Origin of the sequence: Solihabitans fulvus (genome assembly GCF_008386585.1) — a bacterium.
GTDB classification, from domain to species: domain Bacteria; phylum Actinomycetota; class Actinomycetes; order Mycobacteriales; family Pseudonocardiaceae; genus Solihabitans; species Solihabitans fulvus.
In genome coordinates this window covers 1-57,538 of sequence record NZ_VUOB01000093.1, presented here as the reverse complement: position 1 = coordinate 57,538, position 57,538 = coordinate 1, and the positions used below count along the sequence as shown (strand labels likewise).

The 57,538-nt window shown below is 70.4% G+C and carries 53 protein-coding genes; 12 read left to right on the top strand and 41 right to left on the bottom strand.

The genetic code is table 11. The annotated features are described in order from the left end of the window. Positions 1-149: 149 nt before the first annotated feature. On the top strand, positions 150-800 hold the full coding sequence (locus tag F0L68_RS39165) for a hypothetical protein (RefSeq protein ID WP_149854983.1): 651 nt from the start codon (positions 150-152) through the stop codon (positions 798-800). Positions 801-865: 65 nt separating this feature from the next. Here F0L68_RS39165 and lipB read toward each other — a convergent pair whose 3' ends face one another. From lipB to F0L68_RS39135, 6 genes are all read right to left on the bottom strand, one after another. Beyond that, on the bottom strand, positions 866-1,522 hold the full coding sequence (gene lipB / locus F0L68_RS39160; protein ID WP_149854982.1) for a lipoyl(octanoyl) transferase LipB: 657 nt from the start codon (positions 1,520-1,522) through the stop codon (positions 866-868). Between the two features lie 30 nt (positions 1,523-1,552). Continuing rightward, on the bottom strand, positions 1,553-4,810 hold the full coding sequence (locus F0L68_RS39155) for an AfsR/SARP family transcriptional regulator (protein ID WP_188317078.1): 3,258 nt from the start codon (positions 4,808-4,810) through the stop codon (positions 1,553-1,555). A 102-nt stretch (positions 4,811-4,912) separates the two neighbouring features. Further along, the gene (locus F0L68_RS39150) at positions 4,913-5,794 is read right to left on the bottom strand and encodes a VC0807 family protein (RefSeq protein WP_149854980.1); all 882 of its coding nucleotides are present in this window, start codon (positions 5,792-5,794) and stop codon (positions 4,913-4,915) included. Continuing rightward, complete coding sequence (locus tag F0L68_RS39145; RefSeq protein WP_149854979.1) at positions 5,791-6,018, bottom strand: hypothetical protein; 228 nt, start codon at positions 6,016-6,018, stop codon at positions 5,791-5,793. The genes F0L68_RS39150 and F0L68_RS39145 overlap by 4 nt, the downstream gene beginning before the upstream one ends. Before the next feature lie 144 nt (positions 6,019-6,162). Then, the gene (locus tag F0L68_RS39140) at positions 6,163-6,618 is read right to left on the bottom strand and encodes a hypothetical protein (protein ID WP_149854978.1); all 456 of its coding nucleotides are present in this window, start codon (positions 6,616-6,618) and stop codon (positions 6,163-6,165) included. Between the two features lie 28 nt (positions 6,619-6,646). Beyond that, complete coding sequence (locus F0L68_RS39135; RefSeq protein ID WP_149854977.1) at positions 6,647-7,573, bottom strand: SCO4651 family lipoprotein; 927 nt, start codon at positions 7,571-7,573, stop codon at positions 6,647-6,649. Between the two features lie 161 nt (positions 7,574-7,734). Between F0L68_RS39135 and F0L68_RS39130 the strand changes: the two genes are divergently transcribed. After that, a complete protein-coding gene (locus F0L68_RS39130; protein WP_149854976.1) occupies positions 7,735-10,539 on the top strand; it encodes an ATP-binding protein in 2,805 nt (934 codons plus the stop codon). A 51-nt stretch (positions 10,540-10,590) separates the two neighbouring features. Here the strand turns inward: F0L68_RS39130 and F0L68_RS39125 are convergent, their stop codons facing one another. From F0L68_RS39125 to F0L68_RS39050, 17 genes are all read right to left on the bottom strand, one after another. Then, positions 10,591-10,902, bottom strand: a complete 312-nt coding sequence (locus F0L68_RS39125; protein WP_149854975.1) for a transcriptional regulator — start codon at positions 10,900-10,902, stop codon at positions 10,591-10,593. Continuing rightward, positions 10,895-11,842 carry a hypothetical protein gene (locus tag F0L68_RS39120; RefSeq protein WP_149854974.1) on the bottom strand — a complete coding sequence of 316 codons (948 nt, stop codon included), beginning with the start codon at positions 11,840-11,842 and terminating at the stop codon, positions 10,895-10,897. The genes F0L68_RS39125 and F0L68_RS39120 overlap by 8 nt, the downstream gene beginning before the upstream one ends. Positions 11,843-11,973: 131 nt before the next feature. Further along, the gene (locus F0L68_RS39115) at positions 11,974-12,969 is read right to left on the bottom strand and encodes a beta-ketoacyl-ACP synthase III (RefSeq protein WP_149854973.1); all 996 of its coding nucleotides are present in this window, start codon (positions 12,967-12,969) and stop codon (positions 11,974-11,976) included. Continuing rightward, positions 12,966-14,216: an aspartate aminotransferase family protein gene (locus tag F0L68_RS39110; RefSeq protein WP_149854972.1), complete on the bottom strand. Its 1,251-nt coding sequence runs from the start codon at positions 14,214-14,216 to the stop codon at positions 12,966-12,968. The genes F0L68_RS39115 and F0L68_RS39110 overlap by 4 nt, the downstream gene beginning before the upstream one ends. A 19-nt stretch (positions 14,217-14,235) precedes the next feature. Next, entirely contained in the window at positions 14,236-15,816 is a 1,581-nt protein-coding gene (locus tag F0L68_RS39105) for a GMC family oxidoreductase (protein WP_149854971.1), read from the bottom strand. Positions 15,817-15,866: 50 nt separating this feature from the next. Further along, complete coding sequence (locus F0L68_RS39100) at positions 15,867-16,574, bottom strand: class I SAM-dependent methyltransferase (RefSeq protein WP_149854970.1); 708 nt, start codon at positions 16,572-16,574, stop codon at positions 15,867-15,869. 13 nt (positions 16,575-16,587) lie between these two features. Next, entirely contained in the window at positions 16,588-17,271 is a 684-nt protein-coding gene (locus F0L68_RS39095; RefSeq protein ID WP_149854969.1) for an SGNH/GDSL hydrolase family protein, read from the bottom strand. 33 nt (positions 17,272-17,304) lie between these two features. Beyond that, the gene (locus F0L68_RS39090) at positions 17,305-18,693 is read right to left on the bottom strand and encodes an NAD(P)/FAD-dependent oxidoreductase (protein ID WP_149854968.1); all 1,389 of its coding nucleotides are present in this window, start codon (positions 18,691-18,693) and stop codon (positions 17,305-17,307) included. 20 nt (positions 18,694-18,713) lie between these two features. After that, positions 18,714-19,364 (bottom strand): 4'-phosphopantetheinyl transferase family protein, encoded by a 651-nt coding sequence (locus F0L68_RS39085; RefSeq protein WP_188317077.1) that lies wholly within the window; start codon positions 19,362-19,364, stop codon positions 18,714-18,716. Beyond that, on the bottom strand, positions 19,361-20,242 hold the full coding sequence (locus tag F0L68_RS39080) for a class-II aminoacyl-tRNA synthetase family protein (RefSeq protein WP_149854966.1): 882 nt from the start codon (positions 20,240-20,242) through the stop codon (positions 19,361-19,363). The genes F0L68_RS39085 and F0L68_RS39080 overlap by 4 nt, the downstream gene beginning before the upstream one ends. Further along, a complete protein-coding gene (locus F0L68_RS39075; RefSeq protein ID WP_223199545.1) occupies positions 20,220-20,477 on the bottom strand; it encodes a hypothetical protein in 258 nt (85 codons plus the stop codon). Before F0L68_RS39075 ends, F0L68_RS39080 begins: the two co-directional genes overlap by 23 nt. Next, positions 20,474-21,364, bottom strand: coding sequence for a diiron oxygenase (locus F0L68_RS39070; RefSeq protein WP_223199544.1), 891 nt, complete (start codon positions 21,362-21,364; stop codon positions 20,474-20,476). The genes F0L68_RS39075 and F0L68_RS39070 overlap by 4 nt, the downstream gene beginning before the upstream one ends. Then, positions 21,361-22,434, bottom strand: coding sequence for a hypothetical protein (locus F0L68_RS43980; protein WP_223199543.1), 1,074 nt, complete (start codon positions 22,432-22,434; stop codon positions 21,361-21,363). The genes F0L68_RS39070 and F0L68_RS43980 overlap by 4 nt, the downstream gene beginning before the upstream one ends. Before the next feature lie 36 nt (positions 22,435-22,470). Continuing rightward, positions 22,471-22,725 (bottom strand): phosphopantetheine-binding protein, encoded by a 255-nt coding sequence (locus F0L68_RS39065; protein ID WP_149854964.1) that lies wholly within the window; start codon positions 22,723-22,725, stop codon positions 22,471-22,473. A gap of 2 nt (positions 22,726-22,727) precedes the next feature. Further along, the gene (locus F0L68_RS39060; RefSeq protein ID WP_149854963.1) at positions 22,728-23,768 is read right to left on the bottom strand and encodes a ribonucleotide-diphosphate reductase subunit beta; all 1,041 of its coding nucleotides are present in this window, start codon (positions 23,766-23,768) and stop codon (positions 22,728-22,730) included. After that, a complete protein-coding gene (locus tag F0L68_RS39055; RefSeq protein ID WP_188317076.1) occupies positions 23,765-24,607 on the bottom strand; it encodes a PaaI family thioesterase in 843 nt (280 codons plus the stop codon). Before F0L68_RS39055 ends, F0L68_RS39060 begins: the two co-directional genes overlap by 4 nt. Beyond that, positions 24,604-26,283 carry an AMP-binding protein gene (locus F0L68_RS39050; protein ID WP_188317075.1) on the bottom strand — a complete coding sequence of 560 codons (1,680 nt, stop codon included), beginning with the start codon at positions 26,281-26,283 and terminating at the stop codon, positions 24,604-24,606. Before F0L68_RS39050 ends, F0L68_RS39055 begins: the two co-directional genes overlap by 4 nt. Before the next feature lie 516 nt (positions 26,284-26,799). On the opposite strand from F0L68_RS39050, the gene F0L68_RS39045 reads away from it, so the two are divergent. Then, positions 26,800-28,932 (top strand): alkaline phosphatase family protein, encoded by a 2,133-nt coding sequence (locus F0L68_RS39045; RefSeq protein ID WP_149854960.1) that lies wholly within the window; start codon positions 26,800-26,802, stop codon positions 28,930-28,932. Between the two features lie 75 nt (positions 28,933-29,007). On the opposite strand, the gene F0L68_RS39040 is transcribed toward F0L68_RS39045, so the two are convergent. From F0L68_RS39040 to F0L68_RS39030, 3 genes are read right to left on the bottom strand one after another with little or no spacing between them, the layout of a single operon-like run. Further along, complete coding sequence (locus F0L68_RS39040; RefSeq protein WP_149854959.1) at positions 29,008-30,126, bottom strand: threonine aldolase family protein; 1,119 nt, start codon at positions 30,124-30,126, stop codon at positions 29,008-29,010. Between the two features lie 40 nt (positions 30,127-30,166). Next, positions 30,167-30,367 carry a DUF397 domain-containing protein gene (locus F0L68_RS39035; protein WP_149854958.1) on the bottom strand — a complete coding sequence of 67 codons (201 nt, stop codon included), beginning with the start codon at positions 30,365-30,367 and terminating at the stop codon, positions 30,167-30,169. Next, entirely contained in the window at positions 30,354-31,235 is an 882-nt protein-coding gene (locus F0L68_RS39030; protein ID WP_149854957.1) for a helix-turn-helix domain-containing protein, read from the bottom strand. Before F0L68_RS39030 ends, F0L68_RS39035 begins: the two co-directional genes overlap by 14 nt. Before the next feature lie 192 nt (positions 31,236-31,427). Between F0L68_RS39030 and F0L68_RS39025 the strand changes: the two genes are divergently transcribed. Further along, entirely contained in the window at positions 31,428-31,667 is a 240-nt protein-coding gene (locus tag F0L68_RS39025) for a hypothetical protein (RefSeq protein ID WP_149854956.1), read from the top strand. Between the two features lie 100 nt (positions 31,668-31,767). Further along, entirely contained in the window at positions 31,768-32,571 is an 804-nt protein-coding gene (locus F0L68_RS39020) for a hypothetical protein (RefSeq protein ID WP_149854955.1), read from the top strand. A 51-nt stretch (positions 32,572-32,622) separates the two neighbouring features. Here F0L68_RS39020 and F0L68_RS39015 read toward each other — a convergent pair whose 3' ends face one another. From F0L68_RS39015 to F0L68_RS38985, 7 genes are all read right to left on the bottom strand, one after another. Beyond that, complete coding sequence (locus F0L68_RS39015; RefSeq protein WP_149854954.1) at positions 32,623-33,534, bottom strand: glycosyl hydrolase family 18 protein; 912 nt, start codon at positions 33,532-33,534, stop codon at positions 32,623-32,625. A 159-nt stretch (positions 33,535-33,693) separates the two neighbouring features. Next, positions 33,694-34,599 (bottom strand): glycosyl hydrolase family 18 protein, encoded by a 906-nt coding sequence (locus F0L68_RS39010; RefSeq protein ID WP_149854953.1) that lies wholly within the window; start codon positions 34,597-34,599, stop codon positions 33,694-33,696. A gap of 144 nt (positions 34,600-34,743) precedes the next feature. Beyond that, positions 34,744-37,773 (bottom strand): alpha-mannosidase, encoded by a 3,030-nt coding sequence (locus F0L68_RS39005; RefSeq protein ID WP_149854952.1) that lies wholly within the window; start codon positions 37,771-37,773, stop codon positions 34,744-34,746. Between the two features lie 62 nt (positions 37,774-37,835). Further along, the gene (locus tag F0L68_RS39000; RefSeq protein ID WP_149854951.1) at positions 37,836-39,074 is read right to left on the bottom strand and encodes a glycoside hydrolase 5 family protein; all 1,239 of its coding nucleotides are present in this window, start codon (positions 39,072-39,074) and stop codon (positions 37,836-37,838) included. Positions 39,075-39,082: 8 nt separating this feature from the next. Then, positions 39,083-39,919: a carbohydrate ABC transporter permease gene (locus F0L68_RS38995; RefSeq protein WP_149854950.1), complete on the bottom strand. Its 837-nt coding sequence runs from the start codon at positions 39,917-39,919 to the stop codon at positions 39,083-39,085. Next, positions 39,916-40,860, bottom strand: a complete 945-nt coding sequence (locus tag F0L68_RS38990; protein WP_223199542.1) for a carbohydrate ABC transporter permease — start codon at positions 40,858-40,860, stop codon at positions 39,916-39,918. The genes F0L68_RS38995 and F0L68_RS38990 overlap by 4 nt, the downstream gene beginning before the upstream one ends. Positions 40,861-41,072: 212 nt before the next feature. After that, complete coding sequence (locus tag F0L68_RS38985) at positions 41,073-42,377, bottom strand: ABC transporter substrate-binding protein (protein WP_149854948.1); 1,305 nt, start codon at positions 42,375-42,377, stop codon at positions 41,073-41,075. A gap of 351 nt (positions 42,378-42,728) precedes the next feature. Here F0L68_RS38985 and F0L68_RS38980 point away from each other — a divergent pair, with 351 nt between their 5' ends. Continuing rightward, positions 42,729-43,820: a LacI family DNA-binding transcriptional regulator gene (locus F0L68_RS38980; protein WP_223199541.1), complete on the top strand. Its 1,092-nt coding sequence runs from the start codon at positions 42,729-42,731 to the stop codon at positions 43,818-43,820. A 130-nt stretch (positions 43,821-43,950) separates the two neighbouring features. Here F0L68_RS38980 and F0L68_RS38975 read toward each other — a convergent pair whose 3' ends face one another. Then, a complete protein-coding gene (locus tag F0L68_RS38975; RefSeq protein WP_149854947.1) occupies positions 43,951-44,904 on the bottom strand; it encodes a cation diffusion facilitator family transporter in 954 nt (317 codons plus the stop codon). A 178-nt stretch (positions 44,905-45,082) separates the two neighbouring features. Here F0L68_RS38975 and F0L68_RS38970 point away from each other — a divergent pair, with 178 nt between their 5' ends. Further along, entirely contained in the window at positions 45,083-46,126 is a 1,044-nt protein-coding gene (locus F0L68_RS38970) for a sphingomyelin phosphodiesterase (protein WP_223199540.1), read from the top strand. Positions 46,127-46,217: 91 nt separating this feature from the next. Here F0L68_RS38970 and F0L68_RS38965 read toward each other — a convergent pair whose 3' ends face one another. The 6 genes from F0L68_RS38965 to F0L68_RS38940 all read right to left on the bottom strand — a co-directional run bounded on the left by F0L68_RS38965 (position 46,218) and on the right by F0L68_RS38940 (position 51,097). Then, entirely contained in the window at positions 46,218-46,613 is a 396-nt protein-coding gene (locus F0L68_RS38965; protein ID WP_149854945.1) for a hypothetical protein, read from the bottom strand. Further along, complete coding sequence (locus F0L68_RS38960; protein ID WP_188317074.1) at positions 46,610-47,548, bottom strand: metallophosphoesterase family protein; 939 nt, start codon at positions 47,546-47,548, stop codon at positions 46,610-46,612. Before F0L68_RS38960 ends, F0L68_RS38965 begins: the two co-directional genes overlap by 4 nt. Further along, a complete protein-coding gene (locus F0L68_RS38955) occupies positions 47,545-47,871 on the bottom strand; it encodes a plastocyanin/azurin family copper-binding protein (RefSeq protein WP_223199539.1) in 327 nt (108 codons plus the stop codon). The genes F0L68_RS38960 and F0L68_RS38955 overlap by 4 nt, the downstream gene beginning before the upstream one ends. A gap of 152 nt (positions 47,872-48,023) precedes the next feature. Next, the gene (locus tag F0L68_RS38950) at positions 48,024-48,854 is read right to left on the bottom strand and encodes a Rieske (2Fe-2S) protein (protein ID WP_149854943.1); all 831 of its coding nucleotides are present in this window, start codon (positions 48,852-48,854) and stop codon (positions 48,024-48,026) included. Then, entirely contained in the window at positions 48,851-49,351 is a 501-nt protein-coding gene (locus tag F0L68_RS38945; RefSeq protein WP_223199538.1) for an RNA polymerase sigma factor, read from the bottom strand. Before F0L68_RS38945 ends, F0L68_RS38950 begins: the two co-directional genes overlap by 4 nt. A gap of 141 nt (positions 49,352-49,492) precedes the next feature. Next, positions 49,493-51,097 (bottom strand): MFS transporter, encoded by a 1,605-nt coding sequence (locus F0L68_RS38940; protein WP_149854942.1) that lies wholly within the window; start codon positions 51,095-51,097, stop codon positions 49,493-49,495. 107 nt (positions 51,098-51,204) lie between these two features. On the opposite strand from F0L68_RS38940, the gene F0L68_RS38935 reads away from it, so the two are divergent. From F0L68_RS38935 to F0L68_RS38920, 4 genes are all read left to right on the top strand, one after another. Further along, positions 51,205-51,828 carry a TetR family transcriptional regulator gene (locus F0L68_RS38935; protein ID WP_149854941.1) on the top strand — a complete coding sequence of 208 codons (624 nt, stop codon included), beginning with the start codon at positions 51,205-51,207 and terminating at the stop codon, positions 51,826-51,828. A gap of 94 nt (positions 51,829-51,922) precedes the next feature. After that, a complete protein-coding gene (locus tag F0L68_RS38930; RefSeq protein ID WP_149854940.1) occupies positions 51,923-52,219 on the top strand; it encodes a hypothetical protein in 297 nt (98 codons plus the stop codon). Beyond that, a complete protein-coding gene (locus F0L68_RS38925) occupies positions 52,216-53,802 on the top strand; it encodes an alpha/beta hydrolase (protein WP_149854939.1) in 1,587 nt (528 codons plus the stop codon). The genes F0L68_RS38930 and F0L68_RS38925 overlap by 4 nt, the downstream gene beginning before the upstream one ends. Before the next feature lie 9 nt (positions 53,803-53,811). Then, the gene (locus F0L68_RS38920) at positions 53,812-54,228 is read left to right on the top strand and encodes a hypothetical protein (RefSeq protein WP_149854938.1); all 417 of its coding nucleotides are present in this window, start codon (positions 53,812-53,814) and stop codon (positions 54,226-54,228) included. Positions 54,229-54,331: 103 nt separating this feature from the next. Here the strand turns inward: F0L68_RS38920 and F0L68_RS38915 are convergent, their stop codons facing one another. Beyond that, complete coding sequence (locus F0L68_RS38915; RefSeq protein WP_149854937.1) at positions 54,332-56,977, bottom strand: hypothetical protein; 2,646 nt, start codon at positions 56,975-56,977, stop codon at positions 54,332-54,334. 129 nt (positions 56,978-57,106) lie between these two features. Here F0L68_RS38915 and F0L68_RS38910 point away from each other — a divergent pair, with 129 nt between their 5' ends. Continuing rightward, entirely contained in the window at positions 57,107-57,520 is a 414-nt protein-coding gene (locus F0L68_RS38910; protein ID WP_149854936.1) for an acyl-CoA thioesterase, read from the top strand. Positions 57,521-57,538: the final 18 nt, after the last annotated feature.

The window sequence follows — 57,538 nt, the reverse complement described above, 5'->3', positions numbered from 1 at the left end:
GTTACGCCGCCGCGCTGCGTCCCTACGCGCCGTACCGACCGCCGACCGACCGGGAGCGCGGCGAGGCACTGGCCGGGTTCCGCGCGCTGGCCGGCGGATCGGCCGGGCTGGCAGGCGCGTCCCGCGCGCTCGGCCCGCTCGGTTTCACGGTGGGCACTGGGACGGATTCGGTCACCGGACGGCCCTACGCCATGGCGGCCAGCGAGCCGGGGGCCGAGCGCGGGTGGGGGCTGCTGCTGGTGGACCTCGCCGCGGCGGCGCGCAGGCTGATCGAGGTGCCGCACCCCAACTCCGACCTCGACACCGAGCAGCTCGGCGTGCAACTGTACCGCAGGAGCGCCGGGTCGCTGCTGCTGCTGTCGGGCACGCACCGCAGGGTGGACGACGGCGCCGGGGACGTCGCCCACCAGGAGGACTCGCTGTTCCACTCGGCGGCGGTGGAGTTCGCCGGGCGGGGTCTGCCGCAGCTCCAGCTGCACGGCTTCGACGACCAGAGCATGCCCGACACCGATGTCGTGCTCTCGCCAGGCGCTGGCGAGGTCGGACCGGCCGCGCGGCGGGTCGGCGACACGCTGGAGGTGGCCGGCCTGGTCACCTGCCGGACGTGGACCGGCCGGTGCGGCCAGCTGGAGGGCACCCGCAACGTGCAGGGACAGGTCGCCGCCGAGCACGGCTGGGTGTTCCTGCACCTGGAGGTCAGCCGGACCGTGCGCAAGGACCCGACGCGACGGCAGATCTTCGCCGACGCCGTGGCCGGCGCGGACGTCTCGGCGCACGGCGACCAACCGGCGGCTGTCTAAGTGGCTGCGGTCTAAGCGGCGGCGGTCTAGGCGGCGGCGGTCTAGGCGGCGGTCTAGGCGGCGGTCTAGGCGGCTGCGGCGCGAACCGCGCCGAGGGCCTCGGCCACGGCGGCGCGGACCGTCGCGTCGGTCGGCGCCTCGGCTCCCCGCTCCTCCGCCAGGTGCGCCAGGGACGTCATGGTCACGTCGTCAAGGCCGCACGGGACGAAGCCGGCGAACGCCGCGAGGTCAGGAGACACGTTGAGGGCGAAGCCGTGGCTGGTCACGCCGCCCCTGATCCGCATGCCGATCGACGCGATCTTGCAGTGGTCCTCGGTCCACACCCCGACCAGGCTCGGCGAGCCGCGCGGGGTGTCGCGTCGCTTCGCGGAGAACCCGAGCGCGCCGAGCGCCTCGATCAGGCCGTTCTCCAGCCAGCGCACCACATCCGCCGGGCCGCCGCCGCGCACGTTCATGATCAGGTAGCCGATCAGCTGCCCCGGCCCGTGGTAGGTCGCCTGCCCGCCGCGATCCACCTCGACGACCGACAGCGCCGAGGACTCCGCCGGCAGGTCGCCCCGTGGCGTCCTGGGCCCGTAGGTGATCACCGGCGGGTGGCTCAGCAGGAACAGCCGGTCCCCGACCAGCCCGTCCTGCCGTTCCCGCACCCACCGCCGCATCAGCTCCAGCGACCCCCGGTACGGCGTCTCGCCGAGGTCGACCCACGCGAGCGGATCACTCATGTGCCCACCCTATGCCGCGCCGGCCGGCGCTCAGGTGTGCTGGTGGTGTTGACGCAGCAGGGTTTCCAGCCGTCTCGCCTCCGGAGCCCCGATGTCGACGAACAGCGCGTGCGCGTCCCGCAGGTAGGACAGGGCCGCCGTCGTGCCCTCGGCGGCCAGGCCCAGCACGTACAGGGCGTGCGCCTGCAACAGCAGCTGACCGGTCTGCGCGTGGATGAGCAGCGCGTCCCTGGCGTGGCGCGCGGCGAGATCGCGGTTGCCCTGCGCCAGGAACGCCCTGGCAAGGGCCGTCCTCGCCTCGCCATCGAAGGCGCGAAACCCGGTTCCGTCGAGCTGGGTCAGCACGTCCCTGATGTGGTCGACGGCGTCCTCGGCCCGCCCGGCGACCAGCGCGCACTCGGCGAGCCCCAGCAGCGCGCGCACCTTGCCGCGCAACCAGTTCACCTCCACGGACACCCGCAACGCGTTGCGGTGTCGGTCGACGGCCCGTTGGTACTCGCCGAGGCGGAAGTGGATGGTGCCGAGCACGCTGAGGGTCTCGGCCTCCGCGGGCCGGTCGCCCGTCTCGCAGGCGAGCGCCGCCTCGGCGCACTCCATCGCCTCCCGCTGCCGGCCGAGGTCCCGATAGGTCGTGGCGAGGGCGCACAGGGTGATGGCCTCCCCGTGCCGGTCGCCGATCTGCCTGATCAGCCCGAGCGCCGAGGTCAGGTGGTCGACGGACAGCCGCAACTCGCCAAGCTCCCTGCGGTACTCGCCGAGGTTCAGCAACGACATGCCCACCCCGACCGGCGACCCGACCTGGCGGTATAGCTCCATCGCCCGGTCCGCGCACTCGACGGCCGCCGCGAACTGGCCGAGCTGCCAGCGCAGCACGCCGAGGTTGTTCAGGTTGTTGGCCTGGCCAGCCGTCCGGTCGATGCGCCGGTTGATCTCCAGCGCCTGCTCGTAACACGCGATGCCGACGTCGCGCTGCCCGTCCTCCCAGCGCGTGTGCGCGACGCGGGCCAGCGCGTCCGCCTCACCGTCGGGCCACTCGGCCCGCCGGCTGAGCGCGAGCGCCGCCGTGTAGTGCTCCGCGGCCTCGTCGAGGAACCCGGCGAACGCGTGCGCGCGGCCGAGGTCCAGGCGCAGGGCCGTGCGGGCGCGCAGGTCGCCCTCGGTGTCCGCGGCGGCGAGCGCGACCCGCGCCACGGCCAGCCCGTCGACGTTGTACCTGCGCAGCTCCAGGTATCCGCGCAGCGCGTTGCCGAGCAGCCACGCGGACTCGCGGCGGCCGTCGCCGGCCGCGTCGGTGACGGCGGCGATCAGGTTGCCGCGTTCGGCGTCCAGCCACGCGACGGCCTCGCGGTGGTCGCGGAACGCGGTCCCGGCGGCGCCGGGGATCGGCAACCGCACCTTCTCGGGGTACAGCAGCCGGGCCGCGGCGTCGGTGTGGCGCAGGTAGAAGTCGGCGAGCCTGCCGACCGCCTCGGCACGATCGTCGGCGCTGTCGGTGTCGTCGGCGCGGTCCCGCGCGTAGCGGCGAAGCAGGTCGTGGAACGCGTACCGGCCGGGGCCGTGCGCGTCGATGAGGTGCGCGCCGGCCAGCTGGTCGAGCAGCGTGCGGGCCTGCCCCTGCGTGCCGTCGGCGAGCGCGGCGGCGGCCTGCGGAGTGAAGTCCGCGCCCGGCACGAGGCCGAGCAGCCGGAACAGCCGCTGCGCCTCGGGCCGCAACGCCGTGTAGGACAGGTCGAAGGTGGCGCGGACGGCCGCGTCCTCGTCGCCGTCGATCTCCATGGCGGACAACAGATTGCTCGCGTCCAGCTCGGCGAGGTAGTCGGCGATCCTGCGGTGCGGGTCGTTGGTCAGGTTGGCGGCGGTGATGCGCAACGCGATCGGCAGGTGCGCGCACCGCCCGGCGAGCTCCGCGACGGCCGACGGTTCGTCCGCGACCCGCCGCGCGCCAAGGATCCCGGTGAGCAGCGCCCGCGACTCCTCGGGCGCGAGGACGTCGACGGTGATGCGGCGGGCGCCCTCCCTGGCGACCAGCCCGGCGAGCCGGTCACGGCTGGTGATCACCACCAGGCAGCCGGGGCTGGCCGGCAGCAGTGGACGCACCTGGTTGGGGTTGGCGACGTTGTCCAGTACCACGAGAACCCGCTTGTCCGCCAACAGGGTCCGGTACAGGCCGGCGGCCTCGTCGACGTCGATGGGCACCTGGTCGGCGGCCACGCCGAGCGCCCGCAGCAGCTGCGCGAGGGCGGGCAGCGGGGCCAGCGGCGGAGCCTTTGTGTAGCCGCGCAGGTTTAGGTAGAGCTGCCCGTCGGGAAACCGGTCCCGCACGTGGTGCGCCCAGCGCACGGCGAGGGCCGTCTTCCCGACACCGGCGGTGCCGGCGATCGCGGTGATCACCACGGCCGAGGTGTCCTCGGGCCGGGCGACCAGCTCGTCCAGCTGCCACAACAGTTCGGTGCGGCCGACGAAGTCGGGCACGGCCGGCGGCAGCTGCGCCGGCGGCGGGCTCCGGTGCCCGTTGTCGGCCTGCTCCTGCGGCGCGGCGGCCGGCCAGTCGAGGACGGGGTCGTTGCGCAGGATCGCCAGTTCCAGGTCGCGCAGCTCGGCGCCGGGGTCGATGCCCAGCTCCTCGCCGAGGTGTTGCCTGGTCTGTCGGGACAGGTCGAGCGCGGCGCTGGCCTGCCCGCTGCGGTAGCGGGCCAGCATCAACTGGCCAACCAGCCGTTCCCTGGTGGGATGGGTGTCCACGAGGGCGGTCAGCTCGTCGAGGGTGTCACGGTGCTGGCCGAGACGAAGCCGCGCGTCGAGTCGGTCCTCGACGGCCACGAGCCGGGCCTCGTCCAGCCCGTGGCAGAGCTGCTCGCGGATCTGGGCACTCGCCGCGCCGGCCAGCGCGGGCCCCGACCAGAGTCCGACGGCCCGGTCGAGCAGGGCCAGCCGGTCCTCGTCGGTGGCCGCCTCCCTGGCCTGGTCGACCAGCGCCCGGAAGCGGTGCACGTCGATCGAGGCGGGGTCGGCGCGCAACAGGTAGCCCGACCCCTGGGTGACCAACTCGACCCGCCCGTCGGCCCCGGCCAGGATCGCGCGGAGCCGCGAGATGCACACCCGGATGGCGTGTTCGGCGGTGCGCGGCGGCGAGACCGGCCACACCAGGGCGACCAGCCGGTCGACCGGCACGAGCCGGTTGACCTCCAGCGCCAGCACGGCCAACACGAGCCGCTGCTGACGTGGCCCGAGATTGACGACACCGGCCCCTGTGTGCGCCTCGACCGCCCCCAGCAACCGAAACTCCACGCGCCCCCCTAGAGCGTCCCAAACACCCCGGGCCGGTGTCGTCACCCCTACAAGACACCGCGACACCCACACAGATACACCGCACCGACAATCAACCGGCAATCAACCCGCGTCCGTCGGCCGACCACCCAACGGTAAGGCACCCCGGTGCGGCGCGATCGGCTGCGTCGAGTCCCGCTGCGTCGAGTCCCGCTGCATGGAGCCCCGCTGCGTCGAGTCCCGCTGCATGGAGCCCCGCTGCATGGAGCCCCGCTGCGTCGAGTCCCGCTGCATGGAGCCCCGCTGCATGGAGCCCCGCTGCATGGAGTCCGGCTGCATGGAGTCCGGCTGCATGGAACCCGGTTGCGGCGAGCCCTCCGTGGTCGGGTTCGCCCGCAGCAACGCGTGGCTCTCCTTCGACCCCGGGCGCGTGCGGTACCACATGGCCCACCCGAGGATCAGCCCGATGGCCGCGAACTCCACGACCTGGGAGAGCGCCGCCGTGACATCGATCGGCAGCAGGTAGATCAGCGCGATCCGCAGCACCGACTCCGCGATCAGGCCCGCACCCCAGACCAGCGACGACACCAGGTACACGCGGCGTAGGCCGGCCTCCCGCTCGAACAGCCCGTCCCAGCGCGCCGCCTCGGCCGGGTCGGTGGCGCGGAACTTCTTGCTGATCGCGAACATCGCCGGACGGCCGAACGCGCAGCTGATCAGGATGGCCAGGCCGATCACCGTGCTCATGGCCGGGTCCTTGGCCAGCAGGAACCGCTGATCCCCGGTGAGGGTCGACAGCGCGAGGCCGCACGCGTAGGAGACGAGCATGAAGGCGGCGACGGTGTCGATCCTCCTGTTCCGCAGCACCGTGTACAGCACGCGTAAGGCGGCCAGCGCTGTCGCCGCGACCAGCGAGACGTAGGTGTCGAAGCCCAGCGCGTGCAGACCGTAGTAGGCCGCCGGGGACAGCCCGACGTCCAGGAGCAGCGGGATGAGTCGCCTCATGACACACCCCGCACCGTGCTCGCGCCGACCGGGCGCGGCGCTGTTTCTGGGTCGGTGAGCACCGAGCGGACCTCGGCGGGGCCGGTCACCAGCCACGTCGAGGAACCGTTCGGCAGCAGGACCCCGGACACCGGCTGGTCGACGCGCAGCCAGGCGTCGTCGGCCGGCTGCGCGCACGGACCGGTCCGGCGTATCCGGAATCCGCGTGCGGTTGTCGTCGTCATGGAACGCTCCTCTGTGGACGGTGCAGCTCTGTCTGCACCGGAATGACGTTAGGAGCGGACCTGGTCGGCGAGAACCTCCCCACGGTGGAGATGGGGTGGAGATTCCGGAGCCTCTTTCTCAACCCGACGACTCAACCCAGCGGTTTAACTCGTTGGTGTGACGTGGAAGGAGTAGTCGCCGGGCTTGGCCGTGTTCGACCACACCAACAAGGTCCGCTGTCCCTGGCTGGTCCTGGCGGCGGCCGGCACCGACCGGGTGCGCCCGTCGCCGAGCAGCAGCAGCCCGCGGTCGGGCAGGTACGTGTGGTGCCCATCGAGCGTCCAGCCGTGCCTGGTCGCCTGCTCGATCGGGCCGCCGTCGAGGCGGTCGCCCGCGTACGCCAGCCGCAGCCGACCGCCGGCCAGCGGCACGGCGACGACCGGGTTGTCGGACAGGCACGGGACGGCGCCGAGGTCAGGGCACTGCCCCGGCGCGGTCGCCTCGGTGGAGGCCGTCGTCCTGCCGCGCACCATCAGGTACGTGACGGTGCCACCGGCCAGCGCAGGCACGACGACGGCCGCGATCCACACTCGCTTGCGAGAGCGTTGCCGCGTAACCATTCTGTCCCCCATGACGTGGCTTGTCCGGTCAGTGCGTGGGGGTCTCGTCCACCGAGGGCACGGTGATCTGCACCGGCATGCCGTAGTCGTAGTACTCGACGGTCACCTTGGCCGTGGCGTCCTTGCCGCCTTCGGACTTCGTCTTCATGCTGGACTGCACCCGCGCGACCAGGCCGCTCCCGTCGATCCAGACGTCGTACGGTTTCGGCGCGAGCGCCGAGTCGGATCCGGCCGAAGCGCTCGGGGCCACCTTCTTGGTGAGCTCCGACAGCGAGTCGTAGAACGCCTTCAGCTCGGGATGCTGGTCCAGCAGCTTCTTGGGATCCACGGTGACCTTGTAGTGGGTCGTGGCCGTCCCCCGGACCGTGTCGGAGCCCACCTGCGAGGAGTCGGTCGCGCCGGCGAGCAGGTCGAGGTAGTTGCTCAGGTCGGTGCCGCCGCCGGGTCCGGCCAGCTTCGACAGGTCGAACTTGATCCAGTGGCCGCCCTCGCCGCCCACCGCCATCTGGAGGTACGCGGTCGAGCCGTCCATGACGGTCACGGTCTTGGCGTTCGGACGGCCCGACTCGCCGCCGCCCATGGTCATCTCCGCCGTGGACCGGTGGTTGGCGAAGTCGATGGCGCCGGTGCCCGAACCGATCGTCACCGACTGCGTGCCGTCGTCGGTCTCCATCGTGTAAGCGGCCTTCACCGAGCCGGCCTTGCGGCTGGCGTCGGACGCGCCGGCCAGCGCGCCGTCGGCCCTGCCCGGCTCGGTGGATGCCATGGTGTCCTGCGGTTCCTTCGTCTCCGCCGGCGCACCGCTTGCCGTGGGTGTCGCGCCTGCTCCAGCGGTGTTCCCCGTCGCCGAGCCGCCGACGTTGGTCGGGCCGCAGCCCGCCAGCGCGAACGCGGCCAGCACAGCGGGTCCCGAGACGGCCAGCCGCGCCCGCGTGCCGATTCCCTGCCTACTCACGTAGTCCCCCTCATTCCTGTTGACGCGGTATCCCCGGCGCGACACACCGCTCCTGATGTGTGACCGCCCGTGACCGCCCTTCACCCCAACTGCCCCAGGGCACAGAGTCAGGGCGGCCGCCAAAGATTCGCCAAAGGACACGAGATGGAGGGTTCGCGTCGATGGAGTTCCGCGTGCTGGGGCCGCTGGAGGTGCACGCCGACGAGGCGGTGCGACTTGGCGGCCCACGGCCGAGAGCACTGCTCGGCGTCCTGCTGGTGCACGCAGGCCAGGCCGTGTCCGCCGAGCACCTGATCGACCAGGTGTGGGGCGAGCGTCCGCCGGCCACCGCGACCGCGAGCCTTCAGATGCACGTCTCGGCGCTGCGCAAGGTGCTCGGCGCGCGGCTGGTCACCACCCCGTCGGGATACCGGCTGGACGCGACGGCCGATGAGGTGGACGCGCCCCGCTTCGAGGCGATGGTCGGGCAGGCGCGCGACCACCTGCCGGAGCGCCCGGCCAGCGCCGCCGCCGGGCTGGCCGCCGCGCTCGCGTTGTGGCGCGGCGAGCCCTACGCGGGCGTGCCGGCGGGCTCGGACGTCGAGGCGCACCGGCGGCGGCTCGCGGAGCTGCGGCTGGCCGCGCAGGAGGACCGGCTCGACGCCGAGCTGGCCGTGGGACGGCACGCGCACGCGGTGTCCGAGCTGGCCGGGTTGGTGGTCGAACACCCGACCCGGCAGCGGCTCGCCGGCCTGCACCTGCTGGCGCTCTACCGCTGCGGACGCACTGCCGACGCGCAGGCCGCGTACCTGCGACTGTGCCGCGCGATGGATGCCGAACTCGGCGCGGAGCCCGCGGCCGAGGTCGCCGCGCTGGCCAGGGCGATCGACCGCCGCGACCCGACGCTGGACCCGCCGTCGCCGGTGCCGCGCCAGCCCAGCCGGTTCGTCGGCCGCCGGCACGAGCTGGAACGGCTCGCCGACCAGCTCGGCCGGGCCAGCCTGCTCACCGTGACCGGGCCTGGCGGGGCAGGGAAGACTAGGCTGGCCATGGAACTGGCCCGCGACACCGCGGCCGATCATCCCGACGGCGTGCACGTCGTCGAGCTGGCGTCCGCGCAGCCAGGCAGCTCCGTCGCCGAGCGAGTGGCCGCCGCGCTGTCGGTCCAGGCCGGGGCGGGCGAGTCCGCCCTCGACGCGCTCGCCGGGCACCTGCGCGGCGCGCGGGCGTTGCTGGTGCTGGACAACTGCGAGCACCTCGTGGACGACTGCGGGCGGGTGGTCGCCGACCTGCTCGGCCACTGCGCGGGCCTGCGGATCCTGGCGACCAGCCGCGAACCCCTTGGCGTTGCCGGGGAACGGGTGTGGCCGCTGGCGGGCCTCGCGGTGCCGGCTGCTGGCGATGACCCGGACGTGGCCGCCCGCACCGAGGCCGTCCGGTTGCTGGCCGACCGGGGCGACGCCGCGCGGCCGGGATTCGTGGTGCGCAGGGAGAACGCGTCCGTCGCCGGCGAGCTGTGCCGGCGGCTGGACGGGTTGCCGCTGGCCATCGAGCTGGCCGCGGCGCAGCTGCGCACCCTGTCGCTCGACGAGGTCGCGACGCAGATCGGCCGGCGGCTCGGCGGGCGGCTCGGGTTGGCCGACCGCCGCGCGCGCACCGCGCCGGACCGGCACCGCACGATGCGCGCCGCCATCGACTGGAGCCACGACCTGCTCGCGACCGACGAGCGGGAGATGTTCCGCAGGCTGTCGGTCTTCGCCGGGGGCTGCGGGGCCGAGGCCGCCGAGCGGGTCACCGGACAGCCGCACGACGTGCTCGAACGCCTGGTGGACCGGTCCGTGCTGGTCGCCGAGCCGCACGCGGACGGCATGCGGTACCGGATGCTCGAACTGGTGCGGGAGTACGCGACCGAGCGCTTGCTCGATGCCGGCAACGGCGAGCTGGCCACGGGGTTGCGCCGCCGGCACGCCGAGTGGTGCGCCGCGCTCGCCGGCCAGGCCGTGCAGGCCGGTGCCGAGCACGCCGCGTGGATGCGCCGCCTCGCGGCGGAGGAGCCGAACCTGCGTGCGGCCGTGCGATGGTGCCTCGGGGTCGGCGGGGACGCCGAGTGCGCGCTGCGGATCGTCGCGCCCCTGTGGTGGTACTGGGCGCCCAACGGTCTCGCCGCCGAGGCGCTCGGCTGGCTACGGCAGGCGATGGTGGAGGCCGAGCGAGTGCCCGCGCCGCTGCGCGCCAGGACGCTGCGGGCCGCGGCGAGCCTCGCCAGGCACTGCGGCGACCCCGCCGAGGCGCGCACGCTCGGCGAGCGATCCCTTGCGACCTACCGGGAACTCGGCGACGCGGTGGCCGTGGCCGGTGCCCTGAACGGCCTGTGTTTCACCGCGTTCGCGCTGCGAGACTTCGCCGAGGCGCTGCGGTGCGCGGAGGAGGCCCTTGCGGTGGCCGAGCGGGCGGGCGACGACCTCCAGACGGCCTCCGCCCTGATCAACAAGGCCCTGTCGCTGCGCGCACTGGACCGCTCGGGCGGCGTCGTGCCGATGATGGTCGAGGCGCGGCAACGGTTTCGGGCCATCGGCGAACGCAACGGCGAGGCGGCCGCTCTCGCCGGTCTCGCGATGATGGCGCGGCGCAACGGCGAGGTGGCCGAGTGTCGGCAGCTGGCGCTCGCCAGCCTCGCCGCGTACCGCGAGGCAGGCCAGGTCGAACGGCAGCTCGCGTTGGTGAACGAGCTCGCGATGGTGGAGTTGGCGCAGGGGCGGCCGGCTTCGGCGTTGCGACTGCTGGCCGTCACCGCGCGGGAACGCGGGCGGCTGCGGTCACCGCTGGTGATGACGGACGAGATCGCCGAGGAGGAACGCTGCTGGGCCGACACGAGGGCGGCGCTCGGCGACCGCGCCGCGACGGTGATCGCCTCGGCGCGGACGGTGTCCCTGCGCACGGTCGTCGCCGACCTGCTCGACGGAGCCGGTCACGCGACGACGCCGTAGTGGTGGCCGGGCCGCGCGCTCCGGTAGGTCCGGGCACCAGATCCCGGTCGCTCAGGACAGGTTCTCGTGTCTGGCCACCAGGGCCCGCAGGGTGGCGATCTCCTCGGCGAGCGCCCTGCGGCCGGCCGAGGTGACCCGCACCCAGGTCTTGGGCCGCTTGCCGTCGTAGCCCTTCTCCACGTCGAGCAGTCCGGCCTCCGCCAGAACCGTGATGTGCCGGGAGAGGTTGCCCTTGGTGAGGTCCAGGTTCTGTTGCAGGTAGCCGAACTCCACCCGCTTGGCCTCGGCGGCGATGGTCAGGATGGCCAGCCTGTGCTTCTGGTGGACCACATCGTCGAGCCCGGCGGTGGGATGGTCACTCACGCCGAGACGCCTTCCGCGCGGACCACGCGGCGATGCCGCCGCCGACGATCAGCACGGCGGCCGGCAGCAACAGGTTCGCGAACACCTCACCTCGCGGATTCAGGTAGTCGACGTGGAAACCGAATCGATAGAACACATTCTCCATGTTGTAGAGGTTCGCCAGCAGGGCGGCAGCCGTGAACAGCGCCGCGATGACCGCGCAGAAGGCGCTGCGCTCGATCGCGGCCACCGCGAGCAACGCGACGGAGAGCAGCAACAGCGGCGCATGACCATGCCCGAAGGCGGCCTCGAACACGATGGTGATCGACATCAGCGCGACGACCACGCCGACCGAGGCGAGCGCGACGCGCCAGGCCGGGCGAGGGCCCCCGCCTCGAACCCACAGCGCGACGGTAGTGCCGGCCGCCGCGAGCACGAACACCTCCACGCTGATCCAGAAAGCCGTGTTTGAGTAGAAGTACGAGCCAGGGAACAGCAGTACGAGCGCCTGCCCGAGAATCAGCGGCACGACACCGAGCAGGAACAGCAACCCCACCGACCCGGCGAGCACGACCAGCCTGGTCGGCGTCTCGACACCGACGCGTCGGGCGCGCCACCGGTACCACCCGACGGTCCCCGCGAGCCCCAGCACCACGACCCCAAACCAGTACCAGGAGACGCCCATCGGGTTCCCGATCTCGCGCCCGTTGCCCGGCCCGAACATGTACAGCGGCTCAATCGTGAGCCCGAACACCTTGATCTGCCCGGGGAAGAGGCCATCGGCCGACACCTGCACGCGCGGCGGCGGCCACTCCGACGGCGGTAGGTACACCAGCGGCGCGGCCAGGATCAGCACTCCGAACACCAGCAGCGGTAACCAGTAGCCGTGCCGGTCGCGGCGTGCCCTCGCGCGGTACTCGGCCAGGTCGTGCAGCAGTCCTGCGGCGGAATCGGTCGACATGCCTGCCCCCTCGATGCGGTTGGTCGCCGCATCAGGTTTGCATCGCAAACCAGTCTGCGTCAATAGTCGACCGAGAGGGACCGATGCCCCCGCGCGACCCTTCGGTCACGGCGGGGGCATCGACGATCCGTTCAGGGGAGTTCGACGACCTGCGCGGCGTAGGACAGCCCTGAGCCGAAACCCATCAGCAGCGCCAGGTCTCCGCTGTGCGCGGCGTCCGAACTCAGCAGCGCCTCCATGGCGAGCGGGACCGACGCGGCGGAGGTGTTGCCGTCCCACACGACGTTGTGCGCGACGGCAACGTGTTCTGGCAATTTCAGCGACTTCGCCAGCGAGTCGGTGATCCTGCGGTTGGCCTGGTGCGGGATGAACGCGCCGAGGTCCTCAACCGTGACGCCGGCCGCCGCCAACGCCTGCTGCGCCACCTCCACCATCGAGGTGACCGCCCACCGGAACACCTCGGGGCCGGCCATCCGCAGCGTCGGCCACGGCGCGGTCGGATCGCGGCGCAGCTCAAGGAACGAGTCCTGCTTGATGGCGTCGCCACGGGATCCGTCCGCGCCCCAGATCGTCGGGCCGATGCCGGGGCGGGTGGCCGGGCCGAGCACCACGGCCCCCGCGCCGTCGCCGAAGATGAACGCGGTCGAGCGGTCGGCCGGGTCGATGATGTCGGACATCCGCTCGGTGCCGACCACCACCGCGTAGCGCGCCGAGCCGACCCGGATCGCATCGCTGGCCATGGAAACGCCGTAGCACAGCCCGGCGCAGGCCACCCCGATGTCGGCGGCGCCTGCCTCGGTCGCGCCGATCCGGTAGGCCACCTCGGCCGACAGCGGCGGCGCCTGGTTCAGGTTGGACATGGTGGCCAGCAGGACGAGCGAGACGTCCCTCCCGTCGATACCGGCCTGGCTCAACGCCTTCTCGGCCGCGGACACCGCCATGTCGCCGAGGCTCTCGGTGTCGTCGGCGAAGCGACGCGTGCGAATGCCCGACCTGGTGACTATCCATTCGTCACTTGAGTTGATCGGCCCAATAACCTCGGAGTTCGGCACCACCCTGGTGGGGCGGTACACCCCCACGCTGAGGATGCGGCTGTGCTGCTGGGCGTTGGCGATGCGCAGACTCATGATCCCTCCCCGCCGGATTCCGCCAGTGCGGCGGAGAAAGCTTCTAGCAGCCAACCGATCTCGTCGCCGGACAGCACGGCGGGTGGGCTGAACCGCACAACGTTGTCCGCTGCCAACGGGTTCGTGACGATCACCCGGCGCGCCATGAGCGCCTGGACGAACCGGCCGGCCGCGCGTGGTTGACCGAACTCGATCCCGATCAGCAGGCCACGGCCGCGGATCTCGCGGACCGCGTCGCCGCCCGCCTCCCACACCGCGTTGGACATCTGGGTGAGCAGCGACTCGCCGAGCGTCGCCGCGCGACGCACCAGGTCCTCGCGCTCGATCACGTCGATCGCGGCGAGCACGGCGGCCATCGCGATCGGCGCGCCGGAGAACGTGGAGCTGTGCAACCGGGGCGCGCGGTCCAGCGGCGCGAACACCTCGTCGGTGGCCAGCACCGCGCTGACCGGCATCACTCCGCCGCCGAGTCCCTTGCCGGTCAACAACATGTCCGGCACGACGCCCTCTGCCGTGCAGCCCCACCACTCGCCGAGCCTGCCGAGGCCGGTCTGGATCTCGTCGACGACGAGGTACGCGCCGGCCGCCCTGCACGCCTCGGCGACCGCCGCGAGGTATCCCGGCGGCGGAATCCGCACGCCGCCCTCGCCCTGCACCGGCTCGACCACCACGCACGCCTTGTCCTCGCTCGCGGCGAGCGCGCGGTTCAGCTCGTCGATGTCGCCGAACGCGACCTTGTCGACGTCGGGCAGCAGCGGGCGGAACGGCTGCTGGAAGATGGGCCGGTTGGTGATGCTCAGCGCGCCGAGCGTCTTGCCGTGGAAACCCCGGTCCATGGCGATGAGCCGACGTCGTCCGCCCGCCCTGGCGAGCTTGATCGCGGTCTCCACCGCCTCGGCGCCCGTGCTCGCGAAGTAGACGTGCTCGAGGCCGGCCGGAGCGGTGCCGGCGAGCCGCTGCGCGGCGTAGGCGAGTTCCGCGGACAGCAGCGATCTGGTCGCCAGCGGGTGCCGGTCGAGCTGGTCGTGCACCGCCTTGAGCACGTCGGGGTGTCGGTGGCCGAGGAGGAAAACCCCGTAGCCGCCGCAGTCCAGGTACTCGCGGTCCTGTTCGTCCCACACCCGCGCGCCTGCCGAGCGCACCTCGACCGGCAGGTCGACCTGCGCGGCCAGCTTGGCGGTCGCCCGCCCGAGGTGGCGGTCGTAGAGCTTGAGAACCTCGTCGCGATCGGGAAACTCGGGAGTCATCTCCGGGGGTGCCTCCGCTCTAGTCTTCGGCGCGGCCGACTAGGTCGACGGCGCGCGCCGCGATCATCAGGCTGGGGGCGAGGGTGTGCCCCCGGGTAATGGTCGGCATCACGCTCGCGTCGCACACCCGAAGCCCTTCGGTGCCCCGAACCCGGAGTTCGGGATCAACCACGGAACCTCCGTCCTCGCCCATCCGGCAGGTGCCCACCGGGTGGTAGAGGGTCTCGGTGTTAGTACGCACGAAGTTCGCCAGACCCTCGTCGTCGTCGGGGAAGCGCGCCAGCTCCGTCCCGTCGCCGAACCAGCTCGCCAGCGGTTCGGTGCCGAGCAGGTCCTTGGCCATGCGGGCGCCCGCGAGGAACGTCCGCAGGTCGCGGCCGTCGGGATCGGTGAGATAGCCGGGGTCGATGCGCGGCCGCGACAGGGGATCGGTGTCCCGCAACGTGACCCGGCCCCGGCTGTCCGGCTGGAGCAGCACGAGACAGAGGCTGAGGGCGTGTCCGATGGACTTGCCGCGCCCGTGGTCGTTGAACGGCACGGGCATCCACAGCAGCTCGACGTCCGGCGCGGGCGCGTCGGGCAGGGCGCGCGCGAACAGCGCGGCCTCGGCGAGGTTGGAGGTCATCGGGCCGCGGTGCTCGCTGAGGTATCGGCGCAGCCCGCCGGACAGCGCGGAGCGGATCAGCGACACGGGGTGCGGGGTCCGCAGCACCAGCCGCACCGCCGCGTGGTCCTGAAGATTGCGGCCGACCTCGGCGGACGGCGCGACCACGGCGATGCCGAGCGCGGCCAGTTCGTCCGGGTCGCCGACGCCGGAGGCCAGCAACAGTCGGGGGCTGGCGACCGCGCCGGCGCTGAGGATCACCTCGCGGTCGGCGTGCACGACGGCCGTGCCGCCGCCCGAGGTGGCGTACTCGACACCGACGGCCCTGGTGCCCTCGAACAGCACCCGCAGCGCCTGCGCGCCCGTGCGCACGACGAGGTTCGGCCGCGGCTCGGCGCGCCGCAGGTAGCCCTCGGCGGCACTCCAGCGCTGCCCCTCGTGCTGGATGACCCTGATCGGCGCGAAACCCTCAGGGGACGCGACGTTGAGCTCGTCGAGCCGCTCGTACCCTGCCTTGCCGCACGCCACGAGGAAGTCCTCGGTGGTCGGGTTCGGGTCGCGCAGGTCCGAGATCCACATCGGGCCCTTCGTGCCGTACGGGCCGGGATCGGCGCTGTCGCGGCGTTCCACCCGGTGGAAGTACGGCCGCACGTCGTCATAGGACCAACCGGGGCAGCCGGCGTCCGCCCACGCGTCGTAGTCGGCGCGGTGCCCCCTGATCCAGATCTGCGCGTTGATCGACGAGGAACCGCCGAGGGTGCGTCCGCTCGGCCAGTACAGCTCCCTGCCGGCGAGGCCCGGCTGGGCGACCGTGCTGGCCGCCCAGTCGTATTCGGTGCCGAACAGGCTCGGGTACGCGGCCGGGATCCTGATCTGGGACGCGCGGTCGGGCGGTCCCGCCTCCAGCAGTTCGACGGTGGCTCGCCCGTCCGCGCTCAGCCCGTCGGCCAGCACGCAGCCGGCCGAGCCACCGCCCACGATCACATAGTCAGGCACAGGCCACTCCCCCAGTCATGAAGTCCCGACCTGTTTGTTACGCGCGGCGGCTACTCCTCCCCGCGCTCGGGCTTTTCGGCGAGTTCGGGCCGGGTGCCCTCGAAGTAGAGGATCGCGCCCGACCGGCTGATTTTCAGGTCGGTGAAGCCCGCGTCCCGCAGCCAGCCGACGAAGGTCGGTCCTGGCACGGTGACGTCGAGGATCCTCCGCTTGACCCACAGGTTGATGAACCGGTCGGACACGGGGTTCGCGCCCCGGATCGCGGAGCTGCCGAGCAGCCGGCCGCCCGGCCGCAGCACGCGGAACATCTCCCTGACGGCGACCTCGGGGTGCGGCATGCAGTGCAGGCCGCTGTAGCTGGCGACGACGTCGAAGGAGTGGTCGTCGAAGGGCATCGCCTCGGCGTCGGCCTCGCGGAACTCCAGGTCGTGCAGGCCGCGCTTGGCGGCCTCGTCGCGGGCGCGGTCGAGCATCAGCTGGGAGATGTCGGCCGCGGTGTACTTCAGCTTCGAGCCGGGCCGCAGCGTGTGGAACAGGATGCCGCCGCCGCTGGGCACGTCGAGCACCGAGGTGCCCTCTGGCAGCCGGCTCAGCGCCGCCATGTGCTGGTACATCTTGCGGTTGTCGGTGCCGAAGACGATCGCGCTGTAGACCAGCGAGACCCCCTTGTTCTTGACGCCCTTGTCCCACATGGCGGCCAAGCGCTTGTTCGACCGCCACTGGTCGGCGACGGTGCCGGTGTTCTCAGCAGATGCCATGGTGTTCCTCTCCTCAGCCGTTGTCCCGGTCGGCCGCCAGGCGCGCGCCCAGCCGTCGGATGACCTCCGCGGCGAGCACGGCGTGCCCACGCATGGAGGCGTGCATCTTGTCCGAGCTGTACGCCCCCGGCTCGCCCGAGACCGGGTGGTTCCACATGTCCACGAGCAGCGCGCCGCGCTCCTCGGAGATCTCCACCACCTGCCGGTTGAGCTGCTCCATCAGCGGGGCGAGCGCGGCGATCTCCGGCACGGCGGCGGTGATGTTCATCAGGGTGAAGGTGATGATCTCCGCACCGCCCGCGCGCAGCGGTTCGATGACGGCGTCGACCTCGACCCGCGTCGGGGCAGGGTCGAACTTCGGCACGAACAGGTCGTTGCCACCGGCCACGTACATGACGAGGTCGGGCTTGAACTCCAGCGCCGGCGCGAGCTGGTTGGCGCGCACCTCGGCGGACTTGAGGTTGCGGACGCCGAGGTTGAGGTACTCGAGGTCGGGTTGCTGCCTGCGCAGCGCGGCGACCACCCGGTCCGCCCACGGCGAGGTCTCATATCCCTCGACGGGCTCGCCGAGTCCCTCGGCGAGGCTGTCGCCGAGCACCGCGACCCGCCGCCACGGCGCTCCGGTCAGCAGGACGTCCGCCTCGGCGTCGGACAGGGTGTACGGGTCGTCGCGCTCGACGGTGAACGGGGCGGTCATTGCGCTCCTCTGGTGGTTGCGGGTGTGCGGTGTTCAGGACAGGGCGGGTTGGGACGCCTCGACGCCGCGCAGCCCGAGGCGCGGCTCGGTGACCAGGTACAGGCCGGCGACAGTGGTCTGCGGCGAGGACGGGTAGGCGCCCATGGCGTCGCGCCCGAACAAGTGGCCGGAGCTGGCCAGCCGCGCGGCCACCACATCGAGCGAATCGTGTTCCTTGATGTCGTGCATGTCCTCGACACCGGTTGCGACGTGCAGGAACGACTCGTACAGGCCGACCAGCTGGTGTTCGCGGCGGGTGAGCTTGTCGGCCTCGAACAGCTGGGCGCCTCGGTCGAAGTCGCGGTAGAGGAAGGAAACCAGGATGACCAGCCGTTCGTACGCCTGCCGATAGGCCCTGCCGTAGAAGGCGAGCGCCTGCTCCTCCTTGTGTTCGCCGCGCAGCACGCTGGACAGGCTCGCGGCGGCCAGCAGGCCGCTGAAGGTGGCCAGGTGCACGCCGGTGGACAGCAGCGGGTCGAGGAAGCAGGCCGAGTCGCCGGCGAGCAGGTAGCCGGGGCCGGCGAACGTCTCGGACATATAGGTGAAGTCCTGGTCCGCTTTGAGGCCGGTGACCCGGTCGCCCGTGGCGAGCAGGTCCTCGCGCAGCTTCGCGTCGGCCAGGCACTGCTCGTAGACGGCCTCCATGCTGCCGAGCTGGTCGCGGTCGGCCTGGAAGACGTTCTTGTTCATCACGAAGCCGACGCTGATCCTGCCGTCGTGCAGGGGGATCAGCCAGAACCAGCCCTTGGCCGTCGAGCGGACGATGATGCCGCCGGCCGGTCCCCGGTCGAACGGCGCGACGCCCTCCCAATAGCCCCAGAAGGCGATGTTCTTGTAGACGTCGTGGAACTTCCGGTTCTTGAGGTACTTGGTCGACAGCACCCCGGCCCGGCCGGTGGCGTCGACGAGGTGGTCGAACTCGATGGTGCCGCGCGCGCCGTCGCCGTCGGTGGACGCCCACTGGGCCCGCACCGCCCGGTCGCCGTCGAACTCGACGCCGCGCAGCGCGACACCCTCGTGCACCTGGGCGCCCTGTTCGGCCGCGTGGTCGAGCAGCAGCTTGTCGAACTCGGAGCGGATCACCTGGAAGCCGTAGTCGTTGCCGCCCTCCAGGTGGTCGAACGAGAGCTGCCAGTTCTCCGGCCCCCACTCGAAGTGCGCGCCGTCCTTGCGGACGAACCCGTGCCGCTCGACCTTCTCCCGCGCCCCCAACAGGTCGATGATGTGCAGGCAGGACGGCAGCAGCGACTCGCCGATGTGGTAGCGGGGGAACCGCTCGCTCTCGATCAGCGTGACCTCGAAGCCTTCTTTCGCGAGCAGCCCGGCGGCCGTCGCCCCGGCGGGACCGCCGCCGGCGACCAGGATCTTGGTGGCATCGCGCATGGTTGCTCCTCGCTTGGTCGTCACAACGTCCGTCCACTCTGGACTTCCGGCAGGGCGGCGAGCGTGCCGACGTAACCCTCCGGCATGGGCAGCTCGACGAGCTCGACGCCGTCGACGTCGGCCGCGAGCCCGCGCAGGCCTGCCCCGGTCGCCTTCGCGATGGCCTCGCGACGGGTCCAGATCCGGTACCAGGCCAGGGTTGCCTCCGCCGAGGCCAGGTCGTGTTCGGCGAGGGCGGCGCGGTCGGCCGAGGAGAAGTACCGTGCGGCCAGGCTCGCGGCGCGCGGCTGCGGCACCGCCCGCTCGATGTCCACGCCGATCCGCGCGCCTCGGGCGACCGCGACGGCGACGAGCGAGCCGGCGCGGGACAGGTTGACGTCCCAGCCCGGCGCGTTGACCAGGTACGGCCGGCCGTTCCCGTCCTTCGCGAGCTTCGGCGGGCCCAGCCCGATGGGATAGTCGGCGAGCACCCGGCGAAGCGCGGCGCGCCCCGCCGTGAACTCGGCCCTGGCCCGCTCGTCGGTGACACCGGCCAGTTCGGCGAGGTCCTCGGTGGCGAGCTGATCTTCCGTCGACCTGGACGGCGCGAGCCAGAGGTCTACTGCGCCGCCGGCCAACCGGTAGCTGCCGACCGCAGCGAGGGCCGGTCCGCGCCGGGCCAGCGTGGTCACGGTCGCGTCCCGAGGACGTCGGCCAGCCGCGCGGACACCTCGGCGGGGCCGACGCCGAAGTGCGTGGTGAGCGCGCTGATCCAGCGTTCAAGGCCGAACGCGACGCAGCCGGAGAACGCAGGTTCGCCGCCGACCGTGCGGATGTCGCAGCGTTCGCCGAAGAAGTTTCGATGGAAGTTGACCGAACCGATGGCCAGTCCCTCTCCGAAGACGAACTCCTCCTTGACCGGGAACAGCTGCGCCATCAGGGATCGGCCGCCGCTCGAGTCGAAGAACGGGTCGGACGCCGCCGCCACCGTGATCGGCAGCTCGATCTCCGCGAGGAACTCGGTGACGCGCTTCTTCAGCTCCGCCAACCGGTTCAGCACGGCGTCGCGCTCGCCGACGACGACGACCTCGCGCATCGAGAAGCCGAGCAGGCGGCGCAGGCCGTCGAAGTGGTCCTCCCGCCGGAAGCAGTTGGCCACGGTCGTCACCGTGTGCACCTCGTCGATGACCGAGCCAGCGAGGTTCAGGTAGACGCTGTAGCAGGCGGCCGAGGGCAGCAGGTAACCGGCGTCCTGGAGGTCGTCGGCCGGGATCGCCGAGGTCGGCTCCGACTTCGCGCTGTACCGCTTCGCGGCCTCGGGCAGCAGGCCGGTCGCCGCGGTGCCCAGGTGCGGGAAGTTGTTCAGGTAGTCGATCCGGTCGAGGTCGGCGACGGCGAGCAGCGGGGCGTACAGCATGGGCAGCGCGCCGCGCGCGGTCCCCCAGCCCGCGAAGGTGCCGTCCAGCGCGGCGCGCAGGCCGACGGCGTCGGGCCCGAGGGTCGCGAGACCGTTGCGGACGGCGACCTCGGCGGCGCCGCCCGTCTCGTCAGTTCTCGTCGGTTGCTGCATCGAAGAACCTCGCCTTGATGCTCTTGACCGTCCGGAAATCCTCGGGTGTCACGTCTTCGAGGGCGATCTCGCGGCCGGTCTGCTCCTCCAGGACGTAGAGGAAGTTGACGAACCCGAGCGAGTCCAGGATGCGGTTCTCGATCAGGTCCAGGTCGTGGTCGATGGTCGTCAGGTCCGGCCGCTTCTGAAGCAGGTACGCGACGATCATGTCGATGCCGGACTTTGATGTGGTCATGATGCCGGGATGCTTTCGTCGGTGAAGATGCCCTTGCTCACCAGGAAACCCACGGTGCGCTTGAGGATCTGGCTCTCGAGTTCGACGCGGGCCGGGTCGGCCAGCACCGCGCGGCGGAACGCGTACGGGTCGGGCAGGCCGGCGTCGCGGTAGACGGCCGGGTTGCACAGCGAGTCGAGCGAAGTGCGCAGGTACCGCTTGAGGTAGCCCTCCAGGCGCAGCAGGTCCGCCGCGGTGCTGGTGTCGCGCAGCCGTTCGTGCAGCAGCGCCACGATCTGCCGCCCGAACGCGATGTGCCGCGACTCGTCCTGGTGGTGGATCGCGTTGACCTGGCGGATGGTGGGGTGCAGCCGTTCGTCGACGCCCATCCGCTTGTTGAAGAAGTCGACGATCTCCTCGAAGATCAGCAGGCGGGAGAACACCAGGAAGTTCGCCGCGTCGCCCTCTTCGCCGTCGGCGAGCGTCATGCCCTTGTCCGGGTAGATCTTCCCGCCGTACTTCAGGCAGAACGTGGCGAAGAACCACATGTGCTCGTTCTCTTCGCCAATGATGTGGTGGAAGTACTCCGAGGTGTCCTCGAAACCCTTGGTGTAGATGCGGGAGATCACCTCGGTCAGCAGTTCGCGGATGCCGTGCACGTTGAGGCTGTAGAAGTTGACGCTCTCCCACTTGCTGATCGCCCACAGCTGCTGCTCGGTCAGCTCGTCGGCCGCGCGCACGCCGTGCGTGGACATCAGCTCAGGGCTCATCCAGTACTGCTCCTGCGGCAGCGAGTCCGGCCACTGGAACAGCTGGTAGGGGTTGTAGTAGTCGTCCTCGGACATGGCGACGAGCCGGTCGAGGACCTGGCGAAGGCGTTCACTCGCCTCAACGTGTGTTGCCGTCAACGGTGGGCCTCCTTGGCGTGCTCGGTTGACGCGGCGGCCTGCGCCGCGAGGCGTTGCCGGCCGGAGCGGACGACGACCTTCTTCTTCGGGACGCGCGACACTCCGCCGCAGGTGTGCTGGGCCAACGGATTGTCGGCGGAGTGCTCGCTCGGCAGCAGGCGGTTGACGCGCGAGCCGAGGCAGACGGCGCGGAAGTCCGGGTGCGGGTCGACGGCGTGGTCGGACAGCATGGCGAAAATCGGGTCGACGACCTTCAGCTGCCCGTCCTCGTCGACGACTTCTAGCCACGCGTGGGCGAGGTCGAGCATGCCGAGGATCCAACCGCGCCTGGTGCGTGCCTGGAAGCCGGCAGCCGCGCACCGCTCCGCCAGCCGCAGGCTGACCGAGATGCAGGGCGCGACCCCGTGCGGCAGCACGAGATCCGGCCGGGCCTGGAGTTCCTCGGGCATCCGCGCCCATCGCCAGTCGCCGGTCATGAACTCGTCGACGATCTCCCGCAACGCGGGCGCGCGCAGCTGCCTGCGTTCCCCGCGCGTCTCCAGGTCGACGGTGAGGCCGAACGCCGGGGAGCCCTGCGCCGTCACATCTTCCCGGCCGATGGTCGCGCCGGCCGGGTCGGTGCGCAGCTCGATGGTCCTGCCCCCGAACGCCTCCGGGGTCGGGCGGGCCATCGACCAGGTCGGCGCGTCGCCGCAGCCGTGCTGCTCCGGGCAGGCCAGCTCGATGCCGACCTGCCACGCCATGGGGTTGAGCCACGTCTCCGGGGCCTTTCCCATCCATCGCAGGGCGAACTGGATGGCGCGCTCGGGCACCGAGGAGTTCGACCCGGAGTAGAGCGCGAGGTTGAACAGGTCGTAGCGGTCGAACCGCTCCGCGCCGGGCTCGCCGGAACACGGCAGGCCGTCGCGGATCAGCGCGTCGAGCACGGCAGGCCCGCAGCGCAGCATGTCCAGCGCGCCGACCCGGTCGACGTTCTCGTCGCGATAGCCGGCCGGGATGACGAACAGCCGGGCCAGCGCGGCGAGCCAGCCGGCCAGCGCGGGTTCCGCGCGCAGCGACTCGACGGACATCGTTGCCTCCCCCCAAGTTCCTCGGTGTCGAGGTCGTTACGCGGCGGCCGTCGCGAGGCGCACCAGTTCCTCGACGTCGCCGACGGTCACGATGTCGATCGCCTGCTCCTCGTCGATGGGTTGGAGCTCGAACTCCTGCTCCAGCACCATCGCCAGCTCGACGATGCCGACCGAGTCGTAGCCGAGGTCGTCGGTGACCCGGTCGGTCGACCTCGCCTCGCGCTCGCCGAGCGGGCACATCTCGCCGATGATCTCCCTGACCCGGCGGCCCACCTTGTCGTCCTCTGTCACGGCTAATCCCTCTCGGCTTCGAGTTTTGCCTTGGCCCGTGCGGTGATTCCCTCGGCGCGGCGCACCGGGTGCTCGACGCCCCACCGCTCCTGGTAGGAGTCGAGGGCGGCGGACCGCGCGTCCGCCCAGACGCGTTCCGCCCGGTCGCGCAGGTCGCGCAGGTCGATCAGGCTCAGCTGGCGGATCATCCGGTCGCGGGCGAGTTCCCACTGCGTCTCGATCTGCGCCGCGCGCTGGAGCAGCGCGGGCCGCAGCGAGGGCGCGGCGGTCTTCCGCTGCGGCCCAACCAACACCTCGACGGCGAGCGCGACGGCGCTGAGGTAAGCGTCGGCGATCAGCTCGCGGTGCCCGTCGCGCACCCCGGCGCGGGCGGCGAGCAGCCCGAACGCGACGTGCCGCGACTCGTCCCTCGTGACGTTCGCGAGGCCCTCGTCCAGCGCCGCGAGCCCCAGCCGCTTCGCGAGCTGCCGGGTGGTGCGCAACGCCGTGGTGGCAAGGATTCCCTCGGTGACGAGGTGGTAGTGCGCGAGCGCGGTGAACCACTGGTCGAGGTCGCCGCCGCCGGTGCGCACGGCCTCGGTGGTCCTGCGCAGCTCGGGCTCGAAGACGGTGGCGTAGTCGGTGGCCTCCGCCAGTGCCTGTCCCTCGGCCGAGCCGTCGCCAATGCCGACGACCTCGCCGAGGTAGCTCTGGAAGAACCGCACGTGCCGCGCCTCGTCGGCGAGCTGGGTGCACAGGTAGAGCTGGTAGTCCGGGTTTGGCGCGTGGTCGACCAGCGAACTCAGCGTCTGCGTCACGCAGACCTCGCCGACCTCCAGCTCCGCCAACGCGTTGAGCAGTTCCTGGCGCGAGAACGGGCGCAACGCCCGCCAGGTGTCCAGGTCGCGGGCGACGCGCACGTCCGCGACGCTCCACGGCTGGCGTTCCCACCTGGAGTACAGGTCGAGCGGGGTGGGCAGCCTGGTCGCCCGCTCGTCGGCCGTGGCCGGGATGTCGCCGATCGCGTCCAGGTCGTCGGCGGTCGTCGCCGTCGCTGTCGTCATGCGTGCCTCCCGAAGTCCAGCGCCTCGGCGAAGGCCGCCAGGGCTTGGGTACTGCCCTCGACGCGCACCGATGGCTCGGCGAGGATCGCGTCGAGGGCGACGGTGCGGTGGATGAGCTGCTGCCACTGCCGGAACGGGCCGTGGAAGCGCGCGTCGGACTCGGCCGGCGCGCCCTGTGTCGCGTCCAGGCCGTCCGGCCCCGCGACGATGGTCCACTCAGCCGGCCGCGCGTCCGGCACGTCGACCGCGATCCGCAGCTCGCCGGGCAGCCGCCCGGTGTCCAGGACGGTCCGCAGGCCGCCGTTCATCTGCCAGTGCAGGAACAGCGAGGGGTCGCTGCGTTCCCAGTCCAGCTGGCCGAGGCTTTGCCGCTTGGCCATCAGCTTGAGCCACACGGTCTTCGGCACTCGCAGCATCAGACACCGTGCGGTGAAACAGGGTGTGGCGCTGTCCGCTGTACTGTCCCCCGTGCTGGCCACCGTGCTCGCTTCGATGCGGAGCACCACGCGGCGCTTGCCGGTCTCCTCCACCCAGGCGCGCACCGACAGCGGTTCGCCGAGCAGCACCGGGGCCGAGTAGGTGATCTCCACCCGCCTGGTCATCAGCGGCTCGCCCGCGTACTCGGCGCCGACCAGCGCGGCCACCTCGTCGACCAGCGCGGCGAGGTACCCGCCGTGCGCGAGTCCCGGCCCGCCCTCGGCGTGCGCGGGCGGCGTGTGCTCGAAGCGGGCCTCGTCGCCGTGCCACCGCACGGCCAGGCGCAGCCCGCCGTGGTTGGCCTGGCCGCAACCGAAGCAGTGCGGGTGGTGTCCGAGCAGCCCGCCGGTCTCGGCGCTCACAGCACCCTCGATCCGGCCAGCGCGCCGGGATCGGTGGCCAGCACCAGTTCACCGCCGAACTCGCCGTCGGCGATCTGCCGCCACATCACCCTGCGCCGTGGTTTTCCGCTCGAGGTGCGCAGGATGCTGCCGCGCTGGCCGCGGAACACCAGCACGCACACCGAGTCCGAGGTGAGGCTGCGCAGCAGCGCGACCACACCGTCGACCCAGTCGGTCGTCTTCTCCTCGACGATGACCGCGGCGACGTCGATGCCGTTGACCGAGCCGAACACGCCGGCGCAGCGGCCGGCGTCGATGCCGGGCAGCCTGGCGAGTTCCGCTTCCAGGTCCTCCGCGTGCACGGCGCGGCCGCGCACCTTCATGCTGTCGCCGATGCGGCCGAGCACGAACAGCTCGCCGTCCATGGTGAACCCGGCGTCGCCGGTCGGCCGCCCCGCCGGGGAGAAGTCGAGCGTGTCGCCCTCGTCGGTGCGGTAGCCCTGCGCCACGGAGGTGCCCTCGACGACGATCTCGCCGAGGTGCCCTTCCGGCAGCGCGGCGTCGTCCTCGTCCACGATCCGCACGCCGATGCCGTGCATGGGCCGGCCGCAGCTGGTGAGCCAGCCAGCGCCCTCGGGTCGGTCGACACCGAGGCGGCCCGAGTCGGCGACCGTGACCGGCGCGCCGTCCCGCAGCGAGTCCGACGCGAGCTTCACAATGCGCGCTCCCGTCGCCGGGGCGATTCCGGTGACGGCGAGCGTCGACTCGGCGAGGCCGTAGGCGGGCAGGAACGAGGTGTTGGTGAAGCCGTGCGGTTCGACCAGGGCGGCGAAGTCCGCCGCCGCGGTGGGATCGACGCGCTCGGCGCCGAGGATGGCGACCCGCCACGCGGAGAAGTCCATTCCCGCGAGGTCTTCGGGTTTCACGCGCCTTGCCGCATACGCATAGCCGAAACTGGGCGCCGTGGTGCCGGTGACTCCTTGTCGCCCAAGGACTTCGAGCCAGCGCAGCGGCGCGCGGAGAAACTGCTCCGGCCGCATCAGCCACAGCTCGGTGCTCGCCATCATCGGCGAGAGCATCGCCCCGACCAGGCCCATGTCGTGATAGAGCGGCAGCCACGACACGAACGAGTCGGAGGCGCTCCAGTCGAGCCAGCGGTGAATCGCCTCGACATTGTTGAACAGGTTCTCCCTGGAGACCCGCACGCCCTTGGGGTGGCCGCTGGATCCCGAGGTGAACTGGAGCAGCGCGAGGTCGGCGAGCGGCCGGCCGGCGGCATCGTCCGGCGCGGGCGCCTCGTCCCAGTTGAGCTGCGCGATCACGGCGTCACTGCCAGTGGTCTTGGCCGCACGCTGGGCGACCTCGAAGAGGGCTGCGTCGGACAGCACGACGGCGGGGGTGGCCGCGCGCAGCACGCGGGCCACGTGGTCGGGGAACTGCGCGCCGCCGCGCAGGCCCATCGGCGTGGCGATCGGCGACGGCGTGCCGCCGGCCAGAAGTGTGCCCATAAAGGCAGCCACAAAGTCGCGCGGTTGGGCAAGAATCAGCGAAACAATGCCACCCCTGGGCAGGCCGAGTTCGCGCAGCAGCGCGGAAACTCGCAGCGAGTCCCGTACCACGTCGACGTAGGAGCGATATTCCCACCGACCGGTCTGGTCAGCGAAGTGAATTCCCTTGGCCGGCTTTGGATCTTCCACCCAGGCACGCAACAGCACAGCCTTGACCTCTTCCCCCCAAGCGACATGATCAACAGCTGGCTACTGACCAGTACTGCGATCAAGTGCCGCAATGGTAGGCAGCGGAAATCTGAACTGTCAATGCGAACCTCGGGTGTGCGCGGGCGGTTACGTAAATTGCCCATGCGGCCCAGTCTGCTAGCGCATTCGGCCTAGTGAATTTGTCCGTATAGCAATTTGATCAGCGCGCTGACCAGCGATTATATCGCGACTGTGGGCACTACGGACACAAGCCGCGCATCCCTCGTTAGTTACCCAAGCTTCATATTTCAAGATCCGGTGCGCGCACATAGGATGTTTACCTCGTTGATCACGGTCAAACGACCCTGATCGATCAACACCGACAAACCGGCCATTCGGCGGTATGCGCACCCGATCTCGGTCAACCGGTAACCCGCTGTTGGTCGACAGTTCCACCGGTCTGTGGTGTCGTCTTCTCGCGTCACGCGGACTACCCGAACATGGAGCGAGTGGTACATGAGCAGACGAAGAGTGCTGTCGCTGGCCGTCGCGTTAGGCCTGACGGCGAGCCTTGCCGGACTCACCTCGGCGGTGGCGACGGCAAGCCCGAACAAGACAAAGGCAACGAATGCCCAGGCCGGCTGCAATCTGGACAACGCCGAGAACGGCATCAAGCACGTCGTCTACCTGACGTTCGACAACGTCCACTTCAGTCGTGACAACCCCAACGTGCCCTCCGACCTTGAGCAGATGCCGCACCTGCTCAACTTCATCAAGGAGAACGGCACGCTCGACAACAACCACCACACGCCGCTGATCGCGCACACCGGCGGCGACATCATCTCGACGCTGACCGGCACGTACGGCGACCGCAACGGCATGCCGGTGTCGAACTCGTTCCGCTACTTCAACCCCAACGGGACCAGCAGCCAGGCGATCTCCTTCGCCTACTGGACCGACGGCCTGTTCGATCCGGCCAACCCGACCCCGACGGACACCAGGCCGACCATGGTGACGCCGCAGGGCAAGGTCGCGCCGGCACCGTGGGTGCCGTTCACCCGCGCCGGCTGCGACTTCGGCGCGGTGGGCACCGCCAACACGGTGCTGGAGAACACCGGCCCCGACGTGCCCAAGGTCTTCGGCGCGAACTCGCCCGAGGTGGCCGAGGCCAAGGCCGACCCCGGGCTCGCCAGCACCGACTTCGTCGGCATCGGCGTGCACTGCGCCAAGGACTCCACGCACTGCAAGGCCGGGCACGCGCAGCCCGACCTGCTGCCCGACGAGCCGGGCGGCTACCAGAACTTCCCGGGGCTGTTCGGCGCCAAGTACGTCAACCCGGTGATCTCCCCCGCCGGCCCCGTCACCGCGGTCGACGGCAAGACCCCGATCACCGATGACAAGGGCCGGCCCGGCTTCCCCGGCTTCGACGGCATGTCCGCCGCGAACACGTTGGGGTACATGGCGAGCATGCAGGAGGCCGGCATCCCGGTCACCTACGGCTACATCTCCGACGCGCACGACCGGCACCCGACCGGCGGCGCGTACGGCCCCGGTGAGGCCGGCTATGTCAAGGCGCTCAAGGACTACGACGACGCGTTCGCCTCGTTCTTCCAGCGGTTGACCCACGACGGCATCAACGCCGACAACACCGCGTTCGTGATCACCTCCGACGAGAACGACCACTTCGTCGGCGGCGCGCCGAGCCCGGCCAACTGCGACGGCGTGCACACCCCGTGCACCTACCAGCAGCTCGGCGAGATCAACGCGAACGCACGCGGGCTGCTCTCCACCCAGCAGAACGTCACGACGCCGTTCCAGGTGCACGCCGACTCGGCGCCGAACTTCTACCTCGACGGCAATCCCGCACCCGGCGCGCAGGTGACTCGCGACTTCGAGCACGCGGTCTCGAAGCTCACGGCGGTCAACCCCATCACGGGCAAGACCGACAAGATCCAGTCGTACGTGGCCGATCCCACCGAGATGAAGCTGCTGCACATGGTCACCGGTGACCCGGCGCGCACGCCGACGTTCACCACGTTCGCCGACCCCAACTACTACGTGTTCGCCGGCCAGCCCAACTGCGGCCAGCCGTGTGTCGCGCTCGGCCCCGGTTTCGCCTGGAACCACGGGGACTTCGCGCCCGACATCAACCGCACCTGGCTGGGTCTGGTGGCACCGGGTGTGCGCAACCTCGGCGTGACGGACAAGGTGTGGTCCGACCACACCGACATCCGGCCGACGCTGCTCGCCCTACTCGGATTGCGGGACAGCTACACCGGCGACGGCCGGGCGCTGTTCGAGCTGGTCGAGTCCGAGGCGCTGCCGGACGCGCTCAACGACCACCGGCGCTCGCTCACGCAGTTGGCCGCGACCTTCAAGCAGCTCAACGCCTGCGTCGGCGAGTTCGGCTCGACGACGCTGGCCGCATCGACGAAGGCGCTGGAGTCCGAGACTCCCGGCGACAAGCAGTACACCGACACCATGAAGAAGCTGACGGATCTCGGCACGAAGCGCGACGCGCTGGTGGCCAGGATCCAGCCGGTCCTCGACCGTGCCGTGACCGACTACGACGCGGAGTTCACCGAGCGGCAGATCAGCAAGCTGAACCGCGAAGGGCAGGACCTACTCAAGCAGGCCAAGCACGTCTGACGCCGAACGAGGATCGGCCGGGCTCGTCCAGAGCCCGGCCGATCCGACGCATCGCGCGCGTGGCGCCGGATCGCGCTACTCCGCCTGCCGCTTCGACAGCTCGGCGGCGCGGTCAAGGAACTTCGTGCCGAACTCGGTGACGTCCTCGGCGGTCCAGTCCAGCGCCGGAGCGTTCACGCGCACCTCGGCGACCGCCCAGCCGGGCGGCCCCGCGTCCTGCCAACCGGACACGAACCACGTGCCGGTCTCCTCGGCGAGTTCGAGCACCGTGTCGCCGAGAACCTTGGCCGGATGCGGCAGCCACAGCTGGAAGTCGTGCGTGTGCGGGACTTCCGGATGCACGCGCACGCCGGGCAGCGCCGCCAGCGCGGCGGCGACCGTGCGCGCGTGCCAGGCCAGCTCCGGCACGCGGGGCAGCTCGTTCTCCAGCCCGGCGAGCGCCATCAGCGCGGCAGGCCACTGCTGGAACACCAGGCCCCCGTGCCGATGCCGCCACGCCCTGGCGTACGAGGCGAGTTCGCCGGTGCCGGCGAGCGCGGCGCCGCTGAGCCCGCCGAGGGTCTTGTAGAACGACACGTAGACGCTGTCGGCGAGGCCGGCGATCTCGCTCAGCGAGTGCTCGAGGTATGGCGTGGAGTCCCAGATCCTGGCGCCGTCGAGGTGCAGCCGTGCCCCGATGTCCCTGCTCGCCTTCGCCACGGCGACCAGCTCGTCCCAGGTCGGCAGGACGAAACCCGCGTCCCGCAGCGGCAGCTCGATGACGACCGAGCTGACCGGCTCGCCGATGGCGGCGATCTCCTCGGCGGTGGGGTTGCGCAGGGCCGTCGTCGGCCAGACGCTGCGCAGCCCGCTCAGGTCCGCGTAGGCGCGCAGCTCGTGCTGTTCCTGGTGGCCCAACGGGTGCAGGGCGACGGTGGGGTTGCCCGAGCGCTCCGCGCCGTAGCGCAGCGCGACCTGCTGGGCCATCGTGCCGGTCGGGAAGAACACCGCGGCCTCGGTGCCGAGCAGCTCCGCGACGCGCTCCTCGAGGACGGCGACCGGGCCGTCGCCGTAGAAGTCCGGCAGGCCGTCGAGTTCGGCCCGCTCCGCGAGCACCGCCAGCTGTTCCCGCATGGTGGGGAGCCTGCTGCCGGACAGCATGCGCTCACTGGTCCGCATCGCGGCGACGCGCCGCTGCCTGGTGTTCTCGACCATGGCGGGATCGTGTCACGAGCCCGGCGTCGCCGCGACGCGATTACCGACGGTCGAACGCACCGGCCTTGGCACCGCCGATGAACGCGCGCCACGCCACCGAGCCGAAGGCGAACGCGGGACCACGACGGTTCTTCGAGTCCCGCACCCCTACCGCATCCTCCGCGATCCGACACTCGACACACTGGTCGTTGCCGCCGCCGCTGTAGCTGCTCTTGAACCAGCCGATCTCACGATTGCCCACGGGTCAGTTCCTCCAGCCTGGCTGCCAAGATTTTCTTGGTCTGCCTTGGACTGTAGGCGATTTCCCTGATCTTGTTGAGAGCCCGAGTGAGTCGCTCGGTGTCATGTGCCTTGTCGAAGTAGGCCGAAGGGCCGTAGGCGACCGGCAGAAAGCCGACCGGCCGTAGCAGGTCACCGAAGTGGAACACGGTGATGCCACCGTACTGCGCCGGATTGTCGGGTGCGGCGCACGGAACGATTCGAACGGTCACGTTCTTCCGCTCGTCGACGAGCCGCAGCAGGTGGGCCAACTGGGCTCGCATAACGCCGGGACCGCCGACCTCAGTAAGGAGGGCGTCGTCGGTGAAGAACAGGTCGACCGTCTTGGGCTTGTCGGCTTCCAGCACCGCTCGCTGGCGTTCGAGCCGGAATTCCGCCTTGTTGGCCCGCTCGGTCTCGTCCGTGTCCCACCAGATGCCGTCGGAGATGTCCATCAGGGCGTGCACGTACTCGGGCGCCTGGACCAGATACGGAAAGATTCCCTTGTCGTAGGACCAGACCTCGCTGGCCAGCGCCTCCAACAGCGCTATGCGACGCCACGAGCCCGGCGCGAGGTCGAGGTAGGGCGCGCCGGTCGCGCGTTTCCGCGTGTCCAGGCCGAGCGTCATGATCTCCTTGCGCTGCACCCGCTTGACGCCGAGGAAGTCGAGCAGCGCGGCCAGTTCCTCGGCGCTGAGGGTGGACTTCCCGTCCAGCACCTTGACCAGCCGAGCGCGGTCCTTGCCGACCACAGCGGCGCACTCGTCCAGCGACTTCCCCGCGTCGGCGCGCAACTGTTTCAGCGCCTCGCCGAGGAACACCCTCGGCAGGGTGGGCACGGCCTCAACCACGCGACAACCTCCTCGGCCTCGGGTTCACCCAATCGAGAGTGTGTCGAACGAACCCTGTGTCCCTGATTCTGCGGAACACTGGGTCAGGAGAACACAGGGTTCCCATCAAGTCGAACGCGCTGTTCACGGCCGCCGATCCTAGGGCGACGCGCGCCGATGATCGGCAGACACTCCGTGACGAGAGGAAAGATCATGCCTCTGTACAGCCTTTCCGGCATCTCCGTGTCGTCCTGGATCGAGATGAAGCAGCAGGTGCCCGCGCGCTACGAGGTCGACCACCTCAACGAATGCGCGACCCTGTTCTTCGGCACCCACGACGACTACACGCTCGACCTCCAGCGCGAGAACCTCCGCCAGATCATCGACCTCGCCACCAAGGCGCTGTCCGAGCTGGACACGCACATCCCGGAGGAGGACGAATCCGACCAGTAGTCGGAATCGCCCGCCCGCCGCAGGCGGTTCGCAGCGGGACATCATCGGCTTTCGCGAACTTCGCCCGCACGCCGTGGCCCGCTGGCTACGATTGTCGATCATGTCGCGACCAGGCAATGACGAGGGCCAGGAGACGAAGTCTCACTTACCTGGCGAACCCCAGCCGTTGAAGCACGTGCCCTCGGTCCGCACCGACCGGTCGGACCTGGTGGCACCAGATCGGCGGGGCGGGCCGTCGACACAGGTGGCACTGCCGCCGGGCACCGCCGTCACACCCGCCCCGATGCCCCGCTGGGTGCGGCCCATGTTCGCGGTGCTGGCGGTGGTCATCGTGCTGCTGGTGATCACCCTGGTCGTCGTCCTGACCACCGGGACCACCGTGGCCGTCCGACCGGAGCCGACCGGATCGAGCGCAGGCACGTCGACCGCGCCCACCAGCAGCTCGGCCGGCGCGCCGACCACCTCGGCGACGCGTCCGCCGACAACGTCCAGCGGGGGCGCCACGTCCGGGCCGACGAGCGCGCCGTCGACGGCGGGCTCCGCGCAGCCCGGCGGCACGTCGATCGCCTGGCAGGGACTCCTGCGGGTCAACGAGGACGGCGTCAACTTCGACACGATCCCGCCGTCGCCCGCCAATCACGACGGGGTGTACATCAAGCACACCGACTGGACTCTCTACGGCGGCCCCGGCGTCCTGTTCGCGTACCTGAGCGGTGACGGCTCCAAGCAGGAGTGCACCGACCTGCTGAAGCGCAAAGGAAGGGCCTTCACCGAGGACGGGAACGACCTCGGCCAGGCGCACTGCTTCCAGACGCCGGGCGGCCGCATCGGTCGCCTCACGAACGTCGACAGCACGACGAGCACCAGGGAGGGCTACCAGCTCGAAGCCCTGATCTGGAACTAGAACCAGGGCAGCGTCGGGGCGGACGACGTCCGCCCCGACGCTGACGAATGGTCAGGAACCCAGCGCGGAGCGAACGTTCGCGGCCCACTGCCACGGCGCCGAAGTGCCGCCGGGCAGGGAGTTGAAGTACTCCCAGCCGTCCACACCGCCGAAGCCCGGGTACTTCGCGACGAGCTTCTTGATGGTGGACTTCAGCGTGGTCATGCTGACGTACCCGCTGCCGCAGTTGGCCGGGTTGGTCAGCGTGCCGGCGACGACCTTGCTCGCGGGCACGACGCCGTGCGACATGATCCGGTCGTAGCTGCTGGTGTTGGCCAGGCTGCCCCAGCCGCAGTACAGCTGCGCGTTGAACCAGGAGATCTCGCTGCCCTTGTCGCGGTACAGCCGGTCATAGTCCACTCCGGACAGTCCGCCGCCGCCGCTGAGCTCGGTCGCGACCGGGGCGAGCGTGACGATGAAGCCCGCGCCGAAGTCCGCCCGCAGCGCGCCGATCACCCGCTCCAGCCCGGCCAGCGACATGGACTCCTCGACGTCCAGGTCGACGCCGCTGAGGCCGTAGGTCCGCACGAGATCGCGCAGCAGCGGGTAGTAGGTGGCGAAGTCGGTGTCCAGCCGCTGGAAGCTGCCCTGCGCGGCCCCGCCGACCATCGCCAGCACGTGCACGCCCTGCTTCTGCATGGCGTGCAGGTCGGTCCACATCTGCGTGTACTTGGCCGCGGTCGGCGGATCGTCGTTGAGGTGCACGACGCTGTTGGCGTCCAGGTGCACCGCGCCGACGATGACGTCCGTCGTGCCGGTCTTGTGCGAGGTGAGACCCAACGGCGACACGTACTGGCCGTTGTTGTACTGCGTCTGGTAGTAGAGAATGACCCGTTTACCCGTGGCGGCATTCGCGTTTGCCCCACCCAGCAAGGAAAACAGGACGACGAGGACCGCGCCGAGCGCGATACTTAATCTTCTCATGCCTCGATGTTAGGGACGCGATTCGATTCGCGGCAATACCGGCACCAAGGTCTGACCGATTCTGTCATATTACGACGAACAGCGAAGGAACGCGATCGCACTCGTGAGTTCGGCCGGTGTTTCGGCCGAACTCACGAGTGACCGGGATCGAGTTCGGGGCTAGAGGACTGAGGAGACCTCGGCGGCCCACTGCCACGGCGCGGAGGTGCCGCCCGGCAGCGAGTTGAAATACTCCCAGCCGTCCACACCGGCGAAGTCCGGGTAGCTCTGCACGAGCTGGCCCAGCGTCGACTTCAGCGTGTTCAGGTCCACGTAGCCGCTGCCGCAGTTGGCCGGGTTGGTCAGCGTGCCGGCGACGACCTTGCTCGCGGGGACCACGCCGTGGCTGATGATCGCGTCGTAGTCGGCGGTCGAGTTCAGGCTGCCCCAGCCGCAGTACAGCTGGGCGTTGAACCAGGAGATCTCGTCGCCCTTGTCCCGGTAGAGCGCGTCGTAGTCGATGCCGGACAGGCCGCCGCCGCCGCTGAGTTCGGTGGCGACCGGCGCGAGCGTGACGATGAAGCCCGAGCCGAAGTCCGCCCGCAGCGCGTCGATCACCCGCTCCAGCCCGGTCAGCGACATGGACTCCTCGACGTCCAGGTCGACGCCGTCGAGCCCGTAGGTCCGCACGAGATCGCGCAGCAGCGGGTAGTAGGTGGCGAAGTCGGTGTCCAGCCGCTGGAAGCTGCCCTGCGCCGCGCCGCCGACCATCGCGGAGACGCGCACGCCCTGCTGCTGCATGGCGTGCAGGTCGGTCCACATCTGCGTGTACCTGGCCGAGTCCGGTGGATCGTCGTTCAGGTGCACCACGCTGTTCGAGTCGAGGTGCACGGCCCCGACGACCACGTCGGTGGTGCCGGTCTGATGCGAGGTCAGGTCCAACGGCGACACGTACTGCCCGTTGTCGTACTGGGTCTGGTAGTAGAGAATCACGTGCCTGCCGGTGGCCGCGTGCGCGGCGGCGCCACCGAATAGCGAGAACAGGGAAACGAGAATCGCGCCGAGCGCGACACCGAGTTTTCTCATACCGCGATGCTAGGTACGTGATTTGCGTCACGACAATATTCTTCTGCCAAGCTGGCCGATATTGTCATTTCACCATTAATACGCGCCAGAAGGCGACCGCGGCCGAATTCCTCGGCCGCGGTCGCCGCCCCTGGCGTGCCGAGGTCAGCGCCTCGACAGGCGCAGCGTCAGCACCTCGAACGGGCGCAGCCGCACGGTCAGCGCGTCCCCGGCCACGTCGTGGTCCTCGGTCGCGTCGAACCGGCGCTCCAGCAGGTCCGTCGACCAGGCCGCCGCGACCGGGAAGCCCAGCGCCAGCCGCGCCGTCGCCCGGCCGCCGTGCGCCTCGTACAGCCGCACCACCACGTCGCCGGACCGATCCTCGGCGAGCTTCACGGCCTCGACCACCACCGCCGGGTTGTCGGTGCCGACCAGCGGCGCGACGGTGTTGCCGCCGGTGACGGTCCGCTCCGGCAGGTTGACCCGGTAGCCCTCGCGCACCGCGTCGGCCACGGCCGCGCCGACGACCAGCGTGTGCCGGAAGTTGTGCACGCCGTGATCAGTGTCCGGGTCGGGGAATCTCGGCGCGCGCAGCAGCGACGCCCGCACGGTCGTGGTCGTGCCGCCGCCGTCGCGGGCCGCGCGGGTCACGTCGTGGCCGTAGGTGGAGTCGTTGGCCAGCGCGACGCCGTAGTCGGGCTCGCCGAGGTGGATCCAGCGGTGCGCGCAGATCTCGAACTTGGCCGCGTCCCAGCTGGTGTTGCCGTGCGTCGGCCGGAACACGTGCCCGAACTGGGTCTCCGACGCGGACCGGTCGGTGTGCAGGTCCAGCGGGAAGGCCAGCTTGAGGAATTTCTCCGTCTCGTGCCAGTCGACCTCGGTGTCGATGTCCAGCCTGCGCTGCCCGGCGGCCAGCGTCAGCGTCTGGGTGACCCTGGACGAGGAGAACTCGCGCACCACCCTGATCGAGACCCGCTCGGCCTCCTCGGTGACGACGGCGACCTCCGTCGCCTCGGTCAGGTCGGTGACGGTGTTGCGGTAGAAGGAGTCCACGTCCCAGGCGTCCCACATGTTCGGGAAGTCCGGGTGCAGTTGCAGCAGGTTCGCCACCTGCCCCGGCGCGACCACCTCGCGGCCGGCCGCCACGTCGAACGCGGAGGTGACCAGGCCGCGCGAGTCGACCGCGACCCGCAGGATTCCGTTGTCCAGCAGGAAACCGCCGTCACCGACCGCCTCGACGGTGACCCCGGCCCCGTCGAACGTGGGACGCGGGGCCGCGCCGGCCGCCGGCACGCCGTCGCGGTCGTGCGGCGCGGCGTTGAACACCATCGGCCGGGTGCCCTCGCCGGCCAGTGCGCGCTGCGCGGCCTCGGTGACTTCGGCCAGCTCGCCCGCGACCTCGGCGTAGGTGCGCTCGGCCTCGCGGTGCACCCAGGCGATCGACGAGCCGGGCAGGATGTCGTGGAACTGGTTGAGCAGCACTGATTTCCAGATCCGGTCCAGCTGCTCGTAGGGGTAGGCCGCGCCGAGCCGGACGGCGGCGGTCGCCGCCCACAGCTCGGCCTCGCGCAGCAGGTGCTCGCTGCGCCGGTTGCCCTGCTTGGTCTTGGCCTGGCTGGTGTAGGTGCCCCGGTGGAACTCCAGGTACAGCTCGCCGACCCAGACCGGCGCGTCCGGGTACTCGTCGTGCGCCGCCTGGAAGAAGTCGGCCGGCGGCTGGATCGTCACGCGCGGCGATCCCTCCACATCGGACAGTCGCGCCGCCTTCGCCAGCATCTCGCGGGTGGGACCGCCGCCGCCGTCGCCCCAGCCGAACGGGACGAGCGACCAGTCGGCGCGGCCCTTCTCGTTGAAGTTGCTCGACGCGTGCGCCAGCTCCTTGCCGGACAGCTCGGAGTTGTAGGTGTCGGCCGGCGGGAAGTGGGTGAACACCCTGGTCCCGTCGTTGCCCTCCCACCAGAACGTGTGGTGCGGGAACTTGTTGGTCTGGTTCCAGGAGATCTTCTGGGTGAGGAACCACTTCGACCCGGACAGCGCGACCAGCTGCGGCAGCGCGCCGGTGTAGCCGAAGGAGTCGGGCAGCCACACCTCCTGCGTGTCCAGCCCGAACTCCTCAAGGAAGAACCGCTTGCCGTGCACGAACTGCCGCGCCAGCGCCTCGCCGCCGGGCATGTTGGTGTCCGACTCGACCCACATGCCGCCGACCGGGACGAACTGGCCCGCCTCGATCTTCTCCTTGACCCTGGCGAAGACCTTCGGGTGGTGCTCCTTGATCCAGGCGAGCTGCTGCGCCTGGGACATCGCGAACACGAACTCGGGGTGGTCGTCCATCAGCGCGGTGACGTTGGAGGTGGTCCGCGCGACCTTGCGGACGGTCTCGCGCAGCGGCCACAGCCACGCGGAGTCGATGTGCGCGTGGCCGACGGCGGAGACCCGGTGCGCGCTGCTGTGCGCCGGCTTGGCGAGCGCGTCGGCGAGCTCGGCCCGTGCGGCCTTCGCGGTGGCCGGCACGTCATGCAGGTCGAGCGCGTCGAGAGAGCGTTCCAGGGCGCGCAGGATCTCCCACCGCCTCGGGCTGTCGGTGCCCAGCTCGTGCATGAGCTGGCTGAGCACCTCCATGTCCTGCACCAGGTTCCAGACCTCGGCGTCGAACACGGCGAGGTCGACGCGCTCGATCCGGTAGAGCGGGTCGGGGCCCGAGGTGGTCCTGTCGCCCAGCGTCGTCGGCAGGAAGGGGTGGTAGTCGAGCAGGACGGGATTCGCGGCGGCCTCCAGGTACAGCAGGACGTCCTCGCCGCCGGCGACCGGTTCGCCGATCCGCACCCAGGTGTTGCGCGGGTTGAGGCCCTTCACCGGCGAGCCGTCCGGCCGGTAGACCAGGCCCTCGCACTGGAAGCCGGGCATCTTCTCGTCGAAGCCGAGGTCGATCAGCAGTTCGACGGTGCGGCCTACCCAGTCGCCCGGCACCTGACCGGCGATGCGGAACCAGCTGGTGCCCCACGCCGGTCCCCAGCGGTCGCCGACGACGGCCGGCGCGTACTCCGCGGCCAGCCCCTCCTCCGCCGGCACCGGCTCGCCCGGCGCGTGCCAGACGGCGATCTCCGCCGGCACCGACACGGGGTACACCGCCGGCCTGATCCGCTCCTTCAGCGCCCGGTCGACGCGTCCCTCGACCAACCGTCGATCGTCATGCATGGTCTCTCACTCCGTCGGTGATCAGGATGTCTGCTGGCTGTCGGGTCTTATCGGGTTTCTTGTCAGCGCACATCTTCCGGGTGCACGAGCTCGGTGATGCCTCTGGCGGCCAGGTATGGCGTGTCGCCGGCCCTGGAGGCCAGCACCACGGCGGCGCGCACACCCTGTTGGGCGAGCGCGGCCCAGGCGTCGAAGAACTGCCCGCCCGGCGCGCAGGTGGAGCGGTTGGGCGCGGTGTCCTCGTCGCCGACGTCGAGCACCAGGGCCGTGCCTCGGACGGCGGGCTCGGTCGGCCGCGCGCGCCACTCCTGGATGGTCTCGGCCACACGCAGCCCGGCCGGCTTGTTCTCCCGCCCCGAGGTGAGCAGGCCGAGGCCGTACTCCAGCTCGGGGAAGTCAACGAGCGACCGGTTGACGTCGTGCGAGCACCACCAGGTGACACCCCAGAGGTTGCCGCAGGTGAGCGCGTTGTCGAGGGTCTGGCCGGTGAAGTCCGCCGCCGACTCCACCGGGATGTGCGGCGACGGCGCGCCGACCTCCTGGAGCCACACCGGGCGGTCCGGGTCCCGCGCCCAGCCGGTGGCGAGCTCGACCTGGTACTCGGCGTGCCGCACGGTGGCGACCGAGTTCGAGCCGTACTGCTGGGCGGTGCCGTTGAACACCCAGGAGTGCACCGCGGTGGCCGCGCCGATGCGGGCCGCCTGCGCCGGGGTGAAGGGGTGCCCGTCCTGGAACCAGACCGCGTCGTACTCGCAGTGCGAGTGGAAACCGCGCGGGTCGGCCTCGGCGCACACGTCGAGCAGCCGCCGCAGCCACGACTCCGCGCCGGCCGCGCTGACCGGGTCGGGGTCGGGGTGCGGCTTGTCGGAGAACTGGTTGACCTCGTTGCCCAGCGTCATGCCGAGGAAGTTGGGCCGGTCCCGCAGCGCCTCGGTCAGCGTGCGCAGGTAGTGCGCCTGGCCGTCGACCACCTCCGGGTCGGTGAACATGTTGCGGCGGTGCCAGGTCAGCGTCCAGGACGGCCGGAAGTCGAAGCTGGACAGGTGTCCCTGCAACCCGTCCACGGCCACGTCGAGGCCGCGTTCCGCCGCCGCGTCCACCATGCTCAGCAGCTGGTCGACCGCCTTGGGCCGGACCAGCGCGCGGTTGGGCTGGAACACCGGCCACAGCGGGAACACCCGCACGTGGTCGAGGCCGAGCGCGGCGATGGAGTCGAGGTCGGCCCGCACGTCGTCGAGGTCGAAGTCCAGCCAGTGGTAGAACCAGCCGACGGACGGCGTGTAGTTGACGCCGAAGCGCATTGCGTTTCCTAACCTTTCACCGCTCCCGCGCCGACACCGCGGAAGAAGTACTTCTGGAGGGCGAGGAACATCAGAATGAGTGGCGCCACCGCGATGATCGTGCCGGCGGCGATCAGCCGCTGGTCACTGGCGAAGGTGCCCTGGAGGTAGTTGAGCCCGATGGTGAGCGTGTACTTGTCGGGGTCGTGCAGCACGATCAGCGGCCACAGGAAGTCGTCCCAGCTGAACATGAACGAGAAGATCGCGACCACCGCGATGGTGCCCTTCACCGAGGGCAGCGCGATCCTGGTGAACCGCTGCCACGCGTTGGCCCCGTCGATCAGCGACGCCTCCTCGACGGCGTAGGACAGGCCGGCGAAGGCGTTGCGCATCAACAGGACGTTGAGCGCGGACACCGCGCCGGGCAGCACCACCGCGAGCAGCGTGTTGGACAGCTGCATGGAGCGCATCATCAGGAACAGCGAGATCATGATGCTCTCGCCGGGCACCAGCAGCGCAAGCACGAACGCCAGCACGACGAACTTCCTGCCGAAGAACCGCATCCTGGCCAGCGCGTAGCCGGCCAGGGCAGCGCCGACGCAGTTCGCGGCCACGTTGGCAACGGCGACCAGCAGCGAGTTGAGCGCGAACCCCCACACCGGCACGACGTCGGCGACCCGCGCGTAGTTGCGCGCGGTGGGTTCCGATGGCACGAACTGCGGCGGATAGCTGTAGATGTCCTCGCCGACGCCCTTGAGCGACGTGGACAGCTGCCACAGGAACGGCCCGATGGAGATCGCCAGCACGGCGAGCAACAGCAGGTACCGCAGCACGATCCGGCCCGGCCGCTGCGCACGGATATTCACGCGACCTCCTCGTTCTTGTTGAGCCGCATGGTGAGCAGCATCAGGCCGAGGGTGAGCACGAACAGGACCACGCTCAGCGCCGAGGAGTAGCCCAGCTCGCCGTTCAGGCCGGTGCCCACCTGGCGGATCAGCATCACGAGGGAGATGTCCGCGCCGGCCGGGCCGCCCGAGCTGCCGGACAGGATGTAGATCTCGGAGAACACCCGGAACGCCGCCACCGCCGACAGCGCGCCGACCAACACCATCGTCGGCCGAATCGCCGGCACGGTGACCGAGAAGAACCGCCGGACCGGGCCGGCGCCGTCCACCTCGGCGGCCTCGTGCAGGTCGCGCGGCACGTTCGCCAGCGCGGCCAGGTACACGATCATGTAGTAGCCAAGGCCCTTCCAGATCGTCACCAGCATGGCGCTGATCAGCAGCAACGTCTCGTCGGTGAGGAACGGCACCGGCTCGGACACCACGTGCAGCGCCTTGAGCACGCTGTTGACCAGACCCCTGCTGTCCAGCAACCAGGTCCAGATCAGGCCGACCACGACGACCGAGGCCACCACCGGGGTGTAGAAGGCGGCCCGGAAGAACGCGATGCCCGGGATGTGCCGCTGCACCAGCATGGCCAGCAGCAGCGGCAGCAACACCAGGAACGGCACCACGCCGACGACGTACAGGGCGCTGTTGCGCAGCGCGGTCCAGAACTGCGGGTCGTGCAGCATCCTGCTGAAGTTCGCGCCGCCGGTGAAGTTGCCACCGCCGAGCACCTGCGCGTCGGTGAACGCCAGGATGATGGTGTTGACAAAGGGATACAGGCTGAACAGCAGCGTGATGGCGAGGCCTGGCAACAGGAACAGCCAGGGTGTCGCGCGCCAGTGGCGGCGGATCCCCCGGCCGGACCTCCGCGCGCCCCGACCTGCCGCGCGGAGGTCCGTCGCCGCCGACGAAGGCACCGGCGCGTCCTGAGAGCTCCTAACACAATGACTGTTCGGCTCGCGACGCCCAGGCAGACGATCTGCGGCGTTGTCGTCAGTCACCATGACTCCGTCATGCCTCCTTCCTCCGGTCACGACCCCTGCGAGACATCTCGCCCACCTGGCCGCCGCTCCCTGATCGAACGCCATTGTGTTAGGAGCTCTGGGTAGCTGTACTCACGTCATCTCTCTCAGTGGCCCAGCAGCTGGTTGCACTGGTTCACCGCGTTGTCCAGCGCCTGCTGCGGGGTCGACTTGCCGAGCATCGCGTTGGCCAACTCGTTGCGCAGCACCGTCTTCATCTGGTCGCTGAGCTGCACCGGGGTGTAGTTGATCCCGTTCGCGAGCTGCTTGGCCGAGGCCACCCGCACCCGACCGATGTCCGTGCCGTCGTCCTGGGTGAAGAACGGGTCGTTGAGCGTGCCAGCCGTGCTCGGGAACACCGTGACGATCTTGGCGAAGGCCATCTGGTTCTGCGCGTTGGTCACGAACCGGCCGAAGGCGATGGCGGTGGCCTTGTTCTTGCTGTGCGCGGCGACCGACAGGCCCTGGACGTACATGTTGGCGTGGCCGGTGTTCGTCATCGGCGCGGTGATGCCGACGTTGGCGTACAGGCTGGGCGCGTCGGTCCGGAAGGTCTGGAGGTCGTACGCGCTGCCCGAGCTGATCGCGACCTGCTGGGCGAGGAACTTCTTGCCCGACCCCGTGTAGGTGGCGCTCAACGCCTCCGGCAGCAGCGCCTTCGCGTCGTACATCGACTTGTACAGCTCGACGAGCTTGACGCCCTTCGCGCTGTTGAAGGTGAACTTCGTGCCGGCGGGGTCCATCAGGTCGACGCCGTAGAGGCCGAGGTCCTCGATCTGCGGGGTCTGGCCGAGCATGGCGAACGCGCCGTTGGTGTTCTTGGCCAACGTCAGGCCCTGCTGCGCAAGCTCGTCGTAGGTCGTCGGCGGCTTGTTCGGGTCGAGGCCGCCGTCGGTGAACAGCTTCTTGTTGTAGAAGTACGGCCCTGTGTTGAGGTACCAGGGGAAGGCGTAGTTGTCCTTCTGACCCGGCATCACGTTGCCCTGCCACGCGTTGGGCAGGTAGTCCTTGGCCGCGTCCGGCGCCGCCTTGTCGAGGTCGAGCAGCAGCTTCTTCTTGTACAGCGGGTAGGCGAAGTCGGGCGAGAGGTTGATGACGTCGGGCAGCGAGTCGGCGCTGGCGTCCGCGCTGAGCTTGTCCGCGTAGCCGTCCGCAGGCTGGTCGAGCCAGTTGACCTTCGCACCGGGGTGCTGCTGCTCGAACTGCTTGATCAGGCCGGTGAAGTAGTCGGAGTACTTGGCCTTGAGGTTCCACGTCTCGAAGCTGATGGTGCCGGTGACATCGCCGGTCACCGGGCCGTCGTTGGCCGTCGACTGCGAGCCCGAGTCGCCAGATCCGCCGATACCGCAGGCGGACAGGGACACGACCGCGACGGAGGTGACGGCGGCGAGCAGGATTCTGGCGCTGCGCATCGCATAGCTCCTTTGCTGTGCATGCCTTACACGAGGGGACGACAAGCCGCCGCGAGGCAGCTGCTACTACGGGGGACGGCACGACAGGGCGGCACATGCCGCTGGGGCGCAGCGGCGTCCTGGCCTGAGCCGGGGTGGTCACCACGGGAGCCGAGGGCTGGTTCGGCTCCCGTGGTGACCTTCAAAGTGCCCTCGCACCAGCGACGATGTCAACGCATCGTGACGAATTTGTCCACCTTTTGTCCAGTGCTTGACAACAGACAGCAGACAGGCTCATAGTGCTCGCACTAATGCGGTTTAGCTCCGACGAGGTAAAGCGCTTCAGCCAGGGACACTGATTGGGGGCGCCAATTGGATTCCCTGCGTGGCACCGGTCCGTCCGGACCCGAGGCGCAGCCGCCGAACGGCAACGGCCGAAGCCGGCCGAGACGCACCACCATCAGGGACATCGCCCGGCGCGCCGGCGTGTCCGAGAGCGCGGTGTCCTTTGCGCTGAACAATCGTCCGGGGGTTTCCGAGGACACCCGGCAACGAATACTGGGCGTGGCCAAAGAACTGTCCTGGCACCCCAACAGCGCCGCCCGCGCGCTGTCCGCTGCGCGAGCCGGCACGGTGGGTCTCGTGTTCGCCCGGCCCGCCAAGACGCTGGGCATCGAGCCGTTCTTCCTCCAGCTGGTTTCCGGAATGCAGGCCGTGTTGTCGGTGCGCGCGTCGGCCCTGCTGTTCCAGGTCGTGGAGAACATGGCGGCCGAGATGGCGCTGTACCGGCAGTGGTGGTCCGAGCATCGGGTGGACGGCGTGCTGGTCGTCGACCCGAGGGTGGACGACCCGAGGCCGGCGCTCCTGGTTGAGCTCGGCCTGCCCGCGTTGTTGATAGGCGGCCCGACCTCGACCGGCACTGTGCCGAGCATCTGGGCCGACGACACCGGCGCGATGGCGTCCATCGTCGACTACCTGGTGGGCCTCGGTCACCGCAGGATCGCCCACATCGCCGGTCTGCCCGAGCTCATCCACACCAAGCGAAGAATCGACTCCTTCCGCGCAGCCACAAGGAAATACGGGCTGTCCACGCACGACTCAGTGGCCACCGACTACAGCGACGAGGCCGGCGCAAGGGAGACCCGCCAACTCCTGGCCGAACCCGGACCGCCCACGGCGATCATCTACGACAACGACGTGATGGCGGTCGCGGGCGTTGGCGTGGCAGGCGAACTGGGCCTCTCCGTCCCCTCGGACCTCTCCGTGGTCGCCTGGGACGACTCGGTCCTGTGCCGCCTGACCCACCCGCAGCTGACGGCGCTGGTGCGCGACACACACGCCTTCGGCAGCCACGCGGCCCAACAACTGTTGGCCCTCATCGAGGGCGAGGCGCCGCACGACGTTGAGGACGACGTCCCGCGCCTGGAGCCGAGGGGCAGCACAGCTCCCCCTCCCCTGCCGTGAGGGGATTCTGGAGGGCGTGCCGGGATCCCCTCACGGCCCTCGGCGCTCCGACCGAACAGGCCACGAACTCTGCGCTACCCGGCCCACCGAGAGTGGACAGCAGCTGATCGAATCCGCACGACGGCTGGCTTTACGCCAGGCGATGCGTCTTCCCGTGCGACTGCTCGCAGTGCCGCTCCGTCGTGCGGCCGGTCGCGTCGGCGTGGTCGATCTGCAAGGTGGTGTGCCCGATGCGATGCCCGTCCCGCAGCAACCGCTCCAGCCGCCCCCGCACCGCGTGACAGTCGGCGCCCCGATCGACCAGCACGTGCGCAGACAGAGCCGGCTCGCCCGAGGTGATCTGCCAGATGTGCAGGTCGTGCACCTCGACGACGTCCGGCACGCCGACCAGTTCCCCGCCGACCGACTCGGGATTGACGTCGGTCGGGGCCGCCTCCAGGAAGATGCGGCCGGACTCCCGCACCAACCCCCAGCCCGCCTTGGCCATCAGCGCGGCGACCACCAGCGCGGCCAGCGCGTCGGCCCTGGTGAACCCGGTCAGCCAGACGACGAGCCCGGCCACTGCCGTGGCGATGAAGGCGAACAGGTCGTTGAGGATGTGCTGGAACGCGCCCTCGACGTTCAGGCTGCTCCGGTTGGCCTTGCTGATGCACCACGCGGCGACGATGTTGACGGCGATGCCCACGAGCGCGGTGACCAGCACGAGCGCGCCCTGCACGGGCGGCGGGTCGATGAGCCGGCTGATGCCCTCGTAGGTGAACCACGCGGTCAGCAGCAGCAGCGTGATCCCGTTCGCCTGCGCGGACAGGATCTCGGCCCGTTTGAGCCCGTAGGTGTAGCCGCCGCGCGCCGGTCGAGCGGCGAGCCGGATGGCGATGAGCGCCAGCACGATCGAGGCCGCGTCGGTGAGCATGTGCCCGGCGTCGGATATCAACGCCAGCGAGCCGGCGATGATGCCGACCACGACCTCGACGGACATGAAGGCCACGATCAGCACCAACGCGATGGTCAGCCACCGCCGGTCCGCGTTCACCGCGACGCCGTGCCCGTGACCCCCGTGACCGTGCTGGTCGTCAGGCTGCATGCCGCCAACATATCAACGTATGCGCATGTGTGCAAACCTGGCAGCGATTGCCGTTTTCGTTACGCACCGCACCTCCCCGTTCACCGCTGTGTCACCAGATCTTCGCCGGCAGGCGGCGTCCGCGCTCAGTGATCACGCCATGCTGTGCCGTCCCTGTCCCCTGCACCGAGGAACGACCTTGACCAAGCCCCGAGGACTGGCCGCGACCCTGCTGCTGGCCGCCGCCCTGCTGGCCACCGGCACCGGCACAGCCTCCGCAGCCCCTGCCCCCACGCTCTCCGTGTTCGCCTTCAACGTCGACCTCGGCACCGCCATCGTCGACAGCATCAAGAACGAGAAGGCCGCCGAGCGCACGCCCCGCGTCGAGGCGATCGTGCGCACGCACGACGCGGACGTGGTGATCCTGGACGAGCTGTTCAACCACGCGTCGACCAGCGACATCGCGTCGAACCTCGCCGACGTCTACCCGTACCGCACACCCGTCGTCGGCCAGGTCTGCTCCGGCGGCGGTTGGACGTCGGTCAGCGGCAACTGCTCGAACAGCCCGTTCGTCATCAACGGCGGCACCATGATCCTCTCGAAGTACCCGATCGAGGCCCAGCACGCGCTGGTGTTCCGCAACTCCAAGACCGGCACCTGGGACTACAACGCCAACAAGGGCGCCGCCCTGGTGCGGGTGAACAAGAACGGCGTGCCCGCCTGGGTCGTCGGCACGCACCTTCAGGCGGACCAGAGCAGCGTGTCCACCGACTCGACGAGGGCGACCAGAGTGGCGCAGCTCGCCGAGATCAGGAACTGGGTGAACGGCAAGGTCGGCACGGCGGGACCGGTGCTGATCGGCGGCGACCTGAACATCGAGTACTTCGCCGGCCAGACCGGCCGCGCGCCGGGCGACTCGGACCTCGACCGCGCCAGCCGCTCGGGCGACGCGGTCCTGTCCACCGTCGACCCGACCGGCCCGATCCGCACCATGGACTGCACGGTCAGCGCGTGGTGCCAGTACATGGCGCCGATCGAGAGCTTCCCGGTCGACTACCGCGACAGCCTGGACTACCTCGGCTACCTCAACTACACCGACGCCGCCGGCAACAGCCGCCCCACCCCGGGCGTCGACGCGGTGCAGGTGCTGGTCGACCCGCAGGACGGCTGGCAGCCCGGCCAACCCGACACCTACTCCCCCAGCGACCACTACCCGATCATGACCACCTTCACGCTCGGCTGACGCGAGCCCGCATCGGCGTGACGTTGGGGCGCAAGGACTCGCCGCAACGTCACGCCGACGCACTCCCGGCGGCCGGCGTGCCAGCACCGCCCTACCCCGCGGCCCGCACGGCACGCCCTGCGCGCCACCGCAGGACCCCGACCACCCCGGAAGGCACCAGCAATCCCAACACGGCCACCTCGACCAGCACGCTGACCACGGCCTGCGGCGCGGGCTGAAACCCGCGCTCCACGAACCCGAAGACACCCACCGTCCGCGACAGCACAAACCCCACCAGCGAGCTGGCCGCCAGCCCGACACCCATCAGCCGCAGGATCCCCGCGCCACCAGCCAGCAACAACGCGGCCAGCGCGAACGACGCCGCCGCCTGCACCAGGAACGCCGGTCCCACCCCGGGTATCCCCCGATACCCGTGCACATACAGGTCGGCGTGCACATACCCGCTCACCGCGAGGCACGCAGCGGCGGCCAACCGAACGACGATCATGCCAGCCTCACATCCTTGATCGCCAAGGCCTGACTTCCCTTGTGGTAGGCCACTTCCCGGATCCCGAGCGCATCACCGAGCTTCCCGGCCGGCAGCACGAGGGGCTTCGGCGCCGGCCCGTCGCCCGGCTTCGGCAACGGATAGGCCGTGGTGGTCGCGCTGTGGAACGTCACGTTCCCCTCGGTCTTGGTGAACAGCTGGTGCACGTGCCCGTTGAGACAGGTCACCGACGCGAACCGGCGCAGCAGGCTCAGCACCTGCACCGCGTCGTCCGTGCCCCACCCCCACGCGGGATACATCGCGAACAGCGGCACGTGGCTGAACACCACGATCGGTGTGTCGCTGGACAGTCCGGCCACGTCCTTGCGCACGAACTCCACCTGGTCCGGGCCGAGATGGCCGAGCTTCTCCAGGCTCACCGTGTTCACCAGCGCGATGAAGTGCACGCCCCCGGCGTCGAAGCTGCGCCAGCCGTCGCCCTGCGTCCCCGCCCCGAACGTCTGCCGGTACTTCTGCCCGCCGTCGTCGATCGAGTCGTGCTCGCCGGGCACGGTGAACACCTGCCCGGTCTTCAGTTCGCTCATCATCTGTTTGACCTGGTCGAACTGCGCCGGTGTCGACAGGTGCGTGAGATCACCCGTGTGCGCCACGAAGTCCGGCCGGTACGGCAGCGCGTTGACCTGCTTGATGGCGTGCGCGAACGAGTCCTCGACGGCCGAATTCGCCGAACCCTTGAACCCGAGATGGCTGTCGCTGATCTGCACGAACCGCAGCGCGGTCGGGTCGTCGACGGCCGGCGCCGGGTTCTGCGCGTCGGCGACCTGGCTGATCACCTCGCCGCCCGCGACCGTCAGCACCACGGCAGCGCCGAACCACGCGCTGTGCCGGAGCAACTGCCGCCGGGTCATGCCCTGCGGATCCTGCTCGACGCTCACGGCGTCACCACCACCGTGCCGGTCATGAACGGATGGATCGTGCACAGGTAGTCGTACCTGCCCGCCTTCGTGAACGTGTACTTGTAGGTCGCCCCGTTGTTCATGGTCGGCGACCGCAGCGGGCTGCCCGACTCGGTCGCCGTCACGGTGTGCGGGTCCTGATCGCTGTTGGTCCACGTCACGGTCGTGCCGACCGGCACGGTCACGGTGGCCGGCGCGAACGCGAAGTCCTTGATCGCCACCGAGTTCGTCGCCGCGGCCCCGGCCTGCGCGGACGTGCTCTGGCCGGCCGTGCCGGACGGTGCCATCGACATGCCGGTCATGCCTGAGTCTACAGTGGACTGACTGGACGCCGCCGGCGCGGCCGACGGAGCGGAACAGGCCGAGAGACCCAGGAGGCCGACGACGGCTACCGCCGCCACCCAGATTCCCTTGGTGTACTTGAGTTTTCGCATACCTGGAATACGCAGTCGGGTTACATGGCACCCGACGAGGGCACGAATACCTGCACGACACCATCGGACTCGCGCACCAACAGCCGAGGCAGCGCCGGCAACGCGATCGGCAGCTGATGCCGCAGCACCTCTCCCGACACGGCGAAGGACGCCCGGTGACACGGGCAGTTCAGCTCCCGGCTCGGCGCGTCCAACGCGAGCCGACAACCGAGATGCGTGCACACCCCGCTGACGCCGCGCAGCTGGCCGCCGGTCCGCTCGACGAACCCGACCACCGCGCCGAGTTCGAACGGCCGCACGCCGCCCTCCGGCAGATCCTTGCTGGCCACGACCGCGCGCCACTCGCCGGCATTCGGTTGCAGCGTCGGCTCGGCCACCACCGGCGGCGCATCGGGTCGCACGCCCAACAGGCGCCCGAGACCGACACCCAGCCCGGCCGACCCGGCCGCCACCGCGGCGGCGACCCGCACGAACCGCCGCCGGGTCGGTGCGGCCCCAGCCGCCCGCCCGCTCTCCGGTCCGGACGCCACCGGCTCGGCTCCGCCCTGCGCCGAGTGCCCGCCAGACCCTGAAGAACCCAGAGATCCCGGATGCCCCGAAGAAGTCGAAGAAGCCGACTCACCCAGCTCGGCCGCCAGTCTCTCGTGCAGGCCGGCGACGAAGTCCTCCCTTGGCGTCCCGGCATCCGGCCGCGCGGCCCGCAGCGCGATCGCGGTCCGCAACACCGCCTCGTCGGCGGAATCCACGCGGAACCACCAGAACAGCCGAGACCACCGGAACTGCCGAGATGACCGAGACGGCCGCGCCCGCAGCAGCTCCCCGACGAACCCGCGCACTCCACGTTCGGTCATGGCTGCGTCCCTTCCGCGAGCCGCGCGGCCTGCCGAAGTGCCCTGTGCTGCAACACTTTCACATTCCCGACGCTGACGCCCAGCTCCTCGGCGGCCTCCTTGACCGAGCAGCCCTCCAGGAACCGCAGCCGCAGCACCTTCCGATAGCGCTCCGGCAGCTCGGCGAGGATCGCGGCGACCCGGTCGGGCTGGTCCGGCAGGCCGCCCTGCTCGGTGAAGGCGATCTCCACGCGCTCGTCGTCCAGCGTGGTGATCTCCCGGCCGAGCGTGCGCCGCCAGTGCCCGGCCAACACCGTTCTCGCGGTCGCCAACAGATAGGCCCGCACCTGGCCGACCGGAGCCGCGACGCGCAGCGGGCGCAGCGCCGCCAGGAACACCTCGGTGGTCAGATCCTCCGCGTCCGCCCGGTTTCCCAGCTTCGCGAACAACGTCCGGTACACGCGGTCCACGTTGTCCCGGTAGATCTCCTCCCAGCCCGCATACACCTCGTCGCCCACCAGACGCAGACGCGGCGGATCGGCCGGTTCGTCAACACGAACCGGCCGACCGCGAGCACGGAAGCGGTGCGCCGCCACCTGTCACCATCCCGCCCTGACCCGAGGGGCACAGTGCCCCACGAAGTTAGGTACGCGGGCGGGTTACAGAGCGACCGGACCTCCGCTGTTCTCGCCCTTCCTGACCAGCAGCGCGCCGACGGCCGCGACCGCCGCGACGATCGAGCCGACCACCAGCGCCTGGCTGAAACCGTCCATGAAGGCGAGGTGGCTGCCGGTGGTGATGGCCTTGGCCACCTCGGCAGGAGCACCCGGCGGCACCGGGGCGACGCCCTGCGCGACGTACTCCTTGGCCGCCACGAACGGCGCCGCGGCCTCCGCCGGCAGGCCGGAGTCGGTCAGCCGACCGACCAGCACGTCGCCGACCTTGGTGGCCATCAACGTGCCGAAGATCGTGGTGCCGAGGACGCCGCCGAGCTGCATGCCGGTCTGCTGGAGCCCGCCAGCGACGCCGGCCAGCTGCACCGGCGCGTTGCCGACGATGGCCTCCGTGCCGGACACGATGACGAAGCCGAAACCGATACCCAGCACGACGAACCACGGCCACAGCTCGCCGAACGGCGCGTCCACCGTCAGCCGGGACAGCCCGAACAGCGCGACCGCGGTCAGCAGCATGCCGGCCACCAGCGGCGGGCGCGGCCCGAGCTTCGCGGTCAGCGCCCCGGCCAGCGGCGAGGAGAACATGAACGTCGCGGTCAGCGGCAGCAGCCGGACGCCTGCCTCGACCGGGCTGAGCCCGTGCACCTGCTGCAAGTACAGCGTCAGGAAGAAGAACGCGCCGAACAGCGCGAAGAACGCGAGCGTCACCAACGCCGTGGCCGCCGACAGCGACACCGACCGGAACAGGCTCAGCGGCAACAGCGGATGTGAAGCGCGGCTCTCCCGCAGCACGAACAGCGCGCCGAGCACGATCGCGCCAGCGAAGAAGCCGAGCGGCAGGGCGTCGCCGAAGCCGTGGGCCTGGGCCTTGATCAGGCCCCACACCAGCGCGAACAGCGACCCGGACAGCAGCGCGACACCGGGCAGGTCGAACGAGCCGCCCGCGTCGGGATCGCGGGACTCCTTGATCACCCACGCGCCGAGCGCGAGCGTGACGAGGCCGACCGGAATGTTCAGGTAGAACACGGACTGCCAGTTGACGTGCTCGACGAGCAGCCCGCCGACGATCGGCCCGCTCGCGATCGCCAGCGCGGACGTGCCGCCCCAGATGCCGATCGCCATGTTGAGCTTCTCGGCGGGGAAGGTGTTGCGCAGCAACGCGAGGCCGGCCGGCTGTAGCAGCGCGCCGGCGAAGCCCTGGATGACCCGCCAGAAGATGACCATCCCGATGCTGTCGGACAGCCCGACCATGACCGAGGCGATGGCGAAGCCCGCCACGCCGACGAAGAACACGGTTCGGCGGCCGAAGCGGTCGGCGAGCCGGCCGGCGATGATCAGCGAGACGGCCAGCGCGAGCAGGTAGCCGTTGGTGACCCACTGGAGGCCGGCGAGGTCCGCGTGCAGGTCGCGGGCGATGGCCGGGTTGGCGATGGACACGACGGTGGCGTCGAGGCCGACCATCATCACGCCGAACGCGACGGCGAGCAGAGTCAGCCACGGGTGGCCGTAGCCGCGCCGCCTCGGCGGCGCGGGCGCGGCAGGGGCGGTGGTGTCGGACGCCGCGAGGACGCCGGAGGAGGACTGAGCCATACCGTAGAAAGTGTCACAGGCTGACAAGTGTCGTCAACAGGCGTTCGCCATGATGTGACGACTGGCACTAGATGACGTATCGCCCGCCGCCGCGCTAAACTCGCGGGATGACCGAGGCCGGCCTGCGGGAACGCAAGAAACAGCGCACCAGGGACGCGCTGATCAGCGCCGCCCTCACCCTGTTCCAGCGCAAGGGATTCGAGGCGACCACGGTCGAGGAGATCGCCAACGCCGTCGAGGTCTCGCCGAGGACCTTCTTCCGCTACTTCACCTCGAAGGAAGACGTCGCGCTCACCCTCCAGTTCGACCTGGTCGACGCGATGCTCGCGGCGTACGCGAAGCAGCCCGCGGACCAGCCGGTGCTCACCGCGCTGCGCGACGCGATCGTCGGCGTGGTCCGGGCCAGCGAGGAGGGCGAGTCCGGCTTCGACCCGTCGCGGTTCGCCTGCACCCAACAGCTGCTGGCGGACAGCACCGCGCTGTCCGCGCGCAGCATGGAGTACGGCACGGCACGGCTCGACGACCTGGCCGGCCTGGTGGCCACGCGGATGGGCGTCGACCGCGACGCGGACCCCCGGCCGTACCTCGTCGCCTCGGTGACGGTGTGCGCGGTGCAGACCGCCGTCGGCGCCTGGCAGGCCAAGCGCCCGGGGGCGCGCGTGTCCGACCTCGTCGACCAGGCGTTCACCCTGCTGGCCGCCGGCCTCAACTACCCCGCCGCCGACGCCTGACCGGATCCGGGTCCACGCATCCGCGCGTCGACGGAACCGCCGGCACCTCTCCCACCGTCACACGGGCCTGCGCACCGTCCGAGAGGGGGAGGCTGTGGCGTCGGAGAACGCGCTCGCGGTCACCGCGACATCGCTTGGCAGGACCGGCCGGAACATCGTGGACACCGCCGACGGCGTGCACCGCGACCTCCGCGACCACACCGCGTCCGAATCACCCGGCACCGGCCAGGCCTTCGCCGCGCTCAGGGCGCACGCCGACTGCGACGCCGGTTGGCAGGACGCCCTGACGCTGTTCGGCACGACGATCGCCACCGCGGGCGACAACGTCATGCTCAGCTCGGCGACCTACCTGGACGTCGAGGCCGCCAACGAGAACCGGTTCGGCCGATGATCACGGTCCCGGACTTACGCGACGCCGACCCCGGCGTGTTCACCAGGCACGCGCAGCGCTGGACCTACCTCGCCGGCCGGATCGCCGGCAGGGGCAGGGAGTTGGCCGACCACCTCGCCGCGCTGACCGACTGGCAGGGCACGGCAGGCGACTCGGCCAGGGCGAACCTCGCCGAGCAGCACCGAAAGCTGACCGACGTCGCCGAACACCTCGGCGGCATCCCGCCGGTGCTGACCTCGGTCGGCGACCGGCTGACCCAGGTTCAGCAGCGGCTGCACGAGGCGATCGGCATGGCCGAGGACAACGCCCTGCACATCCAGCCGGACGGCACGGTGCGCGCGACGGACTTCGCGCCGCAGGGCGGCGACCGGCTCGCCGCGAAACTGACCACCGTGGTGCGGTTCCTGTTGCGGGAGGCCACCATCGCCGACGAGGAGGCCGCCGCCGCGCTGCGCGGGCTCACCCCGCACGCGACCGGATTCGCGCCGGCAGCCGGTGGGGCGCCGGGCACCACCGCCAGCGGCGCAATGCCCGCGCGCGGCACCGCGCCGGCCGAGGTGAAGCGGTGGTGGGACTCGCTGACCCCGCAGGAGCAGGAGGCGCAGCTGCTCGCGCACCCCGACCAACTCGGCGCCCTGGACGGAATCCCCGCCGTGTACCGGGATCGCGCCAACCGCGTCGTCCTCGACACACAACGCTCCGCGCTCGACACCGAACGCGCCGCGCTGGCCGCCAAGCCGCACCGCAGCGACGACGAGAACCACCGCCTCGACGACATCGACGGCAAGCTCCGCGGCCTCGACGCGGTGACCGGCAGGCTCAACGTCGCCCCGAGCGCCGCGCGGCTCCAGCCGTACCTGCTCGGCATCAGCACCGACGGCAACGGCCGCGCCATCGTCGCGATGGGAAACCCGGACACCGCAACGAACGTGGCCACCTTCGTGCCGGGCACCGGCGCGAAACTGGCCACCTGCCGGGGCGATCTCGAGCGCGCCGACACGATGGCGCTGGCCGCGCGGAAGTCGGGCTCGCCGTCGACCTCGGTGATCACCTGGGTCGGCTACGACGCGCCGCAGTCGATCGTGCCGCAGGCCGCCGAGGACAGGTTCGCGGACGGCGCGAAGCAGGATCTCGAACGGTTCCAGGACGGCCTGCGCGCCACCCACGAGGGCGCGCCCTCGCACAACACGGTGATCGGACACAGCTACGGCACCACCGTCGTCGGCATCACCGCCCGCGACGAGGGCCTCAACGCCGACGACGTGGTCTTCGTGGCCAGCCCCGGTGTCGGCGTCGAGAACGCGCGCGGCCTGCACCTCGTCGGCGTGAGCCCGGACCAGGTCGGACAGCACGTGCACGCCACCGTCGCGCAGCACGACCCGATCAGGGTCGCCGCCGGCAGCCACGGGCCAGCGCCGACCGGCGACGACTTCGGCGGCACCACCTTCGCCAGCAACCCCGGCGCGGCGGGACCGTGGTACGAGCTTGGCTGGAACCCCTCCGTGCACAGTCAGTACTGGGACCCCGGTAACCGGGCACTGGACAACATGGGCAACATCATCGCCGGCAAGCCGACGAGCTAGGGAGGTCCGATGCAGAACACGATGACCCAGACGCAGGCCGCCCAGCGCGTCGAGGAGCACGCGCGGCGCGCGCTCGCGGTGCTGCCGCGCCAGGCCCGACCGGAGCTGCTGATCGCCGAGACCACGCAGTGCGACGACCCCACCGACAACGGCCCGCTCGGCCGCGTCATCGCGTCCGTCGAGTACCAGGTGCACGACCTGCCGCCCGCCGGGTTCGGCGAAGATTTCGACGCCCTGCGCACCTGGTGGGAGGCCAACGACTTCCGGGTGCTCGCCGACGAGCGCCCGGCGAACCCGTACCTCTGGGTGGAGCACACCGGCGACGGCTTTCGCCTTGCCCTCAAGGCGAACGACCTCGGCGAGCTCTACCTGACCGGCAGTTCCCCGTGCGTGTGGCCGGACGGGACGCCGGCCCCCACCGAGTAGCGCGGCCCGTCACCAGCTCCGTCGCCGCGCCGCCAGCAACAGGCCGTCGACCAGCACTGCCGTGGCGTACGGCAGTGCTGGTCGACGGTGACTCAACGACGGGTCAGCACTGGAACCCGTCCAGCGTCGCGAACGTGCCGCTGCGCTTGATGACCTGCACGGTGTGCTGGCCGCCGCCCAACCCGGTCGCCCGGTAGATCGCCTGCCGCGTCTGACGAGTGGCGGAGGAGGTGTCCACCAGGCCCTTGGACACGCCGTCGAGCACGATCTCCACCTGTCCCTGGTCGGAGTTCCGCTCGCCGAGCACGGAGATCGCGGTGCCGTTGAAGGAGAACGTGGCCGCGTCGCCGTTGGTCTGGGTGGCGTGCACGTTGTCGTTCAGGTCGCCGTACCCCCGTGCGCCGCTGGCGAACCAGGCGCCCGTGTACCCGATGGCCAGGTCGTCGTCGTCCACCACGCAGCCGGGCCGCCGGAACGCCGGGTCGACGCCGGCCGCCGCGATGATCGCCCTGGCCGCCGGGGGCCAGTTGCCGCCGGCCACGACGGTCGCCTGGGCGAAGGTGATGTTGGTGCCGTTGATGTTGTTGGCCGCGTAGTCGGAGTAGTTGTCGTGCACGGTGATGTCGTGGATGGTCGGCGTCCACATGCCCATCCAGTCCTGGCCGCCGAAGCGCACGAGGTTGTCGTGGGTGTTCCAGTAGGAGCTGCCCTCGTCGTGGTAGAGCATGTTGTTGGTGTGGTTGCCGCCGCTGACCACGTTGCCGGCCAACACCGACGTGAGCGAGCCGTCGCCGCCGCCCTGGCCGCCCAGGGTGTAGATCGGGCCGCCGTCGTTGAGCACGCCCATCACGTCGTGCAGGTGGTTGTTCAGGATCTGGTTACCGCCGGAGTAGATGGTGCCGTGCCGGCAGGGATTCCCGAGGCCCTGCTTGGACTGGAGATCGCAGGTGGACGCCCAGCCCCAGCCCCAGCCGAGCGACATGCCCGAGTACGGCGTGTGGCCGACGTCGTTGTGCGACACCACCTGCGAGCGGCCGTGGCCGACCCAGATACCCACCGCGTCCTGGTAGTCCGCGCCGACGTGCTCGATGGTGTTCTCGGAGATCGTGTCACCGCTGGACATCCGCGCCGGGTCGGTGAGGTAGAAGTCGTCGACCTCGCCGAGCGAGACGCCGCCGCCCGAGGTGTCGTGGATCCAGTTCCCGGTCACCGAGGAGTTCTGCGTGCCGTCCGCGAGGTCGATGCCGGTGCCGCCGGTGTGCGCGATCTCCCCACCGGAGAAGGAGATTCCGCTGCCCCGGTGCACCCGGACCGCGGCGGGGATCCGGATGGGCGCCTGGGTGACCGGGTCCCACAGCACGCCGGCCTGGTTGTCGACGTAGCCCGCGGTGCTCGGCTGGTTCCAGGTGGTGTAGCCGAAGTCGACGCCGCTGAACCTGATGTCGTGCACCGGCGCGATCGCGTCGGGCACGACCGTGAAGCCGTCCACGACCAGGTACTGGCCGCCCGTCTTCACCAGCTTCACCGTGTGCTGTCCCTTTGGCAGCCCGGCGATCGACACCACGGCCTGCTGGGCGAGCCTGGTCGCGCCGGTCGGCGTCACTGTCCTGGTGCGGACGCCATCAACGTAGACGTCGATGCCGCCCTCGTCGGAGTTGACCTCGCCGAGCACGTCGAGTCCGGTGCCGGTGAAGGTGTAGCTGACCGAGTCGCCGTCGGTGGTGGTGTAGTGCACGTCGTCGTGGAAGTCGCCGTAGGGCCGGCCGGAGCTGTAGCCCCAGGAGCCCGTGTAGCCGACGGCCGGGTCGGTGTCGTTGACGGGAGCCAGGTGGCCCGGCGTGCCGGACAGGTCGACCAGGTTCTCCAACACCGGCAGTTCGACGTCGGCCGAGGCGAGGTTCTCCCCCGGCCTCGGCGCGTAGTAGAGGTAGCCCGCCGGGCCGTCCAGGTAGAACTGGCCTGGCTGGGTGAGCAGCTGGTAGGCGTTCTCCACCCAGCTGACCCCGTCGAGGCGTGGCAGGCCCGCGCCGTTGAGCGGGAAGCTCGGGTTGGGCACGGCGGTGTTGTTGTTGCGCCAGCAGTCGGGGTTCACGTTGAGGCTGGAGCCGCCGGATCCGGTGGCCGTGATGCTGGCCAGCGGGCAGCGCATCTGCTTCCACGCGTTGTTCCGCACCACCTCGACGGCGCTGGGGTTGGTGAACGAGGCGTAGGAGGGGTCGGCGGTGACGAAGCTGGACCCGCTGAGCTGGAAGCCGCCGGGGTCCAGCGGGCCGCGCGCCCGCTGCGCCCTGGTGCCGTTGACGAACAGCTGCCGGCTCGCGGTGCCGGCGGGGACCGGCGCCCGGTAGATGCCCTTGGACTGGTCGTAGACGCCGAAGCCGGTAACCCGGATCGCGCCGCTGATCATCGGGTGTTCGCCAGGATTCGCCTGGTAGAGCACGGCGTGCCCGTTGCTGCCGGAGTCGGCGGGGCCGAACTTGACGGTGTCGGTGAGCCGGTAGGTGCCGCCGCGCAACCGGACGGTGAGGTCGCCGGTCATGGCGTTGTTCAGCGTGCGCACCTTGTCCCGCGCGCCCGTCAGGGAGCAGGGGTTGGACCAGGTGCAGGCGGTGCCGGACCCGGTCGGGGCGGCGTAGAGCGTGGTCGACGGCGCGGCGGTGGCGGGGGCCGCGCCGAGGACTCCGGCGACGAGGGCGGCGGCGGCCAGCAGGCCGAGCCGGGCGACTGGTGGGGTGATGGCGGTGGGCATGGATCGCTCCTCTTTGAGGAATCCAGCAAGTCATCCGATCTATAACCGCTCGTTGCTCGACTGGGCGGCTGCGAGCAGGTTGAAAGCTAGATAATCATCCGATGACTGTCAACCGGCAGAATGGCGGAGATGCGCACCGACTACCCCCACTGGCAGCGCGTCCCGACGCGGTGGAACGACAACGACAGCTACGGGCACGTCAACAACGTGGTGCACTACGCGTTCATGGACACCGTGATCAACACCTGGCTGATCGAGCGCGGCGGCCTGGACATCCACGGCGGCGCGGCGATCGGCCTGTGCGTGGAGTCGCACTGCTCCTACCGCGCCTCGATGTCCTTCCCCGAGACCGTCGACGCGGGCCTGCGCATCGGCCACCTCGGCCGGTCCAGCGTCCGCTACGAGGTTGGCTTCCTCCGCGACGGCGCCGACGAGGTGATCGCGGAGGGGCACTTCACGCACGTGTTCGTGGACCGGGTCAGCCGCAGACCGGTGGAGATCCCGGCCGACCTGCGCGCCGCCATGCGGGAGCTGCTGGTCTAGAAGTGTCCTGAAGATCTT

Coding starts and splice junctions, on each gene's coding strand:
- lipB (WP_149854982.1), bottom strand. CDS start 1,522: ATGAGTGATCCGCTCGCGTGGGTCGACCTCGGCGAGACGCCGTACCGG.
- F0L68_RS39150 (WP_149854980.1), bottom strand. CDS start 5,794: ATGAGGCGACTCATCCCGCTGCTCCTGGACGTCGGGCTGTCCCCGGCG.
- F0L68_RS39145 (WP_149854979.1), bottom strand. CDS start 6,018: ATGACGACGACAACCGCACGCGGATTCCGGATACGCCGGACCGGTCCG.
- F0L68_RS39140 (WP_149854978.1), bottom strand. CDS start 6,618: ATGGTTACGCGGCAACGCTCTCGCAAGCGAGTGTGGATCGCGGCCGTC.
- F0L68_RS39130 (WP_149854976.1), top strand. CDS start 7,735: ATGGAGTTCCGCGTGCTGGGGCCGCTGGAGGTGCACGCCGACGAGGCG.
- F0L68_RS39120 (WP_149854974.1), bottom strand. CDS start 11,842: ATGTCGACCGATTCCGCCGCAGGACTGCTGCACGACCTGGCCGAGTAC.
- F0L68_RS39115 (WP_149854973.1), bottom strand. CDS start 12,969: ATGAGTCTGCGCATCGCCAACGCCCAGCAGCACAGCCGCATCCTCAGC.
- F0L68_RS39110 (WP_149854972.1), bottom strand. CDS start 14,216: ATGACTCCCGAGTTTCCCGATCGCGACGAGGTTCTCAAGCTCTACGAC.
- F0L68_RS39100 (WP_149854970.1), bottom strand. CDS start 16,574: ATGGCATCTGCTGAGAACACCGGCACCGTCGCCGACCAGTGGCGGTCG.
- F0L68_RS39095 (WP_149854969.1), bottom strand. CDS start 17,271: ATGACCGCCCCGTTCACCGTCGAGCGCGACGACCCGTACACCCTGTCC.
- F0L68_RS39090 (WP_149854968.1), bottom strand. CDS start 18,693: ATGCGCGATGCCACCAAGATCCTGGTCGCCGGCGGCGGTCCCGCCGGG.
- F0L68_RS39080 (WP_149854966.1), bottom strand. CDS start 20,242: ATGCAGCAACCGACGAGAACTGACGAGACGGGCGGCGCCGCCGAGGTC.
- F0L68_RS39075 (WP_223199545.1), bottom strand. CDS start 20,477: ATGACCACATCAAAGTCCGGCATCGACATGATCGTCGCGTACCTGCTT.
- F0L68_RS43980 (WP_223199543.1), bottom strand. CDS start 22,434: ATGTCCGTCGAGTCGCTGCGCGCGGAACCCGCGCTGGCCGGCTGGCTC.
- F0L68_RS39060 (WP_149854963.1), bottom strand. CDS start 23,768: ATGACGACAGCGACGGCGACGACCGCCGACGACCTGGACGCGATCGGC.
- F0L68_RS39045 (WP_149854960.1), top strand. CDS start 26,800: ATGAGCAGACGAAGAGTGCTGTCGCTGGCCGTCGCGTTAGGCCTGACG.
- F0L68_RS39040 (WP_149854959.1), bottom strand. CDS start 30,126: ATGGTCGAGAACACCAGGCAGCGGCGCGTCGCCGCGATGCGGACCAGT.
- F0L68_RS39025 (WP_149854956.1), top strand. CDS start 31,428: ATGCCTCTGTACAGCCTTTCCGGCATCTCCGTGTCGTCCTGGATCGAG.
- F0L68_RS39020 (WP_149854955.1), top strand. CDS start 31,768: ATGTCGCGACCAGGCAATGACGAGGGCCAGGAGACGAAGTCTCACTTA.
- F0L68_RS39015 (WP_149854954.1), bottom strand. CDS start 33,534: ATGAGAAGATTAAGTATCGCGCTCGGCGCGGTCCTCGTCGTCCTGTTT.
- F0L68_RS39010 (WP_149854953.1), bottom strand. CDS start 34,599: ATGAGAAAACTCGGTGTCGCGCTCGGCGCGATTCTCGTTTCCCTGTTC.
- F0L68_RS39005 (WP_149854952.1), bottom strand. CDS start 37,773: ATGCATGACGATCGACGGTTGGTCGAGGGACGCGTCGACCGGGCGCTG.
- F0L68_RS39000 (WP_149854951.1), bottom strand. CDS start 39,074: ATGCGCTTCGGCGTCAACTACACGCCGTCCGTCGGCTGGTTCTACCAC.
- F0L68_RS38985 (WP_149854948.1), bottom strand. CDS start 42,377: ATGCGCAGCGCCAGAATCCTGCTCGCCGCCGTCACCTCCGTCGCGGTC.
- F0L68_RS38975 (WP_149854947.1), bottom strand. CDS start 44,904: ATGCAGCCTGACGACCAGCACGGTCACGGGGGTCACGGGCACGGCGTC.
- F0L68_RS38965 (WP_149854945.1), bottom strand. CDS start 46,613: ATGATCGTCGTTCGGTTGGCCGCCGCTGCGTGCCTCGCGGTGAGCGGG.
- F0L68_RS38955 (WP_223199539.1), bottom strand. CDS start 47,871: ATGACCGGCATGTCGATGGCACCGTCCGGCACGGCCGGCCAGAGCACG.
- F0L68_RS38950 (WP_149854943.1), bottom strand. CDS start 48,854: ATGACCGAACGTGGAGTGCGCGGGTTCGTCGGGGAGCTGCTGCGGGCG.
- F0L68_RS38940 (WP_149854942.1), bottom strand. CDS start 51,097: ATGGCTCAGTCCTCCTCCGGCGTCCTCGCGGCGTCCGACACCACCGCC.
- F0L68_RS38935 (WP_149854941.1), top strand. CDS start 51,205: ATGACCGAGGCCGGCCTGCGGGAACGCAAGAAACAGCGCACCAGGGAC.
- F0L68_RS38925 (WP_149854939.1), top strand. CDS start 52,216: ATGATCACGGTCCCGGACTTACGCGACGCCGACCCCGGCGTGTTCACC.
- F0L68_RS38920 (WP_149854938.1), top strand. CDS start 53,812: ATGCAGAACACGATGACCCAGACGCAGGCCGCCCAGCGCGTCGAGGAG.
- F0L68_RS38915 (WP_149854937.1), bottom strand. CDS start 56,977: ATGCCCACCGCCATCACCCCACCAGTCGCCCGGCTCGGCCTGCTGGCC.
- F0L68_RS38910 (WP_149854936.1), top strand. CDS start 57,107: ATGCGCACCGACTACCCCCACTGGCAGCGCGTCCCGACGCGGTGGAAC.